Annotated in this window: 42 protein-coding genes and 1 pseudogene; 7 read left to right on the forward strand and 36 right to left on the reverse strand. The window is 54.0% G+C overall.

What is annotated here, in order from left to right; genetic code table 11:
* Positions 1-234: 234 nt before the first annotated feature.
* Complete coding sequence (galE, locus tag ACEQ15_RS06350) at positions 235-1266, reverse strand: UDP-glucose 4-epimerase GalE (RefSeq protein ID WP_370278247.1); 1032 nt, start codon at positions 1264-1266, stop codon at positions 235-237.
* Positions 1267-1645: 379 nt separating this feature from the next.
* Between galE and galU the strand changes: the two genes are divergently transcribed.
* From galU to ACEQ15_RS06365, 3 genes are read left to right on the forward strand one after another with little or no spacing between them, the layout of a single operon-like run.
* The gene (gene galU, locus ACEQ15_RS06355) at positions 1646-2524 is read left to right on the forward strand and encodes a UTP--glucose-1-phosphate uridylyltransferase GalU (RefSeq protein ID WP_370278248.1); all 879 of its coding nucleotides are present in this window, start codon (positions 1646-1648) and stop codon (positions 2522-2524) included.
* A gap of 3 nt (positions 2525-2527) precedes the next feature.
* Positions 2528-4177 (forward strand): glucose-6-phosphate isomerase, encoded by a 1650-nt coding sequence (gene pgi, locus ACEQ15_RS06360; protein ID WP_370278249.1) that lies wholly within the window; start codon positions 2528-2530, stop codon positions 4175-4177.
* Positions 4178-4180: 3 nt separating this feature from the next.
* The gene (locus ACEQ15_RS06365; RefSeq protein ID WP_370278250.1) at positions 4181-5449 is read left to right on the forward strand and encodes a nucleotide sugar dehydrogenase; all 1269 of its coding nucleotides are present in this window, start codon (positions 4181-4183) and stop codon (positions 5447-5449) included.
* 106 nt (positions 5450-5555) lie between these two features.
* Here the strand turns inward: ACEQ15_RS06365 and ACEQ15_RS06370 are convergent.
* Both ACEQ15_RS06370 and tviB read right to left on the reverse strand, forming a co-directional pair.
* A pseudogene (locus tag ACEQ15_RS06370) lies at positions 5556-6772 on the reverse strand (IS3 family transposase).
* Positions 6773-6885: 113 nt separating this feature from the next.
* Positions 6886-8199: a Vi polysaccharide biosynthesis UDP-N-acetylglucosamine C-6 dehydrogenase TviB gene (tviB, locus tag ACEQ15_RS06375; RefSeq protein ID WP_370298145.1), complete on the reverse strand. Its 1314-nt coding sequence runs from the start codon at positions 8197-8199 to the stop codon at positions 6886-6888.
* 49 nt (positions 8200-8248) lie between these two features.
* Between tviB and mnmC the strand changes: the two genes are divergently transcribed.
* On the forward strand, positions 8249-10219 hold the full coding sequence (gene mnmC, locus ACEQ15_RS06380) for a bifunctional tRNA (5-methylaminomethyl-2-thiouridine)(34)-methyltransferase MnmD/FAD-dependent 5-carboxymethylaminomethyl-2-thiouridine(34) oxidoreductase MnmC (RefSeq protein ID WP_370278252.1): 1971 nt from the start codon (positions 8249-8251) through the stop codon (positions 10217-10219).
* A 27-nt stretch (positions 10220-10246) separates the two neighbouring features.
* Complete coding sequence (locus ACEQ15_RS06385; RefSeq protein WP_370278253.1) at positions 10247-10900, forward strand: HPP family protein; 654 nt, start codon at positions 10247-10249, stop codon at positions 10898-10900.
* Here the strand turns inward: ACEQ15_RS06385 and ACEQ15_RS06390 are convergent.
* From ACEQ15_RS06390 to ccmA, 13 genes are read right to left on the reverse strand one after another with little or no spacing between them, the layout of a single operon-like run.
* The gene (locus tag ACEQ15_RS06390; RefSeq protein WP_370278254.1) at positions 10869-11552 is read right to left on the reverse strand and encodes a DUF4126 domain-containing protein; all 684 of its coding nucleotides are present in this window, start codon (positions 11550-11552) and stop codon (positions 10869-10871) included. The two genes, ACEQ15_RS06385 and ACEQ15_RS06390, sit on opposite strands and share 32 nt — an antisense overlap.
* A 43-nt stretch (positions 11553-11595) precedes the next feature.
* Positions 11596-11811, reverse strand: coding sequence for a YheU family protein (locus ACEQ15_RS06395; RefSeq protein ID WP_370278255.1), 216 nt, complete (start codon positions 11809-11811; stop codon positions 11596-11598).
* Positions 11808-14168, reverse strand: coding sequence for an NAD-dependent DNA ligase LigA (ligA, locus tag ACEQ15_RS06400; RefSeq protein WP_370278256.1), 2361 nt, complete (start codon positions 14166-14168; stop codon positions 11808-11810). The genes ACEQ15_RS06395 and ligA overlap by 4 nt, the downstream gene beginning before the upstream one ends.
* A gap of 60 nt (positions 14169-14228) precedes the next feature.
* A complete protein-coding gene (gene zipA / locus ACEQ15_RS06405) occupies positions 14229-15950 on the reverse strand; it encodes a cell division protein ZipA (RefSeq protein WP_370278257.1) in 1722 nt (573 codons plus the stop codon).
* Between the two features lie 53 nt (positions 15951-16003).
* Positions 16004-17260 carry a c-type cytochrome biogenesis protein CcmI gene (gene ccmI, locus ACEQ15_RS06410; RefSeq protein WP_370278258.1) on the reverse strand — a complete coding sequence of 419 codons (1257 nt, stop codon included), beginning with the start codon at positions 17258-17260 and terminating at the stop codon, positions 16004-16006.
* Positions 17257-17727 carry a cytochrome c-type biogenesis protein CcmH gene (locus ACEQ15_RS06415; protein WP_370278259.1) on the reverse strand — a complete coding sequence of 157 codons (471 nt, stop codon included), beginning with the start codon at positions 17725-17727 and terminating at the stop codon, positions 17257-17259. The genes ccmI and ACEQ15_RS06415 overlap by 4 nt, the downstream gene beginning before the upstream one ends.
* Positions 17724-18266 carry a DsbE family thiol:disulfide interchange protein gene (locus ACEQ15_RS06420; protein ID WP_370278260.1) on the reverse strand — a complete coding sequence of 181 codons (543 nt, stop codon included), beginning with the start codon at positions 18264-18266 and terminating at the stop codon, positions 17724-17726. Before ACEQ15_RS06420 ends, ACEQ15_RS06415 begins: the two co-directional genes overlap by 4 nt.
* A 12-nt stretch (positions 18267-18278) precedes the next feature.
* Positions 18279-20258 carry a heme lyase CcmF/NrfE family subunit gene (locus ACEQ15_RS06425; protein WP_370278261.1) on the reverse strand — a complete coding sequence of 660 codons (1980 nt, stop codon included), beginning with the start codon at positions 20256-20258 and terminating at the stop codon, positions 18279-18281.
* Complete coding sequence (gene ccmE, locus ACEQ15_RS06430) at positions 20255-20716, reverse strand: cytochrome c maturation protein CcmE (RefSeq protein ID WP_370278262.1); 462 nt, start codon at positions 20714-20716, stop codon at positions 20255-20257. The genes ACEQ15_RS06425 and ccmE overlap by 4 nt, the downstream gene beginning before the upstream one ends.
* Positions 20713-20859, reverse strand: a complete 147-nt coding sequence (ccmD, locus tag ACEQ15_RS06435; protein ID WP_370278286.1) for a heme exporter protein CcmD — start codon at positions 20857-20859, stop codon at positions 20713-20715. Before ccmD ends, ccmE begins: the two co-directional genes overlap by 4 nt.
* Positions 20860-20899: 40 nt before the next feature.
* Positions 20900-21658, reverse strand: coding sequence for a heme ABC transporter permease (locus ACEQ15_RS06440; RefSeq protein ID WP_370278263.1), 759 nt, complete (start codon positions 21656-21658; stop codon positions 20900-20902).
* 8 nt (positions 21659-21666) lie between these two features.
* Positions 21667-22386, reverse strand: coding sequence for a heme exporter protein CcmB (ccmB, locus tag ACEQ15_RS06445; protein ID WP_370278264.1), 720 nt, complete (start codon positions 22384-22386; stop codon positions 21667-21669).
* The gene (ccmA, locus tag ACEQ15_RS06450; protein WP_370278265.1) at positions 22383-23021 is read right to left on the reverse strand and encodes a cytochrome c biogenesis heme-transporting ATPase CcmA; all 639 of its coding nucleotides are present in this window, start codon (positions 23019-23021) and stop codon (positions 22383-22385) included. The genes ccmB and ccmA overlap by 4 nt, the downstream gene beginning before the upstream one ends.
* A gap of 130 nt (positions 23022-23151) precedes the next feature.
* Here ccmA and ACEQ15_RS06455 point away from each other — a divergent pair, with 130 nt between their 5' ends.
* Together ACEQ15_RS06455 and ACEQ15_RS06460 are read left to right on the forward strand one after the other, a co-directional pair.
* Positions 23152-25230, forward strand: coding sequence for a flagellar hook-length control protein FliK (locus ACEQ15_RS06455; protein ID WP_370278266.1), 2079 nt, complete (start codon positions 23152-23154; stop codon positions 25228-25230).
* Entirely contained in the window at positions 25227-25496 is a 270-nt protein-coding gene (locus ACEQ15_RS06460) for an EscU/YscU/HrcU family type III secretion system export apparatus switch protein (RefSeq protein ID WP_370278267.1), read from the forward strand. Before ACEQ15_RS06455 ends, ACEQ15_RS06460 begins: the two co-directional genes overlap by 4 nt.
* A 24-nt stretch (positions 25497-25520) precedes the next feature.
* On the opposite strand, the gene ACEQ15_RS06465 is transcribed toward ACEQ15_RS06460, so the two are convergent.
* The 20 genes from ACEQ15_RS06465 to fliM form a co-directional block, all read right to left on the reverse strand.
* Positions 25521-25928 (reverse strand): DUF2802 domain-containing protein, encoded by a 408-nt coding sequence (locus tag ACEQ15_RS06465; protein ID WP_370278268.1) that lies wholly within the window; start codon positions 25926-25928, stop codon positions 25521-25523.
* 73 nt (positions 25929-26001) lie between these two features.
* The gene (locus tag ACEQ15_RS06470; protein WP_370278269.1) at positions 26002-27135 is read right to left on the reverse strand and encodes a chemotaxis protein CheW; all 1134 of its coding nucleotides are present in this window, start codon (positions 27133-27135) and stop codon (positions 26002-26004) included.
* Positions 27132-27920: a ParA family protein gene (locus tag ACEQ15_RS06475; protein ID WP_370278270.1), complete on the reverse strand. Its 789-nt coding sequence runs from the start codon at positions 27918-27920 to the stop codon at positions 27132-27134. The genes ACEQ15_RS06470 and ACEQ15_RS06475 overlap by 4 nt, the downstream gene beginning before the upstream one ends.
* Before the next feature lie 6 nt (positions 27921-27926).
* Positions 27927-28868 (reverse strand): flagellar motor protein MotD, encoded by a 942-nt coding sequence (motD, locus tag ACEQ15_RS06480; protein WP_370278271.1) that lies wholly within the window; start codon positions 28866-28868, stop codon positions 27927-27929.
* A 3-nt stretch (positions 28869-28871) separates the two neighbouring features.
* Positions 28872-29612: a flagellar motor protein gene (locus ACEQ15_RS06485; RefSeq protein WP_370278272.1), complete on the reverse strand. Its 741-nt coding sequence runs from the start codon at positions 29610-29612 to the stop codon at positions 28872-28874.
* A complete protein-coding gene (locus tag ACEQ15_RS06490) occupies positions 29612-30784 on the reverse strand; it encodes a chemotaxis response regulator protein-glutamate methylesterase (RefSeq protein ID WP_370278273.1) in 1173 nt (390 codons plus the stop codon). The genes ACEQ15_RS06485 and ACEQ15_RS06490 overlap by 1 nt, the downstream gene beginning before the upstream one ends.
* A gap of 20 nt (positions 30785-30804) precedes the next feature.
* Complete coding sequence (locus ACEQ15_RS06495) at positions 30805-32949, reverse strand: chemotaxis protein CheA (protein WP_370278274.1); 2145 nt, start codon at positions 32947-32949, stop codon at positions 30805-30807.
* A 13-nt stretch (positions 32950-32962) separates the two neighbouring features.
* Entirely contained in the window at positions 32963-33676 is a 714-nt protein-coding gene (locus ACEQ15_RS06500; protein WP_370278275.1) for a protein phosphatase CheZ, read from the reverse strand.
* A 17-nt stretch (positions 33677-33693) separates the two neighbouring features.
* Positions 33694-34068, reverse strand: a complete 375-nt coding sequence (gene cheY / locus ACEQ15_RS06505) for a chemotaxis response regulator CheY (RefSeq protein WP_370278287.1) — start codon at positions 34066-34068, stop codon at positions 33694-33696.
* 112 nt (positions 34069-34180) lie between these two features.
* The gene (locus ACEQ15_RS06510; RefSeq protein WP_370278276.1) at positions 34181-34891 is read right to left on the reverse strand and encodes an RNA polymerase sigma factor FliA; all 711 of its coding nucleotides are present in this window, start codon (positions 34889-34891) and stop codon (positions 34181-34183) included.
* Between the two features lie 25 nt (positions 34892-34916).
* Positions 34917-35729, reverse strand: a complete 813-nt coding sequence (locus ACEQ15_RS06515; RefSeq protein ID WP_370278277.1) for a MinD/ParA family protein — start codon at positions 35727-35729, stop codon at positions 34917-34919.
* 24 nt (positions 35730-35753) lie between these two features.
* Positions 35754-37199, reverse strand: coding sequence for a flagellar biosynthesis protein FlhF (gene flhF / locus ACEQ15_RS06520; protein WP_370278278.1), 1446 nt, complete (start codon positions 37197-37199; stop codon positions 35754-35756).
* Positions 37200-37236: 37 nt separating this feature from the next.
* Positions 37237-39354: a flagellar biosynthesis protein FlhA gene (flhA, locus tag ACEQ15_RS06525; RefSeq protein ID WP_370278279.1), complete on the reverse strand. Its 2118-nt coding sequence runs from the start codon at positions 39352-39354 to the stop codon at positions 37237-37239.
* Between the two features lie 146 nt (positions 39355-39500).
* Positions 39501-40640, reverse strand: coding sequence for a flagellar biosynthesis protein FlhB (gene flhB / locus ACEQ15_RS06530; RefSeq protein ID WP_370278280.1), 1140 nt, complete (start codon positions 40638-40640; stop codon positions 39501-39503).
* A gap of 5 nt (positions 40641-40645) precedes the next feature.
* The gene (gene fliR, locus ACEQ15_RS06535; protein WP_370278281.1) at positions 40646-41422 is read right to left on the reverse strand and encodes a flagellar biosynthetic protein FliR; all 777 of its coding nucleotides are present in this window, start codon (positions 41420-41422) and stop codon (positions 40646-40648) included.
* Positions 41423-41426: 4 nt separating this feature from the next.
* Positions 41427-41696, reverse strand: a complete 270-nt coding sequence (gene fliQ / locus ACEQ15_RS06540) for a flagellar biosynthesis protein FliQ (protein ID WP_370278282.1) — start codon at positions 41694-41696, stop codon at positions 41427-41429.
* 11 nt (positions 41697-41707) lie between these two features.
* Positions 41708-42424: a flagellar type III secretion system pore protein FliP gene (gene fliP, locus ACEQ15_RS06545; RefSeq protein WP_370278288.1), complete on the reverse strand. Its 717-nt coding sequence runs from the start codon at positions 42422-42424 to the stop codon at positions 41708-41710.
* Positions 42425-42444: 20 nt separating this feature from the next.
* Complete coding sequence (fliO, locus tag ACEQ15_RS06550) at positions 42445-42906, reverse strand: flagellar biosynthetic protein FliO (protein ID WP_370278283.1); 462 nt, start codon at positions 42904-42906, stop codon at positions 42445-42447.
* Between the two features lie 7 nt (positions 42907-42913).
* Entirely contained in the window at positions 42914-43330 is a 417-nt protein-coding gene (fliN, locus tag ACEQ15_RS06555; RefSeq protein WP_370278284.1) for a flagellar motor switch protein FliN, read from the reverse strand.
* 27 nt (positions 43331-43357) lie between these two features.
* On the reverse strand, positions 43358-44192 hold an 835-nt coding region (gene fliM, locus ACEQ15_RS06560), incomplete at its 5' end, for a flagellar motor switch protein FliM (protein ID WP_370278285.1).

Raw genomic sequence — 44192 nt, forward strand, 5'->3', positions numbered from 1 at the left:
AGATAGACATGGAGCCAATCACCGTCCTGGTGATGTGAATCCACGGAAAAACCTTTCCATAGGCAGCTGCTGAAGGCAGAATCCTGAAGCATAAACGACGATTTGGTTTTGATGATTGTTTGGCGACTTCACCATAAACCAATTCGTCGTTTTTTTTGTAGACTCCACGCTATCCGACGAAGAACCATAAAAAAGCCCCTGTCATCAGGGGCTTTTTCTTTTGTCTCATCTGGATCAGTTGAGCGAGCAACCTACATCTTTAAAGCCACGCGGATTCTCTTTCTGCCAATTCCAGTGATCACGGATCATCTCTTCCAATCCATTCTGGGCACTCCACCCCAGACGCTTTTCACTGAATGCAGGATCTGCGTAGCAAGTTGCAATATCCCCAGCCCTTCGTGGTGCAATCTCATAAGGAACCGCCTGACCAGAAATACGGCGGAATACTTCCACCACATCCAGTACGGAATAACCACTACCGGTACCCAGGTTATAGGCAACACAGCCATGCTTGTCATCAAGCGCGGACAGCGCCTTCAGATGACCTGCCGCCAGATCCTGCACATGGATGTAATCCCTGACACCCGTGCCATCCGGCGTATCGTAGTCATCACCAAATACTTTCAGCTGACGCAACTGCCCCGCGGCCACCTGAGCGACATACGGCATCAGGTTATTGGGAATCCCCGCTGGATCCTCGCCAATCAACCCACTCGGGTGGGCACCAACCGGATTAAAGTAGCGCAGCAACGCGATCTGCCAATCACTGTCTGATAGCGAGATGTCACGCAGCATCTCTTCGATCATCAGCTTTGAACGCCCGTAAGGGTTTGTCGCTGACAGGGGCATATCCTCAGTAATCGGAACGTGCGCTGGATTACCATATACAGTCGCCGATGAGCTGAACACCAATCGTTTACAATCAGCCTTACGCATCTCATCAAACAGCGTGATCGAACCCTGCACATTGTTCTGGTAGTACTCGATCGGCATCTCCACCGATTCCCCCACCGCCTTCAATCCTGCAAAGTGAACAACCGCCTCAATCGCATTGTCCGTCAGCGCCGATGCCACCAGCGCCGCATCCCGGATATCCCCTTCCACAAAGTTAGGACGACGACCACAGATACGCTCAATGCGATTAAAAACCTCCGGATTGCTGTTACACAAATTGTCCAGCACTGTTACCTGGTGACCTGCTTCCAGCAATTGAACAACGGTGTGACTTCCAATGTATCCGGCACCACCTGTAACCAGAATATTCATGCAACTTAAACCCTTTCTAATCCTGAATGTTCGATAAACTTTTAGTCATTATACCGGCATTGAATGACAGTTAGAAAACCTGATCCGAAAGATGAATCTTGTTCAATATTCTTCACCTAAAATAGCAAGCTTTATTCCTATAATTTTATAGAGAAAAACAACAAAACCTTCTGATAAATCACTCTGTAATATCAGCAAGTTATGCTTTAACTGGCACCGGTTACTGAAATCATGGTAGCTTTATCCCACTTAAACAACCGTTTAGACTGTCGCTTCAGTAACCCAGATCAAGTTTCCTTTTTTTTTGTTTAATCCCACTTTAACGCGGTTGCAACAATGCTTACTATGGCAGCAATTGCTAGTGAATGGAGTATTTTTAATGGTCAGGAAAGCTGTAATTCCCGTTGCCGGACTGGGTACCCGCGTTTTGCCCGCCAGTAAAGCTATCCCCAAAGAGATGTTGCCTGTTGTCGACAAGCCTGCAATTCAGCTGGTTATTGAAGAAGCAGTCCAGGCTGGTATCAAAGAGATCATCCTGGTAACCCGCAGCGGCAAAGAAGCTATCGAAAACCACTTCGACAAGCACTACGAGATCGAAGCAGAACTGGCCCGCAAAGGAAAAACTGCCATTCTCGAATCCGTACAGGATATTCTGCCATCCGACGTAACCCTGATGGCGATCCGTCAGCCAGAAGCCAAAGGACTGGGACACGCAGTACTCTGTGCCGAAGCGGCGGTTGGCAATGAACCATTTGCGGTACTGCTGCCGGATGTACTGGTTGATTGTGATGACGGCGAAACCCACGATCTGAGCCAGATGATCACCAACTTCAATGCCGACAATTCGACCCAGGTAATGGTTGAACGCGTCGCGGATGAAGATATCAGCAAGTATGGCATTGCCGATTGCAGTGACGACCCGGCTGCGGGTAGCAGTGCATCAGTTAAAGGTTTCGTTGAGAAACCAGCTGCGGATGCAGCGCCTTCCAACCTCGCGGTCGTAGGACGTTATGTGTTCCCTGCACGAATTATGGAGTTGCTGAAAGACACACCTCCCGGTGCTGGCGACGAAATCCAGCTTACCGATGCAATGGACACCCTGCTGAAGGAGCAGCAGATGAGTGTTTACCGCATGTCAGGCCAAACCTTCGACTGTGGTAACAAAGCAGGCTATGTAGAAGCTGTGCTGAACTACGCACTGAAACATCCGGAAACCAAAGAGCACACCCGTGCCCTGATGAAGAAGCTAAGCGTTTAACCTATGGATCTAACACAGAGTGCCGAATGGCAGCGCCTGAAGGAACACTCGGCGACAATCGAACAGAGCCACCTGAATGACCTGTTCCGGGATGATCCGGCTCGACAGGAGCGATTTGCCTTTCGTAATCAGGACCTTCACGTCGATTTTTCCAAGCAACGGATTGTACAGGAAACACTGGGGCTACTGACGGACCTTGCACGCGCGAACGACCTGGAAGCGCGGATCAAAGATCTGTTCAACGGAGAAAAGGTAAATACCTTCGAAAACCGCCCTGCTCTGCACTCTGCGTTACGCTTACCCGATTACCGCACACTGGACATTAATGGCAGTGATATTGTCATTGATGTCCACGCTCAATTGAGCAAGATGGAGCGCTTGGTTGAGCGCTTGCACAGCGCTCAGGCACGTGGATATAGCGGACGCCCGATCCGTAACGTTGTCCATATCGGCGTGGGTGGCTCCGACCTGGGCCCACTGATGACCAACCGGGCATTGTGCGACTATCCGTGTCCGGCCAGCCATCCGCTCGAAGTCTTTTTTGTGTCCTCCATGGATGGCAGCCAGCTTTCATTGCTGCTGCGCAAGCTCGAACCTTCGGAAACCCTGTTTGTTATCGCATCCAAGTCCTTTACGACACTGGATACGCTGGCGAATGCAGAAACCGCCAAAGACTGGATCATGGAGCGCAGCAATGTTGATGAGCGTATGATCCTGCAGCACCATTTTGTGGGCATTTCGGCCAATCCAGACAAAATGACCGCTTTTGGCATCAGCGAAGATAACCAACTGCTGTTCTGGGATTGGGTCGGCGGTCGCTATTCCATGTGGTCCTGTATCGGTTTCCCGATCGCCCTGCAGATCGGTATGCATCGTTTCCGCGATCTGCTGGCTGGCGCCCACTGCATGGACGAGCACTTCCGTTCGGCACCGCTGGAATCCAATATACCGGTGCTGATGGCAGTGATCGGCATCTGGAACATCAACTTCCTGGATATCCATGCACATGCGGTCCTGCCTTACGACGGTCGCCTGGCGCGTTTCCCGGCATATCTTGAACAGCTGGAGATGGAAAGTAACGGCAAGAACACCACGCTGGACCTGAAGAGTGTGGATTACGCCACCTGCCCGATTATCTGGGGCGAGATCGGTCCGAACGCCCAGCACGCATTTTACCAGCTGCTGCACCAGGGCACCGAAAAGGTGATGTGTGACTTCATCGCCCCGGCCCGCCGTTACAATGACATTGACGATCAGAAAGGCAGCGAAGTCCTGCGCAAGCAGCACATACTTGCGCTCTCCAACTGCTTTGCCCAGTCCCGCGTACTGGCTTTTGGTGACCATGCTCTCAGCGATACCGGTGAAGTACCATTCTACAAGCGATATCACGGCAACCAGCCAAGCACGACTATTTTGCTGGATGAGCTGACTCCGTTTGCTTTGGGCCAGTTGATCGCTTTGTACGAGCACAAAGTATTTACCCAATCGGTTATCTGGCGTATCAACCCGTTTGACCAATGGGGTGTAGAACTTGGTAAAGTAATGGCGGGAGAAACACTTTCCGTACTGCACGGCGACAACAGTCTTGCCGGACAGATGGACCCGTCCACGCTGGCCCTGATCAATGAAACCCTTAAGCTGCAGGACAAGTAAGCTATGAAGATCATTATTTATGGCAACAACATGTCTGCAATGGGGGCTGCGGGTGTACTGGCCCGTACCGGCAACACCGTATATTTGCCAATCTCCTCGCATGACCTGGACAGCCGTCGTATCTCGGTAACCGAGCCAGGTCTGCGTGGCCTGTTACAGAGCCAGTTCGATTCGGGTCGACTGCGCAGTTATGATCCACAACACCCGCCGACCGAAGCGGATATCCACTGGCTCAATCTGGAATCCAATGCTTACGACAAAGCAGCATCGATCGTAGCGGATGTCGCCTCACGGCATGAAGGCCGCCTGCTGTTTATCAACCAGAGCATCTTTGGCATAGGCTCCACGTCCCGTCTGAATGCTGTTCTGGGCAATGATGAGCAGCGCACCGTGGTCTATATCCCGGACTCTCTGCGCGGCGGGCGTGCTTTGGAATCCTTTATCCACCCGGATCAGTTGGTAATCGGTAGTGATTCCCAATGGGCAATCAGCCGGATCACCGCAATGGCCCGTGTGCTGATGGGAACAAACCAGCGCATCCGCATCATGTCTTCACAGGAAGCCGAGTTTGCCACATTGGCCCTCAACGGCATGCTGGCAATGCGCCTGAGCTACATCAACGAGCTGGCCAACCTGGCTGACAACATGGGCATTGATATCGAGACCGTACGCGATACCATCGCCGGCGATGCCCGTATCGGCAAACACTTCCTGAACCCGGGCTGTGGTTTTGGTGGCGAGAAGTTCTCCGATCACCTGCTGCTGTTCTCCGACTTCCTGAAAGAGAAACGTCGCTCCTCGTTGCTGCGCACCGTCATCGATATCAACGAGCGCCAGAAAGAGACGCTGTTCCGCAAACTGTGGCGTCACTTCCAGGGCAACCTCAAAGGCTGCAAAGTGGCGATCTGGGGCGCGTCTTACAAACCGGGCACAGCAGATATCCACAATGCACCAAGCCTGGCGACTATCGATGCCTGTATGGCACAAGGTGTGGAAGTGCGCGTGCACGACCCTCTGGCACTGCAGAACCTGGCTGAATACTACCGGAATGCAGAGAACCTGGTGTTGTGTAGCACACCGGAGCAAGCAGCCGACGGCGCCGATGCCCTGCTGCTGGTAACCGAATGGCCTGAATACGGTATGCGTGACTTTGACCGTATCGTCAGCAACATGCGCCGCCCACTGCTGCTCGACGGTCGAAACGTATACGATCCTGGCGAGATGCAGGACTACGGCTTCCATTACCACGGTATTGGACGCAAAGCGGTTTAAGCCAAGTAGCCAAGTAGCCAAGTAGCCAAGAATACTTAGCAAGGGTATAACTCGGCTACTTAGTTAGTATCAACCTTGTCTTGTCCTGATATAGGTTGACACTATTTCAGGTTAAAAATGCCCGATGTACCTCATCGGGTGTTTTGTATTTTAAGGCCATATGAGGCCGTCGTGTATTGTAGAGATGCACCGACTCATCAACCATGACGACCGCTTGTGCTAGATCATCGGGTTTTCTTAGCAGATATTCGCCTTTCAGTATCCCATTCACCCGCTCTGCAAGCGCGTTCTGGTAGCAGTCATACCCATCGGTCATCGAACAGCGCACACCATGCTTTCTGTGTACCTCTTGGTACCGCTTCGAACAGTACTGTATGCCTCTATCAGAGTGGTGGATGAGTTCTGTACTCCTCTGGTAACCGCTCAAGGCCTTCTTGTAAGCCGTGACAACAGAATCTGCTTTCAGGTCGCTGTGTACGTTATAACCGACGATTTTGCGTGAATACGCATCTGTCACCTGGCTTAGGTAAGCCTCTCCATGCCTCACAGGCAAGTACGTGATATCGGCTACCCAGATTTGCTCAGGCCGCGTCGCTTGTGCTTGTTCGGCACTTGGCTTAAGCAGGTTTGGATGACACCAGAAGCGGTGACGGCTCTGCGTGGTCTTGTGATACGCCCTGCGCCGCTGAACCAGCAGTCGGCGCTCCTTCAACAGCTCAAAGAGTTTATCCCGGCCGATTTTCAACGCCGTTTCGGTATTCAGCAGGTGCAGAAGTTTACGCGCCCCTAACTGCGGCTGACGCATGCGCTCATGCTGAATATGCCCCAGTATGGCGCGATACCGCTTGGCTTGCTGCTTAGCACGCTGACACTGCTGGTAATAGGCCAGTCGACTGATGCCGAGGATGTGGCAAGCCCGAGTCACCGTCAGCCCTATGACTTGTCGTTTTTCGATGACTTGCCGCGAGGCTTTTTTACTACGCGGATCCCATGATCACGCTTGAGGACATCAACCACCGCTTCAAAGAAATCGGCTTTCTGCTGCACCTCAGCCAGCTTCTGCTCATGCTCTTTGATGCGTTGCTCGGGGGTTGGTTCTGAAGGTTTGTCTGACATAGTGCTGGTACGCCCTATCGGTGTTCCTTTAGACCAATCTAGCCTGCCATGCTTACGAAGCCAAACCAATACTGTTGACCGGCCTTGAATACCGTAACGGTTCTGAGCTTGTGTATACGTTAACTCGCCAGCTTCTACTTGGTCGACAACCGATAATTAAAAAGCGAGGGAATAGTCACGCTGAGTACGCTTAGGGCTTAATTTCATAACACTCTCCGATTTGCTCCTCGAAAAGTGTCAACGTTATTCAGGACGGGACACCTATAATAAAAAAGCCGCTAATACAGCGGCTTTTTTATACTTATCTGAGACTATCTACTTCACAAACGGCCATCCACCTGGTCGCTCGGCAGTACTGACTTCACGTCATAAAGCAGATGCTTCTGCTTGCCTAACAATCGTAAACTTTCTCCTTTTTCTACAAATTCTGTATGAGCTACAGCAAGTACAATCACATCGTATGACCCAGCCTGCGGCTCTTCAATCAGGCTCAAGCCGTATTCGTTTTCCGCTTCAACCGATGATACCCATGGATCATACACATCAACATCCATGTGATAACTCTTGAGTTCTTCAACAATATCCACAGCTCGCGTGTTTCGAATATCAGGGCAGTTTTCTTTAAAGCTAAGCCCAAGTACAAGTGCACGTGCCCCCGAGATAGGCTGAGCATTATCAATCATCTTTTTGACTATTGACGAAACGACATACTCTCCCATCCCATCGTTGATTCGGCGACCGGCCAGAATCACATCTGGAAAATAGCCCAAAGATTGAGCTTTATGGGTTAGATAATATGGATCAACACCAATACAGTGACCACCGACTAACCCTGGTCTGAATGGCAAAAAATTCCATTTTGTTCCAGCTGCTTCAAGCACTTCGACTGTATCGATACCCACCTTACCAAAGATAATTGCCAGCTCATTCACCAGCGCAATATTCAAATCACGCTGCGTGTTTTCAATCACCTTAGACGCTTCTGCAACCTTAATGCTGCTAGCCTTATGCGTCCCGGCGGTAATGATCAATCGATATAAATAATCGACAAAATCACCAACCTCCTCTGTTGAACCAGAGGTGACTTTTACGATATTCGGTAGCCGATGGACCTTATCACCAGGATTGATCCGCTCAGGGCTGTATCCGACGTAAAAGCCATCATTAAAGGTAAGGCCCGACGCCTCTTCAAGTTCAGGAACACAAACTTCCTCCGTTGCGCCGGGATAGACTGTCGACTCATAAATGACAATATCTCCGCGCCTCAAAACACTGCCAATCGCTGCACTGGATTTTTTCAGTGGCGAAAGGTCCGGCTGTTTATGTGCATCGACAGGTGTCGGTACAGTCACTATGTAAACGTTACAATCAGCAACCGCTGAAAGCTGATCGGAGAAAGTCAGGCTGGACGCTTGCTGCAGTTCATCTGGATCGACTTCCAGTGTCGAGTCGTTACCTAGTTTGAGCTCATCAACACGACTGCTATTTATATCGTAGCCAATTGTCTTTATGTGCTTGCCAAATTCCACTGCCAACGGCAAACCCACGTACCCTAAACCTAAGACGCATAGCTTGATATCGCTTTTACTGATCATGCAGCAAAACCCTTTTAGCTCAATACCGATAAGGCTCATATAATAACACGTAGACAGTCTTCTACTCAGCCTTTAGTTTATACAGCCTATGCCCAGACCACCGATCCGTAACGCCACTATCACCTGGAAAGAGGATACTCCGGTATCCACCGAGTTTGACGACCTGTACTTCAACGTTCAGGCCGGACTTGTAGAGTGCGAGCATGTTTTTCTCAACGGAAACAATCTCAAAGAGCGATTCGTTAACCTGAAGGCACCACAGTTTGTGATCGCCGAGACAGGTTTTGGCACCGGACTGAACTTCCTGGCGGCACGCCAGCTTTGGCTGAAACATGCGCCAAAGCACAAATGTCTGCACTTTATCAGCGTAGAGAAGTTTCCCCTCAGCCGGGCAGACCTGGCCCTGGCCCTCAAACACTGGCCGGAACTTAACGACGGTGCGTCACAACTGATCCAGCTTTATCCGGAACCGGTACCCGGCTTTCACCGCCTTTCGCTGGACGGCGGACGGATTCAGCTGACATTAATGCTGATGGATGCGATCGACGCCTACAGCCAGTTGGAAGCACACATTGATGCCTGGTTTCTGGACGGCTTTGCCCCATCCAAGAACCCGGAAATGTGGAACGAACACCTGTTCACCCAGCTTGGACGCCTGAGTCACGAATCCACTACCCTGGCGACCTTTACCGCTGCAGGTTTTGTACGCCGGGGGTTACAAGCGGTTGGCTTTGATATTCAAAAGGTACCAGGCTTTGGTCGCAAGCGAGAGATGGTAAGTGCACGCTTCAACGTCAATCCATCCCAACCCCAAAACCCAGCGCCCTGGTTTGAACATACGAAAACAGCACAGCGCCCCGACGCTGTCGTGATCATTGGAGCCGGCATCGCGGGCTGTGCAACGGCCAACGCCCTGGCACAACGAGGTATCCCGGTCAGGTTACTGGAACGTAATGAAGAGATCGCCCAAGAAGGGTCAGGAAATCGTCAGGGCGCGCTCTACGCAAAACTACCAGTGGATCACAACGCGCAGGGGCAGCTGCATCTGAGCGGTCTGATGCATACTCGACGCCAGCTGCAGCTGCTCGATCCACAGTCCGAGATCTGGGGCGATTGTGGACTGCTGCAGCTCGCAACCAACGAAAAAGAGCATAAACGCCAGCAAAACATGCTCGCGAGAACCCGGTTTGACGACAACATAATCCGTGAGGTCTCTGCCGAAGAAGCATCCAGACTGGCCGGCTCACCTGTTAGTCATTCTGGGGTGTTTATGGAACACGGTGGCTGGGTCAGCCCACAGGCCTTGTGCTCGCGCCTTGTTGATCACCCACTGATCTCAGTACACACCAATACCCAGGTCACCGGGGTCGCTCAAAACCCGGAAACTAAGCGCTGGAGCATCAGCATTGAGGGAAACCCTGAACTCGAAAGCAGTCATCTGGTGATCTGTACGGCTGCGGAAGCCAGGCAACTCACACAGTTTACACACCTTCCGGTCAAACCGATCCGGGGCCAGACCTCAATCGCGTCAGCTGAAGGTGTCCAACCACTACAAACGGTTGTATGCGGAGATGGTTATATCTCCCCTGCCCGCGAAGAAACCTACTGTTTTGGTGCGACTTTCGACCTGCATGACCTGAATCTCGATATACGTAACGAGGACCATCATGCTAACCTAAGCAAGTTGCATGCCGTGTTACCGGAAATCGCCGATAGCCTTGCAACCGAAGAGCTGAAAGGCCGTGCCGCATACCGCTGCAGTACCGCTGACTATCTGCCCATAGCCGGCCCGGCCCCTGACTATGAGGCATTTGTAAGCGACTATGCCAAACTTCGTATAGACCGGAAATGGAAATTCACCGACAGTCCGCCAAAGCATCTGGATGGTCTGTTTATCAACATCGGCCATGGATCAAAAGGACTTATCACCGGTCCAATTTGTGGTGAAATTGTTGCAGCGAGCATGCTCGGCGAGCCGTTCCCAGTAGAAAAATCACTGGTTGATGCCGTAAATCCTGCACGTTTTATTGTTAAGAATTTGATCAGAAAGTCGATATAAAGGCTTAGTAACGGCTGGAGCAGATTTATGGCACTGGTTATATACGACCACGGTTATCGCATACAGACGCCGACTAAATCGGAATTTCCACCGACCGGCGTCGACAAGCTGGAAGAACTGAAGGCATCCCACCGTTCGGCAGATACCGAAGATCGCGTACATGCGGACGGTGAGAAGTTTATCCAGATTCTGCAGCCTGAACGCAAGAAGAAAGGGCTACCGCCCGCCTCTGCGGCCACCCAGGCTTATGTGGACACCGAAGAAAAAGCGATCAGCCTACCGGATCGCCGCACACTTGCGATCTCACATATCATGAGCTCGCCGGTACAGACAATCACGCCTGGCGCGACCATCTTCGCTGCTTCACGCAAAATGGTGGACCTGAATATTCGCCACCTGGTGGTGGTTAACGAATCCCAGCAACTGCTGGGGATGCTGTCAGAACGGGACATTCTGCGGGTGGGCAAGAACTCACCCGAATCCATCGACACCATTTACAGCAAGAAAGTGTTGGCAGCCTCCCCCGATACCCGCGTACGCCAGGCCGCCCAGATTATGGTGGAGTACAACATCAACTCCATCCCGATCGTTGACGCTGGAGGCGGTGCAATTGGTGTCGTAACCCGCACCGACATGCTCCACCTGCTTGTTAGTGGTCCGAATCTCGAGCGCTGGGCCTGACCCTAGCTTTTGAGTCTGTCAGTTGAGGGGCCGAAGGGGTGGCCTCCGAACCGCTAAATAAGCGCCCCAACCAACTGAATACCTTTTTGATTCCCCGCCACAGCTTTGGCAGCAGCCACGCGATCAGCACGATAAACAACGCCAGCGCGATCAGGAAAGAGACCGGGTGATTCAGTGCAGTCCAAAGACCGCCAAGCACCAGAAGGTCTTCTGTGAACGATGCGGTCCAGTTGGTTACGGGCTCGGGAGAGGTGTTGATCAGTACCCGGCTACCTGCCTTGGTAGCATGACTGGCAGCCGCCAGGGTACCTCCGACCAAGGCCGCGGCAACTTCCACGGCGGGGGTAATATCACCTACTGCAGCAGAGGCCAGCGCAGCCCCCGCGGGGATGCGGATAAAGGTGTGCAGGCCATCCCAGCCGGTATCAACGCCCGGGACTTTATCAGCAAAGAACTCAACACAGTACATGAAACCTGCGGCCATCAGCACCAGCGGATCAGCCACCACCATCAACTCTTCGGGCAAGGTGATGTGTCCCATGTTGGAAAGCAAACCCAACATCAGCACGGTGGCATACAGATTGATACCACTGGCCCAGCCCACACCCATTGTGAGCGCGATCAAGCTTACAATCTGGTCTAACTGATCCATAAGCAACTCCACTGATAATTCAGTCTTCAGCTGCTGGCGAAAGCTATTCCAGCAGGCTACTGGATACTATATTGCACTCGCCTTTACCTTCGCTGAACAGGATCACCGCTTCACCGCTAGCCAACAGACGTTTAACCTGTACCACACGCTCCGCAAGCGATATCTCCTGTTCACCGTAGTCGGTTCCGTCACGAGTAACATACTCCTCGATCAGCCCCTCCAGGGCGTCAGAACTGAGCTGGTCGTATGGGATTTTCATAGGCTGTCGGGATCAATCTCGTATTCACGTAACAGTTGGATAAATTGGTCTTCATCCAACACAGGGATACCAAGCTCGTTGGCCTTGGCCAGCTTGGAACCCGCACCTGGACCTGCAACAACGCAGTCGGTTTTCTTGGAAACGCTGCCGCTTACCTTAGCGCCCAACTGCTGCAGCGCAGTTTTGGCTTTGCTACGGGCCATCTGCTCCAGCGTGCCAGTGAGCACATAGGTTTTGCCTTCCAGTGGCGCTACCTGTTGTTCACCTTGTTCAACTTCACAGCTCCAGTGCAAACCAAACGCCAGCATCTGCGCTTCGATCAAACGGATACGCTCAACCCATCGAGCATCATCCAGGCAATCCAGCACGCCGTTAATGGCCTTGGCAGAGAGTTTAGGCACCTGATCCAGCGTCTGCAGATCCGCCGTCAGCAGCGATTCAAGATCACCGAAGTAATCGGCAATCCGTTGGGCGCCCACTTTCGCAACACCGTTGATTCCCATACGGTCGATCAATTCAGCCAATGTGATCGCACCGGCCAGATCAGCCGCCAGGTCGCCTTCATCGGTAAACTCAATGCCCTGCGCCAACAGATCATCCAACACCTTGGCGTTGTGCTCGTCCTCAAAGAAGTGGCTGATCTCACCCGCCACTTCGCGACCAATATCCGGCAGCCAAGTCAGGATTTCGGGTAGCACTACACGGATACGTGCCAGCGTCCCCAGTTTGGAGGCCAGTACACGTGCGGTCTCCTCGCCCACATCCGGGATACCCAAGCCGTAAATGAAGCGAGCCAGCGAGACCTGACGCCGTGCTGCGATCGATTCACACAGTTTATTGGCGGAGATCTCAGCAAAACCTTCCAGCCCGACCAGCTGTTCCGGTTTCAAGCGGTACAGATCGGCCGGTGAGGTGATCAACTTCAACTCCACCAGCTGCTCGACGATCTTCTCGCCCAGGCCGTCGATCTCCAGAGCCTTACGGGAAGCATAGTGGATGATCGCCTGCTGCACCTGGGCCTGACAGGAGAGTCGTCCCACACAACGATAAGCGGCACCTTCACTTGCCTGCTCGCCGGATTTGGTACGCTTGACGATCTGTACCCGTTCCACATCGGAACCACACACCGGGCAGCTGTGCGGAATCTCAACCGGTTCAGCCCCCTCCGGGCGACGCTCGGTCACCACTTTGACCACCTGCGGAATCACATCACCGGCACGGCGAATGACTACGCTGTCTCCAATGCGCAGGTCCAGACGGGCTATCTCATCCATGTTGTGCAGGGTCGCATTGGATACCGTCACGCCGCCAACAAACACCGGCTCCAGACGTGCAACCGGGGTTACCGCACCGGTGCGTCCTACCTGGAACTCAACATCACGTACCACCGTGATCTCTTCCTGCGCCGGAAACTTGTGGGCAATCGCCCAGCGTGGTGCGCGGGAAATAAAACCCAGTTGCTGCTGTTGCTGCAGGTCGTTGACCTTAAACACCACCCCGTCGATTTCATACGGCAGAGAGTCACGTTGCTCGAGAATACGCTGGTAGTAGTTGATACAACCTTCAACGCCCTCTACCACATCCAGCAGCGCATTCAGCTTAAAACCCCACGCTTTTAACTGACGCAGCACATCGGCGTGTTTTGCCGGCATTGCACCGCCTTCAACAATTCCAACGCTATAGCTGCACAGCTCCAGAGGACGCTGGGCAGTCAAGCGGGGATCAAGCTGGCGCAAACTGCCTGCAGCCGCGTTACGCGGGTTCACAAACGGTTTGCCGCCCTCTGCACGCATACGGGCATTCAATGCATCAAAACCCTGCTTAGGCATAAAGATCTCACCACGCACCTCCAGGCGCGCAGGATACCCCTCGCCACTGAGTTTCAGCGGGATGGTAGGTATTGTTCGTACGTTAAGCGTGATATCTTCGCCGCTAACGCCGTCACCGCGAGTGGCACCGCGCACCAGTACACCCTCTTCGTAAAGCAGGCTGATGGCGATGCCATCCAATTTCGGCTCGCAGGCATACTCGATGATCTCACCAGCAGGCGCATCCAGACGCTCGACCACACGACGGTTGAATGCCTGCATGTCCTCTTCATTAAAGGCGTTATCCAAAGACAACATCGGCATCTCATGCTGCACTTGGTTAAACGCGTCAAGCGGTGCACCACCCACACGCTGGGTTGGTGAGTCAGCGGTTACCAACTCAGGATGTTCTTTCTCCAGTGCCTTGAGCTGCAGATACAGGCGATCATATTCGGCATCCGGAACTTCCGGATTATCCAGCACGTAATAACAATAGTTATGGTGATTCAGCTGCTCACGCAGCGCCAGAACTTCCTGCTCAACAGACACAGTAGAACCCTATTAGATTATCGAGAGAGATTAGATTTTAGGCGAAGGGAAGACGTGCGCTTAATGCGCACGTCGGGCCAGATTACGCATTCCGAAGTCACGGATACGCTGGCGATAATGTTCTTTGGTTTGTGGTCTTAGCACAGAGCGATTTTCATCCAACAGCTCTGCTCCCATATGTTTAGCCACGGTTTCGGCCGTTGCCAGCATACATTCGAAGGCATTCATTACATCCCGTGGTTCTTCCATCGACATGAAGAAGGTGAGTCCACGGGTTTCCACCGCGTCCATATTATCGATGTCGAAAGTCCCCGGTTTGATCGCATTGGCCATGCTGAACTGCACGGCGCCTTCTTCTAGGCCATCTTCGAAACGGTGGAAAATCTCCATATCACCAAATCGCATGCCACAGGCACTCACCAGTGGCAGCAGCTTAGCCCCCGGGATCGGCAAGTCTTCGGCGGCCAACACAGTGATCGCCAATACACTTTCCGGCGCCGGTGTTTTTTCCAGTGAAGGACGCTCGGCAAACAGGTCCTTGGTTTCCGGGACTGGCTCGGCGGTTTCTTCGGCAGCCAATGCTTTCTTGCGTGGAGCAGGCTTCGCGGCAGGTTTCGGTTTCGCTGCAGCAACAATTGGAGGTTCTTCCACCTCGGGCACTATCGGATCATCGGCGAACAGGGAGGGGGCTTCCGCGGGCTCAGTCTCCCGTTCGTTATCATCCAAAAACAGCGTAATTGGCTTATCCAGATCCAACTCTGGCTCGGATTCACTGTTCACAGCAGCCACCTGAGGCTTCACCGGTTCAGCAGGCGTTTCGCTTGCACTCATTGGCTCTGGGGTGAACTCGGGCTCCTGAATATTATCCGCAGGACGGTTAAACAGCGGTTCTGGTTTGCGAGCTGGCTCTTCGGGCTCTACCAAGGATTCGGGTTCCGGCTGAACATAAGCCACTGGTTCTGGCTCTTCAGCTGGTTCAGGGCGAATCTCAACAATACGCGGTTTGGAGATGATCCCTTCATCCAGCGACAGATCTGGCATATCCGATCCAGCAGCCGCCACGTCTGTTTCCGGCTCGTGCTCTATCTCAGACTCATCGTAACCGTCCAGTGTAGGAAACAGCGGTTCCGGATCCTGTTCAGCCAGGCTGTCCACCTCGAAGCGCATCGGCTCAATATCAGATTCCAGATCAGCTGGCGCACCGTCCGTATAAGCGGACACCGCTTCCAGAGATTCTGGCACAGGGGTTTCAACAGGCTCTGCTTCGAAACGCTCTGCAGAAGGCTGCGGTTCAGGTTCAACTGAAACTACACGCGCAGGTCCCAGCAGTTCATCGTATTCAGCGTTATCAGCAGCTTGCGGCTCTGTTGCGAGCGCTTCCGGCTCTTCGTTTACCTGGTAAGAGCGGTGAAGCTCTTCTTCAGTGCGGTCGCTAACATCATTACCAAAAGCGGGTTCGATACGACCATCGGGCTCAATGTCCGGGCTGTCAAAGAGCGGATCCGATTCGGCATGATCCTGGCTATTATGGCTATTATGGCTATCGCGCTCCTGCTCAAGTTCAGCAAACAGAGGATCTTCACCTACCAGACGGGCGCCACCGTTTGGCAGTTCGGGATTGTGAGTACGAACAGGCTCATCCGGCAGATCCGCAACATTGGGGTCAATATCCATGCGCAGACGGTTGCGGTTTCCATTCATCCGACGCCAGCCATCAAGGATGATTAGGCCGATCAGGATAACGCCCCCGATCACTAGCCATTCACGCAAACCGATATCCATAAATAAATCGCGCCCTCGTATTCTTTAGTACTGTAATTTTTCAGACTATAAAATTAGTCGACAACTCGATCAATAACCAACGTAAGTTCATTGTTGTCAGCACCAACCTGAACAGGACTCACTGTGCCATACAAATCACCCGCGGAGGCCTGTGGCTGGCCGCTCAGTGATACACGTGCTGTTACTTCGACCTCTGTCTGCTGAGACAGTTTCGCCTGAGGTGACATTGCGGAGGAATCGTCCAGCACCACTTCAAGTGGCAGCTGAGACACTTGCAAACGTACAGCGGCTAACGGCATGCGACCACCCACCGGGCGGGCAAAAACAAATACAATCTGCTCTGGGTTCACCTGCGCTTTCAGGGACTCGTCAATGCTCAACTGAACACGTATCTGGGCAGTCGCAGTATCGGTTGTAGCTTCAGGCTCCACTGCCGCTGCACCTTGCGCTTCAAGGCGGTCTCGAGCGGTCTGAATTCCGGACTTGAGTGAATTTGCCGCCTCACCATCCGCATTGACCAGCGCCTTGCTCCAGTAATCGATAGCGCCCTGGTAGTTCTGCTGTTCGAATGCGTCAATCCCCAGCAAACCCAGTGTTGTGATCTCAAACGGCTCAAGCGCCAAGGTACGGTCGATCTGGTCCCGTACGTCCTGAGTAATCTTATTCCCGCTGGCGAAGTACAGCGCCTGCGCGTACTGCCCCATCACCCCGGCATATTGCGGCGCTTCTTCCGGCAGCAACTCAATCGACTTGCGCAACGCCGCCAAACCTTCATCGTAACGCTTCATGCCGATGTAGGTGGTGCCCAGCATGTACCAGCCTTCGGCGTTATCCGGGCGTTGTTTCAGCTCAGCTTCCAGCATCGCCAACGCGTCCTCGATGGACGGTTGCTGATTCTGCTGCAAGCCCTCTTCTGCGTTCAGGGCCAGCTCAAGATCCACAGAGCGCCCCAATTTGCCATACAGACCAAAGGCAGCGGTGGTCATCACCATCGCCAGCAGAGTAACCGTCACTGCGGTGCCGCTGGTGAGCTTCAGTGGCGCCACCTGCTCCTCTTCCACCGCCGCATCGTTCAGCAGGTTTTTTTCCAGCTCGAGCTTGAGTTCGTCATACTCGGCCTGTTCCAGACTGCCGCTTCTCAGCTCCGCATCAAGCTCTTCAACGCGTTCACGGAAGATATCGATATTCTGGTGTTTACGATCCTCAGCCTGCTCAACCTGTTGTAGTTTTCTAGCACGGAACAGCGGCCAGAACACAAAACCGATAGCCAGCAGTGTCAGTACTGCAATACCACCCCATAAACCCGTCATTTGTCGGTATCCTGATCAAGAAGAGAGTTAAGCTGCTGACGTTGGGATTCATCAAGCGCTGGTTTATCATCCGTCTTTGCGCCTGAAGACTTGCGTCGTGTCATCACAAACACCACCACAACACCAACCAGAAGCAGCGCAAACGGGCCGTACCACAACAGGTAGGTGGAAAGATCCTTGCGCGGTTTATACAGCACAAACTCGCCGTAACGGGCAACCATGAAATCTGCAATCTGCGCATCGGTTTCCCCTTCACCCAACATGCGATAAACCTCGTGACGCAAGTCTTTTGCGATCGGGGAGTTGGAGTCGGCCAGGTTCTGGTTCTGACACTTCGGACAACGAAGCTCTTCCGTCAGCTGCTGGAAACGCTGACGGGTCTCTTCATCTTGGAATTCGTAGGTATCGATCGCTGCCGTAGCATGCACCGATACCAGCAACAACAGTGCGGTGAACCAGCGGATCATTGACCTACCACCTCCCCGGACGCCAGCTTATCCATCAGAGGACGCAACTGGTCCCACACGCGCTGGTCAACCACACCTACATGTTTGTAGCGGATCACACCGTTGGCATCAATCACATAGGTCTCGGGTGCACCATATACCCCCAGATCCAGACCCAGGGCACCTTTGTCGTCAAAGATATTTTCCGCATACGGATCAAGGTAACGTCGCAGCCACTCTTTGGCTTTGCCGCGATCGTCTTTGTAGTTCACACCGTAGATGGTGTAACCCTCTTCTTTGATCTTGTTGAGCTGGGCGTGTTCCTCTTTACAGGACGGGCACCAGGTCGCCCAGACGTTCAGCAACGCAGGCTTGCCTTTCAGGTCTGCCGGGGTGATCTGACGCTGCTCGTCGTACAGCGAACTCATGCTGAACTCAGGCAACGGTTTATCGATCAGCGCAGACGGTAGCTCGGTTGGATCAAGCTGCAGGCCACGGTAGAGAAAGATACCCATTACAAAGAAAACAACTAACGGTACAAACAGGAAAAAACGGCGCATCTTAACTCTTCCTCACGCAAACTCAGGTTCAGTCGCTACAGGCTTGGCCTCGCGGCGCTTCGCCTGTTTACGGTAGCGCTTATCTGCCGCAGCCAGCATGCCACCAAAGGTCATCATCAGACCGCCCAGCCAGATCCAGCGCACAAACGGTTTGTACTGCATACGCACCGCCCAAGCACCACCTTCCAGCGGCTCACCCAACGCAACATACAGATCCCGGAACAAGCCCGGATCGATCGCGGCTTCGGTCATCACATTGCCACGCGCGTTGTAGAGACGTTTTTCCGGATTCATTACGGAGTACGGCTCGCCATCTTTCAGCACCACGATACGGCCCATATCTGAGCGGTAGTTAGGTCCGGTCACACGCTGTGATCCTTCAAACACAAACTCGTAGTGCTTAAACGCCAGACGATCGCCCGGTGCCATGCGCATATCACGCTCTTCGCTGTAAAGCTCTACCATCGCGATACCTACGATGCAAACAGCCACACCCACGTGCGCCAACACCATGCCATAGTAACTCAAGGAGAAGTTAGCCAGCGCTTTGATCGGTAATTTCTTGTTGGCTACACGGTTGTACATATCCCGCATACCGGAAAATACAATCCAGAAACACAGGATCAGGCTGCCCATTGCACGCCAGTCGTAGTCGATGCCGCCAAACAGGGAGACCAGCACACCCACAACTACCGCCAGGACACCCGGTAGCCAAAGCTGCTTGATCAGGAATTCACCCTTGGTGGCTTTCCAGCGGGCAATCGCACCGATACCCATCAGCACCACCAGCACCGACATCAGCGGAATAAACATGGCGTTAAAGTACGGCGCACCGACGGAGATCTTACCCATCTGCAGTGCATCCAGCAGCAGTGGATACAATGTGCCCAGCAGGACCATAAACGCCACGACAACCAGCACAATGTTATTCAGCAGCAGGAAGGATTCGCGTGAAACCAGTTCAAATGAGGATTCGGCCTTCACGTGCGCAGCCTTGATGGCATAGAGCAACAACGAGCCACCGATGGTGATCGCCAGCAACGCCAGAATAAAGTAACCACGCTCAGGGTCAGACGCGAATGCGTGTACCGAGGTCAGCACACCAGAACGCACCAGGAAGGTACCCAGCAGGCTTAGGGAGAAGGTAAAAATCGCCAGCAACACGGTCCAGCTCTTGAATACTCCACGCTTTTCGGTCACAGCCAAACTGTGGATCAGCGCAGTGCCCACCAGCCACGGCATAAAGGATGCGTTCTCGACCGGATCCCAGAACCACCAGCCACCCCAGCCCAGCTCGTAGTATGCCCACCAGCTACCCAGCGCAATACCCAGCGTCAGAAAGGCCCAGGCAACGTTTGTCCAGGGACGGGACCAACGCGCCCATGCAGCATCCAACTGACCACTCAGCAGCGCAGCAATGGCAAACGCGAAGGCAACGGCGAAACCCACATACCCCATGTACAGCATCGGCGGGTGGATAATCAGACCGATATCCTGCAGCAGCGGGTTCAGGTCACCACCTTCCTGAGGATACATCGGCAGGTGACGTTCGAACGGACTGGAAGTCAGCAGGGTAAATAGGATAAAACCTACAGCGACAATCCCCATCACCGACAGCACGCGGGCAACAATGTCCTGCGGTAGGTTGTGGCTTTTAACCGCAACGGCATAGATCCAGCCACCGAGAATCACCACCCACAGCAGCAGGGAACCCTCGTGACCGCCCCAGATCGCGCTGATCTTGTAGTAAACCGGTAGCGCGGTATTGGAGTTGGAAGCGACGTAAACAACTGAGAAGTCATCAACGACAAACGCATACCCCAAACAGAAGATGCTGATCACCAGGAACAGAAACATGCCCTTGGACAGTGGACGGGCATAACCCATCCACAACTGGTTGCCGGTGGTAGCACCTACCAGCGGAACAACCGATAGCAACGCCGCAAGACACAGCGCAAGAATTAGCGCATATTGGCCAAGTTCAGGGATCATTTATTAAACTCCTCGGCCTCTGGCTTAGGCATCTTGCCCGCTTTTTCCAGAGCATCCGCCACTTCTGGCGGCATATAGTTCTCATCGTGTTTTGCCAGTACTTCACTGGCCTGGAAAATACCTGCTTCGTCCATTACACCCTGCGCCACTATACCCTGCCCCTCGCGGAACAGGTCGGGCAGGATGCCAGTGTATTCAACGGTGACGCTTTCCGCGTAATCGGTCATGCCAAAGCTCACTTTCAGGCTGTTCGGATCACGCTTAACGCTGCCCTCAACCACCATACCGCCGGCACGGATTCGGGTATTTTCCGGTGCCTCACCTTTCACGATCTGTGTTGGCGAGTAGAACAGATTGATGTTCTGACTCAGCGCAAACATAGTCAGCCCCACCGCAATCCCTACGCCGAAGACGATGAACAATACAATGATCAATCGTTGTTTACGTTTTGGATTCATGAGGTACTTTTCTCCCTGCGAAGACGACGTTTAAGCTCGGATATCAGCTGTTTTTTACGTAGCAGCGGACTCGCCAGATTGATAACAAACAGAACCAACGCGATGGCATAACTGAGCCACACGTATATGCCATGTCCACCCATGGCCAAAAACTCGGAAAAACTGTCGAAACTCACACTCACCTCACTGCTTTTCGATCAGTTCGCGTACCCAGCTGGCACGGCGTTCACGATGAATAATCTCGTTACGGGTGCGCATCATCAGGGAGACGGCAAAGAAACAGTAGAACCCTATGACCATAATAAGCAGGGGCACCCACATCTCTGCGGGCATGGCCGGACGTTCGGTTAACGTAAAGGTTGCTGGCTGGTGCAGCGTGTTCCACCACTCGACGGAGTATTTAATAATCGGAATGTTGACCAGACCAACCAGTGCCAGAACAGCGGTTGCCTGGGCGGCGGTGGCTTCACTTTCAAAGGCAGAGTTGAGGGCGATTACCCCCAGATACAGGAACAACAGAATCAGCATGGAGGTCAGGCGCGCATCCCACACCCACCAGGAACCCCAGGTCGGTTTGCCCCAGATCGCACCGGTTGCCAGCGCCAGAATCGCCATGGTCGCACCGATCGGCGCACAGGATTTGGCCACCATATCGGCCACTTTCATTTTCCAGATCAGACCGATTGCACCGGCCACCGCCATCAACATGTAGCAGGACTGGGCAAGAATCGCGGAAGGTACATGGATATAGATGATGCGGAAACTGTTACCCTGTTGGTAGTCCTGCGGCGCAAATGCCAGCGCCCAGGCAATACCCAACACTAACAATACCGCTGCTGGGATCGCGAACCAGGGCATCAACTTGCCCATGATCTCGTAACTCCAGCGGGGTGATGCCATCTGATAGAACCAGCGTGGCATCCATTTTTTCTTCTCAGCCATTTTTACCCTTATCCGCTCACGGAAATTCTTAAAGCTGCACCCACAGCCAACGGCGCCAATCCGATACCCAGTGCCAGCATTGCGCCTAACAGTGCAATATACCCATCCAGCGGCAAGCCGGTCACGGCAGCCTGCACCGCGCTGGTACCAAATATCAGCACCGGAATATACAACGGTAATACCAGCAGGGAGATCAATACTCCCCCCTTACGCAGTCCCACCGTCAGTGCTGCACCAATGGCACCCACCAAGCTCAGCGTCGGAGTACCCAGCAGCAAACTGAGCATCAGCCCGCCCATACCGCCTTCCGGCAGGAAGAGCATCACGCCCAGCAAAGGAGCCAACAACGCCAGAGGTAAGCCGGTTAGCATCCAATGCGCCGTAATCTTACCCAGCACCACCACAAACAAGGGCTGTGGGCTCAATAATGTTTGTTCAAGTGTGCCGTCTTCGTAGTCAGACCGGAAAACACTGTCCATCGACAGCAGGGTTGCCAGTAAAGCCGCCACCCACACCACACCCGGCGCCACCTGCGCCAAAAAATCCGGCTCGGGGCTAACCCCCAGCGGAAATAGTGTGGCTACCATCAGGAAAAAGATCAGAGGGTTGACCAGGTCACTGCGGCAACGATAGGACAACAGCAGATCTCGTTTCAAAACAGCCAGGAATAACCCGCCTATAGACTGCTCCCCGGTTCGCACCGGCTCTTTAGTCAGCATTTCGCTCATGAAGTTCCGGCCAGTTTATCGAGATTAATTCGACGGACCCGATCGCCCATATTCAGTTCGTGGTGGGTCGTCAGAATCACGCTACCGCCCTGTTCAGCATGGCGTGCGATCAGCGCTTCCTTTTCTGCCACACCGCGCTTATCGATCGCGGTGAATGGTTCATCCAGAATCCACAATCGCGCATTACTCAAGTACAGGCGCGCCAGACTGACACGGCGGTTCTGGCCCGCAGACAACATGTGACAAGGTACATCCTCATAGCCTTTCAGGCCCACCTGTTCCAGCGCGTCAAAGATACGTTGCTGGTCGATGGAGGGGTGCATCGCCGCATACCAATTAAGGTTTTCTTCAGGGGTAAGAATCGCTTTGACACCCGGCTGGTGCCCGAAGTACAGCAACGAGAGTCGAAAATCTTCCGCGACATCGGAGATGTGATCGCCTTTCCAGTAGATATCGCCCTCAAAGTTGCGGGACAATCCACTCAAAATGCGCAGCAACGTGGTTTTACCACTTCCGTTCTGACCTTCGATCTGAACAACTTCACCTTGTTTCACATCGAAAGACAGGTTATCAAAGAGAATACGGTCGTCCCGTTCACAGAAAAGCCGTTCTACCGTTAACAGCGGCTCGGACAAAACACCCACCCCAAGCCGAAACCCCGGCTTATTTCTATACTTTAATGCGGCATTGCCGACACAATAATTTAGCGGCTCATTATATACGAATTCACAACCAGTGCAGCAGCCGTCACTATGGAGAAAAGTATTGTTTCCGCAAATTTCCACCCTGTCTTTAGCCCTACGTGAGAGTCCGCCGGAAACCCAGCGTACGCTCAATCAGGTGTTAAGCCAGGATAAACCCCAGGATGCCAGAGTACTCAGGTCCACTGCCGAACCCGGTGGCAGTGGCAGCGCACGCATCACCCTGGAGGTAAACGGAAAGACGGTACAATTGATCACACAGCAGCCACTGCAAAGCGGTAATTTGCTGAAAATCAGTCTCACCAGTGACGGCAAGATCCTGCTGCAACAACCGCCAGCAGCCTCCGCACCGGTACCAACACCTGCCAACGCTTTGTTACATGCGGCATCACAACAAGCTTCGATCCTGCCCCAGACATCGGCACAAACACAGGCCCAGACAGTGGTACCGACGCAGGCTAAGGTCGTGGCGCAGGTTATCAGCCTCAAAGCCAGCTCGGAACTGATCCCGATCAACAAAGGCACAACCACAGAAGGTACGGTGATCAAAAGCACGCCGTTGGCACCAACACCAACGAGCAGCGGCAGCGCTAATCCAAACGCCACGGGCGGTGCAACGTATTCCCGACCGATCCCTGGCAATGCCCCCCAACAAGCGGGCAATCCGACGACACCGAGTCCGGCACCACAATCGGCACCGGCAGTTTCTCAATCACAGCTGTCTGCAACCGTTACTGCGGCGACCACGCAGCTGCCAGCACAACCTGCGCCTCCAGTACCTCCAGCCCCCCAGACAGGCGCAAACATCGTAGGCAACACAGCCGGACAAAGCAGCACCTCGGTCCAAATAACAGCGCCACCGGTCAGCACCGTATCAAGTCAACCATCCGTCACTACGACTCAGGCCGGAACAGCGCCAGCAGCTCCTGCGCCAGCGAGCCCCACACATACAGCCACAACATCGGCACCTAATCAGACAGCCTCACCACCGCCTCAGGGGCCATCATCACCATCTGCCCCGATGACGCAACCAGCTGCCTCAACATCCGCTGCCACCGCTCCTACCGCGACTGCGGCTACGCCCGGCAATCAACCTGCAAGCAATACAGCGGCAAACATACCTACGCCCGCAGCTCAGACAGCAACCCCGGCGGCGCAACAAGCGACATCCAATGTAAGCTTCAACATCGATATCCGGCTGACAAACGGGCAATCCACGACGCTGCAAGCCAGCACAGCGCTGCAACCCAATACACCGTTGCTGATCAGTCGGGATATGGAAGGGCAGATCTCGGCGCGCGTTCAGCCACAACCAGGCAACATCGACAGTGTGCAGCGGGAGCAAAGTGCGATTCAGGATGCCCTGCGTAATGCCCTGCCTAACCAACAACCGGTGGGCGATGTGCTGGCGCAGTTACAAAGCTCAGCAGCACAAACACAAACGGCCAAACCCGAGGTGTCCGGTCTGGTACGCTCTATGCTGCAGCTGTTTGGCGTTCGCCCGGGCACGCCCGAAGCACCACAGACGCTGCAACGCAATGTTCAATCCGGCGGTATGCAGACCGAATTCAATCTGGCTTCCGGCAAGGTCCCGGAGAAAAACGACCTCAAAGGCCTGTTACGACAATTACAGCAAGCCAGTGCCGACCTGCCTGTTGAACAACGGCAGCGGATGGAACAGCTGATCCAGAATATGCAGTCGCGAATTACCCATAATCAGGTCTCTTCACTGCAGCAATGGAAGGAAGCCCCCGACGGCAGTTTTGAACGTGTCATTCAGCTCGACATCCCGATCATTGGTAACAACCGTACCGATAATCTGGAGCTACGCATCAGCCAGGAACGCAGCGGACAAGGGGATCACGAATTCGCCACACTGTGGCGGGCGCGCCTTCACTTTGACCTGGAGGAATTTGGCGCGGTGGATGCCGAGATAAAACTCACCGGGGATGAACAGATACAGGTGCAGTTCTGGTGTGACGAAAAGGCGACACAACGTCATATCCAGAAGCAACTGCAGGATTTCGGGCAACTCTTGCAGGACAAGGGCTTTGCCGAACCCGAGCTCAACTGTTACCACGGTCATTCACCAAACCGAGAAGGTGAACTGATCCAGAAACACCTGGTGGATATCCACACATGACCGATACCGAAAAACGCCAACAAGCCGTTGCGCTGAAGTACAAGCTGGGCGAACAGACGGCCCCGACCGTGGCTGCCAAAGGCCAGGGCCTGATTGCGGAGCAGATCATTGCGCTAGCTGAGGAGAGTGGCGTTCACATCCACGAAAGCCCTGAGCTTGTGGAAGTACTGGTTCGCCTGCACGTGGGGGACGAGATTCCGGAAACCCTCTACCGGGCAATAGCGGAAGTGATTGCGTTTGCGTACAGCCTTAAGAGTGAGAACTGACCGGCGTACCAAGGACGCCTGAGATTACTTCTGGTGGTTCAGTGCTTCAGTGGCTTTAAGCTCCTGGTGCAGCAAGGCCATCAGCTCTGCTTCAGGACGACCGATACCACAGCTTTCCACCAGATCATCCACGTTAGCCCCCATCTCCATCAGTCTTGCCGCCTGATTGAAGGCCATGGCACCCGGATCACGATTTTCCAGTTCCAGCTGTTTTTCCGCAGTTGTATTGAGCTTTTGCTCGATCTCAACTACACGGCGCCCCATGCCAATCGATGAGTTGGTTATGGCCTGGATCTCGTTGCGCAGTAGCCCAATCAGCACCTGTTGGCGGCGCTCATGCTCACGCACCCGTCTAAACAGCACAACACAGCTTACCAATGCCAGCAAACTGAGAAGTGCAAAGATGGGTGTCCAGATGGAAAAATCCGCCACGGCGAGCTCCGATACTGTGGGATACAGACCTAAGGATACTAAAGCATTCCCGCTTTATACAGTCCGCAAAACATTACGCTTGCTGGTTCAGTAGTATCTGCAGTTTGTCCACATCCAGAATCGCGCAGCGCTCTGCCATGTTAGTGCCCAGCAACCAGGGACGTGATTTGTTCTCACCCGCCCATACAATATCGCTGTGCTGCATACGCATCGACTTCACCAAGGTATCACACGCCAACGCCCAACGACGCCCCTTGAGGATCAGCACCTCTTCGTAGTTGGCCTGGGATGCGTCAAATCGCCCTGGCAACAGCCAGTTACCGGTATCAACAACACTGGTCTCTTTCCCCATTGCATTAAAGAAACCCAATACCCAATCGTGATCCATATCGAAGTGTAAGGTCAGACGCTCCATGGAAACCGCCCCCTCCACATCGTCTACAGGGATGGCTAGCGTCAGCCCCTGCAGCTGAAACAGGATACAGTTCAGCACGTCTTCAGCCACATGCAGGGCCGGTTTCGGCGTGTTATCAACGGCTGGCACTGCCACAGGTGCGGCTTCCTGAACCGGCTCCGGTGTTATGTCTGGAGCAGGGACGGTCGGATCGGCGACGGCAGATACATTCTCTAGTACCGGTTGTGGAACATCCGGCTCTGAGAAGACCTCTGGCTCGTCCAATACCACTTCTTCCAATGCCGGCTCTTCCTGACACTCTGGCTGCAATTCGGTTTCTGGTTCGAAATCGATCAGCTGAGTATCAGCAGTGACATCGGTCTCTTCGCCCATCAAGTCGGCGGGTGTAACGACCAGTTCAAGCTCCTCAAAGGAGAGTTCTGGTTCAGAAAACGCTTCAGGCTCAAGCAGTTCTTCTTCCAACAGCTGCTCTGGCTCCGGGTCTACAGCAGCATCTTCGATCTCAGGGACAACGGCCTGAGACAACTCGTCCTCTGCAGCAACAGACTCTTCAAATACCGGAGCTTCTGAAAAAGCTTCGTCAGATTCTGTTTCCTCAGGTGGAATGTCTTCAACAACAGGCTTTGCCTGAGGCTCTGCGCGCTCCAGCGCACCTATCGCTTTCAGCTCTTCCATGGTGTCATGCGCCAGGGTATCCGGGTCTTCTAACAGGGACTCGAGGTAATCAAACACAACCTGCTGATTGCCGGTCTTTGGCGCGTAGAATTCGTTATCCTGCTCCGACTTGCTCATACGGTCGCCTCCTGTTTCTGAGACTCTACCAAGGTGCGCAAAATACGGGCATAGGCATGCACACCACGACTGCTGGAATCTACGGATGAAGGAACAAGCCCTTTGATACTGGCGTTACGCAACTCAGGATCAACCGGCACAATCGCACTGGAGATGCGGTCCGGATAACGATTGTGCAATTCGCGCAAACTGGTCACAGACGCGTGTGCCCGCCGGTCGTAAAACGTAGGGATGATGGTGTAGTTCAGCTTATTCTTGCGGGCCTGGTTGATCATGCCGATGGTACGTACCATCCGTTCCAGACCTTTCAGCGCCAGGAATTCAGTCTGTACCGGTACCAGCAGGTACTGACAGGCCGCCAGTGCATTCACCATCAGCACACCTAGAATCGGCGGCGTATCGATGATGACGTAGTCGTATTCTTCACGCACGGTCAGCAGCGCGCGGGCGATCTGAAGCCCCATGCCTTCCTGGCCTACCGCACGGCGTTCCAATGTTGCCAAAGCAGTAGATGCCGGCATCAACTCAAGACGCTCGTGGGAGGTTTCCAGCAACATCCGATGCACGGACCCATTGCTGATCGGATTACTGCCCTCAAACAGGTCAAATACGCTGAATTCCAGCTCGTCGGGATCGTAGCCGAAATAGCTTGTCAGGGAACCGTGTGGGTCAAGATCGACCAACAGCACCCGATAGCCAACTTCCGCCAGAAGTCCGGCCAGACTGACAACAGTGGTGGTTTTACCTACGCCACCCTTTTGGTTTGCGACGGTCCATACCTGCATACGTACTCACTCATCTTCCTGAGGTTCAGATTCCAACTCAGGTATCACCTGACGGAACAGTTTGCCGCCAGAGGCGGTCTGAACCTGCTCAATCACCGGTGAATCCTCTGACTCACTCGGGTCTGTAGCAATCACCGTAGACACGGCATCTTTACTCACCTGCTGACTACCAAACGCAGACAGGGTGCGCCTGACTTTTTCATCACGCGAAACCACAATCACCACACGCCGGTTGAGCTGACGCCCCTCCTCCGTGCGGTTGCTGTAAGCCGGTTGATGCTCTCCATACCCGACAGCAGCCATGCGGGCCGGATCAACACCGTAATAGGTCAGAACGCGGACAACCGCAGCCGCACGGGCCGCCGAAAGCTCCCAGTTGGATGGGAACTGCGCGGTCTTTATCAACCGGTCATCGGTAAATCCTTCAACATGGATCGGGTTGTCGTAGGGCCGTAACAGCACCGCCAACCGTTGCAACAACTCGTCCGCTTCCGGTGTCGGTTTAGCCTGACCGGAACGGAACAACATCCCGGAACGCAACTCAATCGACAACCACAGCTCGTTGCTGACAAGCTTCAGGTCCTGGTCGGACACATTCGGCTTGATACGCTGTTCGAGTCGCTCGCGAATGGTGTTGAGCTGATCGGTTTCCGCTGCGTCCGGTGCTTCCAGGTCGGGCGCCGGTTCTTTTGGCATATCGGGCATCGCCGGTTCTTCCCCGATACCGATAATTGCGCCCTGGCCCGATCCGATGATCGCCGCATCAAGCCCGGCCCCTTCAAAGGCACCGGTCAGCGCTTTGGACAGCTCTTTGTACTTCTCTTCATTCACGCTGGAGAGGGAGTACATCACCACGAAGAATGCAAACAACAGGGTGATAAAGTCGGCGTAGGAGATCACCCACCGATCGTTGTGCACATAATCTTCAGGTGGATTGCGTCTTGGCATAACTTATCTCAGGTAACCCTGCAGACGCTGGCGAACCACGTGGGGGTTTTGTCCCTGCGCAATTGACGCCATACCTTCCAGCATCATTTCCTGGTAGTTGTAACGGGTCAGAATTAGGCCCTTGATCTTGTTGGCGATCGGAATCAGCAGAAGGTTGGCAACGCCCACACCATAGACGGTTGCCACAAACGCCAGAGCGATACCGGAACCCAACTCATCCGGGCTCTTCAGGTTGCCCATCACATGAATCAAACCCAGCACGGCACCGATAATACCCAGGGTTGGCGCATAACCGCCCATGCTTTCAATCACCTTGGCACCGCGCAGGTCGTTCTGCTCCAGGGTCACCAACTCGGTACCCAAGCTATTACGGATCGCTTCGGAGCTTTTGCCATCCACCAGCATCTGAAGACCGTTCATCACCAGTGGGTCACGGGCACGCTCAAGCTCTTTCTCCAGGGTCAGGATGCCGTCGCGACGGACCATGCCACACCAGGTCACAAGCTCGTCGATACCTTCCCGGAAGTCATAACGCTGACCACCAAAGGCCCAGCCCAACAAACGAATCGCACGCCCAAACTCCTCTTTTGGCGCCTGCACTGCAGCTGCCGCAAACGTTCCTCCAAACACGATAATTGCCGCGGGCAAGTTCACCAACTGGTGTACCATGCCGCCATCCAGGTAATGACCACCTACTACTACCCCGAGTGCAGCCAGCACCCCCAGTATCGTCATTGGATCCATTAACGCTCCCCGCGCCTACACAGCAGCGTACCGATCTCGTCGAGATCCAGTACCGAGTCTGCCAAATTGGCTTCAATCACCGATTTCGGCATTCCATAAATGGTTGAACTGTTCTCATCCTGCGCCCACACGGTGGCACCACTGCGCTTGAGCAAACGGGCACCGTCGGTACCGTCACTGCCCATGCCGGTCAGGATCACCGCCAACACTTTATCACCGAAACTTTTTGCCGCCGAGGCATAAGAGACATCAACGCTGGGTTTGTAGGTCAGACGTTCATCGCCCGGCATTACTTTCAGGCGATCGCTCTGCTTGGGGTCGATAATCAACTGCTTGCCGCCCGGCGCCAAATAGGCCGTACCTGCAACCATACGATCACCGTCTGCCGCCTCTTTCACATTGATATTGCACTGCTGATTCAGACGCTCTGCGAAAACTGGTGTGAACGTCGATGGCATATGCTGGACCAGCATAATCGGATAGGGAAATGTTGCAGGCAAACGTGTCAGGATCTTCTGCAGTGCCGCCGGGCCGCCGGTTGAAGAACCGATCACCACAACCTTACAGTCGGGAATCTTCGCACCTGAGCTCACACGATGTGAGGACTCCGGGCGTCGGGTCGCTGTATTCGCCGCCTCAGCACGCTGACGCAGTGCTGCCAACGCGGCACCGGGGTCACTCACAGAAGGCGTTTCCTTGCGCTCGGTACGACGCAGGGGGGCTCGATTGCGCTCCAGAGACGGGGTGCCATTCAAGGCACGGGGGCGCTGACTTTTGCCCAGCGCAACCACTTGTTCACGGAGCTGACTTTGAATATCAGACGAGCTGCCCATCCACTGGCGCAGATCCTTCGGGATACAATCGGCAGCACCCGCTTCCAGCGCCTGCATCGAAATACGGGCCCCTTCATGGGTGAGGGATGAGAGCATAATGACATGGACTGGTGACTGCTGCATGATCGTACGCAGCGCATCGATGCCGTTCATTTCCGGCATCTCAACGTCCATGGTAACAACGTCGGGACGCTGTAGTTTGACCTGCTCAATAGCCTCACGACCATTGGCGGCGGTACCCACCACTTTTATGCGGGCATCACCGTCCAACAGGTCTGCGATTCGGTTTCGAAAGAAGCTGGAATCGTCAACTATCAGCACCCTAACCGGCATAGACATTCACTTCAGTCCACCAATGATCAGCGCGCGTAGCGCTTCAGCAGATTCGGAATATCAATGATCAGGGCAATGCGGCCATCACCGGTGATGGTTGCACCGGACAGACCCGGCGTACCATGCAGAATGGTACCCAGCGGCTTGATTACCACCTCTTCCTGACCCACCAGCTGGTCAACAACAAAACCTACACGCTGTGTACCCACCGTTACGATAACCACGTGACCCTGCTCCGGCAGGCTCTCGTCGTGCTTACCACCAATCAGCCAACGCTTCAGGTGGAACAGCGGCAACGCCTGGTCGCGCACAATAATCACCTGCTGACCATCAACGATGTTGGTCTTGGTCAGATCCAGGTTAAAGATCTCATTTACGTTTACCAATGGCAGTGCAAAGGCCTGGCCTTCCAGGATAACCATCAGGGTTGGCATGATCGCCAGTGTCAGCGGTACCTGAATTGCGATACGGCTGCCCTGCCCGATCACAGAGTCGATGCTCAGTGTACCGTTCAGCTGGGTGATCTTGGTTTTCACCACATCCATGCCCACACCACGGCCGGACACATCGGAAATCTCGGTTTTGGTGGAGAAGCCGGCCTGGAAGATCAGGTTGTAACATTCCTGCTCGGTCAGGCGGCTTGCCGCTTCGTGGTCAAGCATCCCGCGCTCAACCGCAAGGTTACGCAGCTTATCAGCATCCATACCGGCACCGTCGTCCTGAATGATCAGCAGGATGTGGTCACCCTCCTGTTCCGCCGACAGCAATACGTTACCTTCGCGTGGTTTACCCAAGCGTTCACGCTCTTCCGGTGACTCAATACCGTGATCAACCGCGTTGCGGACCAAGTGGATCAACGGGTCAGCCAGTGCCTCAACCAGGTTTTTATCCAGATCGGTCTCTTCACCGCGCAGCTCCAGATTCACCTCTTTTTTCAGGCTTCGGGAGAGGTCACGAATCAGACGAGGGAAACGGCCAAAAACTTTCTTCACCGGCTGCATGCGGGTTTTCATCACCGACATCTGCAAGTCTGCAGTGACCATATCCAGCGTAGCCAGTGCCTTGCCCATCTCTTCGTCTTCCTGGGATACCCCCAGACGCACAAGACGGTTACGTACCAGAACCAGCTCACCCACCATGTTCATGATCTTGTCGAGCAGGCGGGTATCAACGCGAACGTTGCTCTCAGCCGCAGGCTTATGCTGGGCAGCAGGTGCTGGCTTGTTGTCGGCAGCTTTCGGCGCTGCAGGTGCAGGCGTAGGCGCAGGAACTGGTTTTGGAGCCGCGATAGGCTGCGGTGCAGCAACCGGTGCCACAGGTGGTGCGACAGCTGCAGCAGGTTTTGGTGCTTCCGCCGCAGGGTTGGTGGAGAATGCGCCTTCACCTTTAGCCTGCAAGTCATCCAACAGGGCTTCAAATTCGTCGTCGGAAATCAGACCATCGTCCGCTTTCGCAGCAGGTGCGGCCGGCGTGGCAGGTGCTGCAGGGGCTTCAGCGCTACCCGGCGAGAAGGCACCTTCGCCTTTCGATTGCAGCTCGTCCAGCAGAGCTTCAAATTCGTCGTCGGTGATCAGCTCATCACCACCTGCAGCGGGAGCGGCAGCAGGGGCGGCTGGTTTACTGGCTGCATTCGATTCATCCAATGCATTCAGCAACAGATCAAATTCAGCATCCGAAGCATCCTGTGTAGCTGGCGCTGGCGCAACTGGGGCCGGGGCAGCTTCAACAGGTTCCGGGGCAGGGGTTGGTGCTGCCGGTGCTTGCGCAGCAGGCGCGGGAGCAGAGCCATTGGTGAATGCGATCAACTGGTTAATCAACCCAGGATCAGCAGGTTCAGGGGTCAAGCCATCCCGTACAGCCTCGAACATGACGTTAACTGCATCAAGCGCCTGAAGAACCACATCCATGAGTTCAGGGGAGATAGCAAGTTCGCCGTTGCGCAGCTGGTCGAACAGGTTTTCCGCCTTGTGACAACACTCGACCATTGCCTCAAGCTGCAGGAAGCCTGCGCCACCTTTAACCGTGTGAAAACCACGGAAAATCGCGTTAAGAAGATCGCGATCATCCGGACGCTGCTCTAGATCCACTAACTGTTCAGATAGCAGCTCAAGAATCTCTCCGGCTTCTACAAGAAAGTCTTCCAGAATTTCCTGATCAACATCTAAACTCATGAAGCGCTCCTAATTAAAACCCGAGACTGGACAGTAGTTCGTCGACGTCATCCTGTTCAGTCACAACATCGGGGGAATCTTTAGCTCTGATCTGAGGTCCTTCGGCGGCGATTGCTTTTTCTTTAGCCTCTTCGTCAGACAACGTTGTCTGCGCCACCTTTGATGCACCACCCAGCCGCTCTACCGTTGCCGCCATGTCCATCAGCTGCACCAAGTGCATCTCGACATTACTGAGTAACATCATCACCTTACGGATCAGCTGACCGGCGACATCCTGATACTCCTGGGACACCATTATCTCGGTCAACTCGAAGCGCAGGTTCACGACATTTTTCAGCGCACTATCGCTCAGCCCTTCCTCTTCCATTTCAACAAGAATAGAGAGAGCACGATCAACCCGATCAAGGGTCTGATGAGCATTCTTTTCTGTCAGTCCGACAACGTGATCAAGGCTTGCGGATGCGTCAGTGAGATCCAGACGCTCGCCTTCGGGATGAATGGAATGCTGAACGTCTTTACCAAATGCTTTCAGGGCCTCGTGTAGGCCGCGGGTTAAGGTACCCACTTCCTGATAGAACATCTGATGGCGGAACTCATAGAGCTCCTGGATCTGGTCCAGTGCGGCGGGAATATCTCCCTGCTGCAACACATCGACCAATTTGTCCGCCTTCTGTTTCAGCAGGCTTTCGAAATGTTCAATTCCGTGGAGAGTTTCTGCACCGGCCATAACCAACCTTTGTGAAATCAGCCTTCGAGACGTTCGAAAATCTTATCGATTTTCTCTTTCAGCGTTACGGCCGTGAATGGTTTAACAACGTACCCGTTAACGCCGGCCTGTGCCGCCGCGATAATCTGCTCTCGCTTCGCTTCGGCAGTTACCATCAAAACAGGGATGCTGCTTAGGTTAGGGTCAGAGCGGACATGCTTGAGCAGGTCGATGCCGGTCATATTCGGCATGTTCCAGTCAGTGATGAGGAACTCGATTCCACCCTGCTTCAGTATCGGAAGCGCGGTGGCACCGTCGTCGGCCTCAACAACATTTGTTAAACCCAGCTCTTTCAACAGGTTTTTAATAATGCGCCTCATTGTAGAGAAATCGTCTACAACGAGTATTTTGATGTCTTTTTTCAACACCATTCTCCCATGACATACTTGCATCGCATTCGAGCCGAATGCCAATTACTGCAAATTTAGACGTGCTTGGTCAACAAGAAATTGTAGCCCCGGCTTTTTATCGCCACTCACCCAAACGAGACCGCAAACGCAGCGCCGCCTGGCTGTGAATCTGACTTACGCGAGATTCACTAACACCCAGTACTTGTCCTATCTCCTTGAGATTCAGCTCTTCATCATAGTAGAGCGCGAGCACAAGTTTCTCCCTTTCGGGCAAATTATCGATCTCTTTTACCAGAGCAGAGACAAATGCCTGCTCTTCAACCCGGGTATTCGGTCCCTCTCCGGCGGCTGCAACCTGCTCGCCCGGATAGTCATCGTCCGGATTCAGCAGCTCATCCAGGCTGAACAGACGACTATCAACCGAATCTTTTAACAAACTATGATATTCATCGATCGATACGCCCATTTCTTTAGCAACTTCTGCATCGGACGCATCACGACCGGTTCGGGCTTCAACCTGCTGAATGGCTTCAGACACCCGCCTACCGTTGCGGTGAACGGATCTTGGGGTCCAATCGCCACGGCGCACTTCATCAATAATTGACCCACGGATTCGGATACCCGCGTACGTCTCGAAGCTTGCACCTTTGGAGGGATCGTATTTGGCGGCTGCTTCCAGCAAGCCGATCATGCCGGACTGGACCAGATCATCCAGTACGACGGTAGAGGGAAGTCGAGCCATGAGGTGATGCGCGATGCGTTTAACCAGCGGTGCATACTGCTTTATCAACTCTTCACTTGACGTGAATTGAAGCTGGTTATACATGCCACCCCTTTCATTAACTCAATGGCTAATTTCCGCGCACCAGACGCTCAACAAAAAATTCAAGATGGCCACGTGGCGTATTCAACACCGGCCAGGCATCCACTTTTGCGGCCAACTGACGATACGCAAGAGCTGCCTTACTCTTCGGAAATGCTTCTAAAACAGCAGCTTGCCGCTGAACTGCTTTCCGCACCGATTCATCATAAGGTATTGCCCCCACATATTGAAGCGTTACCTCGAGAAACCTGTCGGTGACGGTTTGCAGCTTGGAAAACATATTCCGTCCTTCCTGTTCCGACCTTACCATATTTGCCAGCACACGGAAGCGCGTGGTGTGGTAATCGCGGTTCAAAAGTTTGATCAGCGCATACGCGTCCGTGATGGAGGTTGGCTCATCACACACCACCACCAACACTTCCTGAGCGGCACGCACAAAGCTCACCACCGACTCAGAGATACCCGCCGCCGTATCAATCACCAGAACATCGATATCGTCTGCAAACTCACTGAAGGCATGTATCAGCTCGGCATGCTCATGCACACTCAGCGTGGTCATTTCCTGGGTGCCGGATGATGCCGGTACTATGCCAAAATAATCGTTGACCGGAATCAACACATCGCGCAATCCGCAGTGACCGGCCAGCACATCGGCGATATTCATCTTGGGACTGAGCCCCATCATGACATCCACATTGGCCAGACCGAGGTCCGCATCCATCAGCACAACGCGGCGCTCCATCTTGCTGAGTGCCAATGCGAGGTTCACAGAGACATTGGTTTTACCAACGCCACCTTTCCCCCCTGTTACAGCGATAACTTTTACAGGCCTAGCACTCATATTCACTCATCCTAACTTCAACTCTCAGCCTGCATTAAACAGAGGGGTAACATTATCGTTTCGTCCACCCAGGGTTGATTCAGACTGTGACTCCTGGGCAGTCAGCACCGCCCGACTCACGAGGTCACGCTTATTCCCCACACCAATATCGTCCGGTATGCGCTGTCCATCAGCGGCGTAGGCAACCGACAGGTTCTTCTCAACCACAAAAGAGAGGGCTTCCCCCAGACTGCCGGATTCATCCATCTTACTCAGCACACAGCCATTGAGCCCAAGCCCCTTATAGGCTTCATACCCTTTTTCGATCACCTGGCGCTGACTGGAACAGGAGACAACCAGCAGCTTTTTCATGCGCACGGTGACACTTTCCAGCATCTCCAGCTGTTGCCGGCTGTGGGGGTCCTTATCACTCAGACCGGCGGTATCGATCAGCACCAGACGTTTATTGCGCAGCGACTGCAACACCTGTTCCAGACTGTTACTGTCATCCACGACCCGAACCGGCACATCCAGAATTCGGCCAAAGGTTTTAAGCTGCTCATGAGCGGCAATACGGTAGGTATCGGTGGTCACCAGTGCGACACTGGAGCTGCCGTATTTCAATACGTAACGGGCCGCCAGCTTACCGATGGTGGTGGTTTTCCCGACACCGGTTGGGCCTACAAACGCAATCATCCCCCCCCGATCGGTAAACTCTTCCCCCATCACCGGCACCGACTCGGCAAGGCGGGACAATACGTTCTGCCAGGCTTTATCCGGCGCGGTACCCAGCTCAACCCCCGCCATCAGGTGCTTCTGCAAACGTGGACTTAAACCCAACGCATTCAGCTTACGCTCCAGCGGTGATGCGGGTTGCTCCACCTGCGCAGACAGCTGTGACTGTTGCTGCAGCATCGCTTTCAGCTGATGAATCTCCTGCTGCATCTCCTGCAACGCACCACGCTGCGGAGCCGGACTCGGCGCAACAGCCGACTCACGACGGGGAGCATACTCAGGCTCATATCCGGCAAACGAAGACTCAGGTTCAGCTTGTGGCGGTGTTTGTTGCGGTGGCACCTGGGCCCGAGCTCGCTGACGCTGTTTCAGCGACGCCAGAATGGACTCCAGATCGTCATCGGCTTCGATCTGCTGGTTACGATTTCCGGTAATCGCGGGCGGCACCTCATCGTCCCGCTGTGCTTCAGCGATTCGTGCGCGCGCCCTCTCTTTCTCTTCAGCCAGATGGCTGGGGGCTGGCGCTCCGCCTTTACCGGTCAACAGGCGGATCTGCTCGTCACGTCGCTTCTTGCGCGCTCGCTCGCGCTTAAATTCAACCTGCGCGGCTTCATATTCGTGTTCGTGGGCGGCAACGACCTCCACACCACCGGCGACGCGACGGTTAGACACGATCACCGCATCCGGACCTATCTCCTCACGTACCCGCGCCATCGCCTGACGCATATCGGGTGCAAAAAATCGTTTAACCTTCATAACCCACCTATCGTACAGCTGCACTTAGATATTTAGCCTAAGCTTGCTGCCCTCCTACCGTCGCCACAATGGTCACCCGTTTACTTTCCGGGACCTCCTGATACGACAGTACATGAATATGGTGATCTCCATAGCGAACAAACTTCGCCATCAGCGGCCGGACTGGCGCCGCAACCAACAGGATCGACGGACGACCGCTCATCTCTTGCTGCGCCGCCGTGGCAGCCAGCGAGGCCTGCAGGCGCTCGGCCATACCTGGTTCAAGCACCAGACCACCCTCTTCGCCCTGCTGCTGCACCGATGACAACAGCAACTGCTCAAGCTGGGAATCCAGCGTAATCACCGGCAACTCCGGCTCTGCGCCGTTGATCGTTTGCACAATCAGCTTCGCCAGGGACACGCGTACTGCCGCTGTCAGTGCCACCGGGTCCTGCGTTCTGCCAGTCGCATCTGCTAATGTTTCGGCGATTGTGCGGAAATCTTTCAGCGGAACCTGCTCCATCAGCAGATTCTGCAGTACTTTCAGCAATACGCTTACCGACAATTTAGCCGGAATCAGCTCCTCAACCAACTTAGGCGATCCCTTGGACAACATATCCAACAGCTGCTGCACCTCTTCATGCCCCAGCAGTTCATGAGCATTGTTCTGCAACAGCTGGTTCAGATGCGTTGCCACCACGGTGGATGCATCCACCACGGTATAACCCAGCGATTGGGCATGTTCTTTCTGGGTCTGTTCAATCCAGACCGCATCCAGGCCAAAGGCCGGATCCTTAACCTCGATCCCCTGCAGCGGACCAAATACCTGCCCCGGGTCAATTGCCAGCTCGCGGTCCGGGTAGATCTCAGCCTCACCGACCACCACTCCCATCAGCGTGATCCGGTAAGCGCCAGGCAACAGGTCCAGGTTATCCCGGATATGTACCGAAGGCACCAGGAAGCCCAAGTCCTGCGAGAGCTTTTTACGCACCCCCTTGATACGGCTCAACAGCTGACCACCCTGCATCTTATCCACCATCGGAATCAGGCGGTAACCTACTTCCAGGCCAACCATATCCACAGGCATCACGTCATCCCAGTCGAGCTCTTTCTGCTCTTCCTCGGCATCCACAGCGTCCATGTCAGTTTTCTGACTCTCTTCGGCGCGCTGCATCTCTTCCTGCACCAATTTCTGCTGATGCTTGTGGATATACCACGCACCGACACCGGCAGCGATCGCCAGCGACAGGAATGCAAAATGCGGCATGCCCGGCACGATACCCATAATCCCCAGAATGGTTGCCGTTACTGCCAGGGATTTCGGCGATGCAAACAGCTGCCCAACAACCTGGCGTCCCATATCGTGGGAGGCATTCTGACGGGTTACCATGATCGCTGCCGCGGTTGACAGCAGCAACGATGGAATCTGTGCCACCAAACCATCACCTATGGTCAGCAACGTATAAAACTCAACCGCAACAGACGCTTCCAGGTCGTGTTGCAGGATACCGATCGACAACCCACCCAGGATATTGATCACCAGGATCAGAATGCCCGCAACCGCATCCCCACGCACAAACTTCGAGGCACCGTCCATCGAACCATAGAAGTCCGCCTCCTGAGTCACTTCCTCTCGACGGGAGCGCGCCGTATCCTGATCGATTAAACCGGCATTCAGGTCCGCATCGATCGCCATCTGCTTACCTGGCATAGCATCCAGGGTAAAGCGAGCACTTACTTCAGATATACGGCCGGCACCTTTGGTCACCACCACGAAGTTGATGATAACCAGGATCAGGAACACCACCAGACCGACAACATAGTTACCGCCGATCACCACGGCACCAAAGGCTTCGATCACTTTACCCGCAGCATCACCACCTTCGTGACCGTACAGCAAAACCACACGGGTGGATGCCACGTTCAGCGCCAGTCGCATCAGCGTCGCCACCAGCAGAATACTCGGGAACACCGCAAACTCGAGCGGTCGCATCGCATACACGCTGACCAGCAGCACCACGATCGACAGCGCGATATTAAATGTAAAGAGCACGTCCAGCAGGAACGGCGGCATCGGCAATGTAACCATTGCCAGGATGACCAGCAGCAGGAAAGGAACCCCCAGATTCCCCTGACCGAGACTGCGAAGATTTGTCAGGATTTCCGTTCTATCCACTCAACCTACCAACGTCAATTTTATGACACCCAAAAACAACACATGCCCCTGCACTTTAACACAAAGCAATACTTACAATCCGATAAAGACAAAATTTTGACTATCTGCACAGGCACTGTGAATAACTTTGCAAAAAATACGCCAGATTATTCGTCGCGCCGGAACTCCTCTGGAATTTCCAGATCTTTTTCTGACGGTGGATAAGGCTTCTGAGCCTGATAGATTTTGTAATTGCGCAGCTGGTAGACGTAGGCCAAAACCTGAGCCACGGCGGTATACAGGCCTGCGGGGATCTCCTCATTGATCTCCGAGGAGTAGAAGAGCGCTCGCGCAAGCGGTGGCGCCTCAACGATCGGGATATCGTACTCGTTTGCCACTTCCCGAATTTTGAGGGCCACAAAGTCGGCGCCAAGCGCCACCACGTACGGCGCCCCACCCCGCTCGGCATCGTATTTCAGGGCAACCGAATAGTGGGTCGGGTTGGTGATCACCACGTCCGCAGCAGGTACTTCTTTCATCATTTGACGTTGGGCGATTTCACGCTGCAATTGGCGGATACGCCCTTTTACCTCAGGCTTACCCTCAGTGTTCTTCATCTCATCCTTGATCTCCTGCATCGTCATCTTCAGCTTCTTGGTGTAGGAGTACATCTGAAAGGGCACATCGATTGCAGCGATGATGATCAGGCTGGCACTGAGCATCAGGAAAACCCAGATCACTATCTCAACCGCATCAGACGCAGCCGCTTGAGGGGTGCCATGCCCCAACGCCAGCAGGTCGGACTTAATACTCCAGAGCACCCCGATAGCCACCGCAGCCACAACCGAGAACTTGCCCAGGGCTTTCAACAGCTCCACCAGTGCGTTCATGGAAAACATACGCTTGATACCCGACAGCGGGTTCAGGCGACTCCCCTTAGGCGCAAATGCCTGGGCACTGAAATTCCAGCCTCCCAGAGCGATCGGCCCCACCAGCGCAGCAAGCATCACCAACGCAAAAAAACCAAGCAAGCCGTTAAATGAATCAAACAGCGCCGCTCCCAGAAAGATGGCCATCTGATTCACATCGAAGATCGCTTCCCGCTCCAATTCGTAGCTGAACTTGATGACATTCATCATGTGCTCGGCAAGCACACCACCAAACATCAAAGCCGCCGCAGACGAGGCCAGCAACACCGCCATGGTGACCAATTCCCGCGATCGGGGAACGTCGCCCTTTTCACGGGCGTCACTTAATCGTTTCGCCGTGGGTTCTTCGGATTTTTCCTGACCGGATTCTTCTGCCATCGCAGTTACTCCGTCACCATCAAGCCACGCAGGTACTCCAGCGCGAACTCGGTCATATTGTAGTAGTGGCCTAACAAGTCACTCATCGAAACCCAGACGATCAGCAATCCCATCAGCATGGTAAATGGAAAGCCGATCGCAAAGATATTCAGCTGCGGGGCAGCACGGGTCATCACACCAAAAGCAAAGTTGACGACCAGCAGCGCCGTTATGGCAGGCAATGCAATCATCATCGCCCCCGAGAACATCCAGCTACCCGTGAGCGCCATCTTCCAAAAGGAATCCATCGCGATTGGGGTACCCACCGGTATCAACGTAAAACTCTCAGCCATCACTTCGATCATAATCAGATGCGCATTGGATGCCAGGAACAGCATCATAACGATCATCAGGTAGTACTGCCCCAGTATTACCACTGACACACCGTTGGCCGGATCGGAGGTTGACGCAAAACCCAGACCCATCTGCATCGCGGTAATCTGCGCCCCCAGGGCGAACACCTGAAACAGCACGTGAACAACAAAGCCCATCACGGCGCCTATCAGGATCTGCTGCCCGATAACCTTCACATTGGCAAAAGACAAACCGTCGTAGAGCGGCATTTCCGGTACCACCGGCACCAGTAATACGCTCACCGCCAGCGCCAATCCCAGGCGGATTCGGATCGGTACCATCTGCGAACCGATCATCGGAATTGCCATAAAAAACGACGCGATACGAAAGAACGGCCAAAGGAAGGAGGAGACCATCCGTTCCAACTGCGCAGGATCCAGCTCCAGCACCAGATTACCCTATGAGGTACGGTATGTTGTGGAACAGAAAGGAGAAAAGGTCTTTGATCTTGCCGACAATCCAGGGCCCCATCGCCATAATCACCAGCAACGTGATAATCAGACGCGGTAGAAAGGAGAGCGTCTGTTCGTTGATCTGGGTGGCCGCCTGGAACATGGAGATAATCAGACCCACAATCAGGCCGGGCGTAATGATGACACCTACCAGAATCACGATGAGCATAAACGCTTCACCGTAAACATCGAGCACCACGTCGGTCGACATAACGAAGCCCTCTATATACCGAAGCTGGCTGCGAGCGTACCCACCACCATGGCCCAGCCATCGGCCAGCACAAACAGCATGATTTTAAACGGCAGCGAGATAATCACTGGCGACAACATCATCATACCCATCGCCATCAGGACACTGGCTACCACCATATCAATAACCAGAAACGGGATAAACAGCATAAATCCGATCTGGAATGCCGTTTTCAGCTCACTGGTCACAAATGCCGGCACCAATACCGTAAACGGAATCTCCTCTGCACCATTCACCTTGGGCGTTTTGGAGATCTTCATAAACATTTCCAGATCGGTTTCACGGGTTTGCTTCAGCATAAACTCGCGAAACGGACCACTAGCCGCTTCCAGCGCCTGTACTACACCAATCTGTTCATCGAGATAGGGCTGAACCGCCTGCTGATTCACCTTCTCCAACACCGGCATCATAATGAACAGGCTAAGAAACATCGCCAGCCCTACCATCACCTGGTTGGATGGCGTCTGCTGTAAGCCCAGCGCCTGACGCAAAATCGCAAACACCACGATAATGCGGGTAAAGGAAGTCATCATCATGACCATCGCTGGCAGGAATGTCAGCATGGTCATCAGGATTAGGATCTGCAGCGTTACACTGTAGTTTTCAGCCCCATCCTCACCGGTGGTCACACTGACCGCCGGGATTCCCACGTCGGCAGCAAAAGCCGGCACAGTCCAGCCCAGCAACATCAGAAGTGTGAGCAGAATTCTCACTTATCTGCTCCTCTTTGCAGGACTTCCGCCAGACGCTGCCCAAACACGTTATTGGGTTGCTGACTGCTGTCCACCACCGGCTCATCAAAACGGGTTATCAGGTTTACGCGCCCCGGCGCGACACCCAGCAACATCTGCTCTTTACCCACTTCGACCAGCACTACCTTCTCCCGCGCCCCCAATGGCAGTCCGGTAATCACCCGCATGTGTTGCCCACCCTGGGCAGCCCCCATGGTCCGACGTGCAAACCACGCCAATGCAAGAATCAGCGCAATGATAAAAAACAGAACCAGGACGAGCTGAAGCACCGCTTCAGTTGAGAAAGGATCAGAGATAGGGTCAGCAGCGGTGGACACCGCTGCGACAGGTACAGTAACCACCACATCTGCGGCCGCCGCTGCATTCAGAGACATAAAACCGGCGAATAGGGCAACCCAAAGCGTGATACGGCTGGTCATAACCACCTTATTTCAGGCGCTTGATGCGCTCCTGCGGGCTGATGACATCCGTCAGACGGATTCCGTATCGATCGTTCACAACAACCACCTCACCGTGTGCGATCAGGGTACCGTTGACTTTTACATCCAGCGGCTCACCCGCCACACGGTTAAGCTCGATAACCGAGCCCTGATTGAGCTGCAGCAGGTTGCGGATAGCGATATCGGTTTCACCCACTTCCATGGACAGGGTCACCGGAATATCCAGGATCACATCCAGCTTGGGATCATCGACCGGAACCGCTTCATCTCGCAACTCATCCAACTCTACCGACTCGCCAGCCGCAGGAGCACCGTCATCCGCTTCAGAGGCCAACTGCTCCCCCATCGCGGCCGCCCACTCATCAGCCATCGCTTGTTGGTCTACCTGGTTCTCATCGCTCATTTAATCACGCTCTCCAACCACTATCCGTTACTTATCCAGACGCAGTTCTTCTTTAACTTGTCCAGCAAGCTTAATCGCTAAGTTACCCCGCGATACCCCCAGCTTACCTTCGAACACGGGTACTTTATTCACTTTCAGGCGCAGATTTTCCGGAATCTCCACCGGAATCACGTCACCAGCCTCAAGCTCCAGTACATCACGCAGCGTCATTTTCTTTTCTGCCAGAGTAATCTGCAGGTTCAGTCGCGCCATCATGATGTCTCGCTGCATAGCGATCTGCCAGCGCTCATCGGAGTGATCCTCGGCGTTTTGAACGCCTGCTACCAGTTTATCGCGGATCGGCTCCAACATGGAGTAAGGCATTGCGACGTGAAATTCCCCGCTGCCGTTATCCATATCCACCTGGAAGCTGCTGATCACAATCACATCGCCGGGATTGATCACGTTTGCCATCGCCGGGTTTACTTCATGACCAACATACTCAAAGTCGATATCCATCACTGGAGACCAGGCATCACGCAGGTCATGAAAAAACTGAGCGATAACTTTATGCACCAGACGGGTTTCAGTCGGAGTAAACTCTCGTCCCTCAATTTTGGCGTGACGGCCATCACCCCCAAAGAAGTTATCCACCAGTTTGAACACCAGCTTGGCATCCATGATAAACAGAGCGGTACCGCGCAGAGGCTTGATACGTACGAGGTTTATACTGGTTGGAACATAGAGGGTATGGACGTAGTCGCTGTACTTCATCACCTGGATGCCACCGACCGCAACATCAGCGGTACGGCGCAACAGGTTAAACAGGCTCAAACGGGTATGACGGGCAAAACGCTCGTTGATCATCTCGAGCGTAGGCATG

It is taken from the genome of Pontibacterium sp. (assembly GCF_964228735.1).
Lineage (GTDB): Bacteria > Pseudomonadota > Gammaproteobacteria > Pseudomonadales > Balneatricaceae > Pontibacterium.

What these genes read in the sequence shown, in the direction of transcription:
- ACEQ15_RS06395 (WP_370278255.1), bottom strand. Translation starts at nt 11,811, where the DNA reads ATGAAAATCCCATACGACCAGCTCAGTTCTGACGCCCTGGAGGGGCTG.
- galE (WP_370278247.1), bottom strand. Translation starts at nt 1,266, where the DNA reads ATGAATATTCTGGTTACAGGTGGTGCCGGATACATTGGAAGTCACACC.
- ACEQ15_RS06390 (WP_370278254.1), bottom strand. Translation starts at nt 11,552, where the DNA reads ATGGATCAGTTAGACCAGATTGTAAGCTTGATCGCGCTCACAATGGGT.
- ACEQ15_RS06440 (WP_370278263.1), bottom strand. Translation starts at nt 21,658, where the DNA reads ATGGCTGAGAAGAAAAAATGGATGCCACGCTGGTTCTATCAGATGGCA.
- ACEQ15_RS06515 (WP_370278277.1), bottom strand. Translation starts at nt 35,729, where the DNA reads ATGAGTGCTAGGCCTGTAAAAGTTATCGCTGTAACAGGGGGGAAAGGT.
- ACEQ15_RS06460 (WP_370278267.1), top strand. Translation starts at nt 25,227, where the DNA reads ATGACCGATACCGAAAAACGCCAACAAGCCGTTGCGCTGAAGTACAAG.
- ACEQ15_RS06500 (WP_370278275.1), bottom strand. Translation starts at nt 33,676, where the DNA reads ATGGCCGGTGCAGAAACTCTCCACGGAATTGAACATTTCGAAAGCCTG.
- fliO (WP_370278283.1), bottom strand. Translation starts at nt 42,906, where the DNA reads ATGACCAGCCGTATCACGCTTTGGGTTGCCCTATTCGCCGGTTTTATG.
- pgi (WP_370278249.1), top strand. Translation starts at nt 2,528, where the DNA reads ATGGATCTAACACAGAGTGCCGAATGGCAGCGCCTGAAGGAACACTCG.
- motD (WP_370278271.1), bottom strand. Translation starts at nt 28,868, where the DNA reads ATGCCAAGACGCAATCCACCTGAAGATTATGTGCACAACGATCGGTGG.
- ACEQ15_RS06495 (WP_370278274.1), bottom strand. Translation starts at nt 32,949, where the DNA reads ATGAGTTTAGATGTTGATCAGGAAATTCTGGAAGACTTTCTTGTAGAA.
- ACEQ15_RS06470 (WP_370278269.1), bottom strand. Translation starts at nt 27,135, where the DNA reads ATGAGCAAGTCGGAGCAGGATAACGAATTCTACGCGCCAAAGACCGGC.
- ACEQ15_RS06365 (WP_370278250.1), top strand. Translation starts at nt 4,181, where the DNA reads ATGAAGATCATTATTTATGGCAACAACATGTCTGCAATGGGGGCTGCG.
- ACEQ15_RS06485 (WP_370278272.1), bottom strand. Translation starts at nt 29,612, where the DNA reads ATGGATCCAATGACGATACTGGGGGTGCTGGCTGCACTCGGGGTAGTA.
- ACEQ15_RS06510 (WP_370278276.1), bottom strand. Translation starts at nt 34,891, where the DNA reads ATGTATAACCAGCTTCAATTCACGTCAAGTGAAGAGTTGATAAAGCAG.
- flhB (WP_370278280.1), bottom strand. Translation starts at nt 40,640, where the DNA reads ATGGCAGAAGAATCCGGTCAGGAAAAATCCGAAGAACCCACGGCGAAA.
- ccmI (WP_370278258.1), bottom strand. Translation starts at nt 17,260, where the DNA reads ATGACGGGTTTATGGGGTGGTATTGCAGTACTGACACTGCTGGCTATC.
- ccmD (WP_370278286.1), bottom strand. Translation starts at nt 20,859, where the DNA reads ATGGGTGGACATGGCATATACGTGTGGCTCAGTTATGCCATCGCGTTG.
- fliN (WP_370278284.1), bottom strand. Translation starts at nt 43,330, where the DNA reads ATGAGCGATGAGAACCAGGTAGACCAACAAGCGATGGCTGATGAGTGG.
- ACEQ15_RS06490 (WP_370278273.1), bottom strand. Translation starts at nt 30,784, where the DNA reads ATGTCTATGCCGGTTAGGGTGCTGATAGTTGACGATTCCAGCTTCTTT.
- ACEQ15_RS06475 (WP_370278270.1), bottom strand. Translation starts at nt 27,920, where the DNA reads ATGCAGGTATGGACCGTCGCAAACCAAAAGGGTGGCGTAGGTAAAACC.
- zipA (WP_370278257.1), bottom strand. Translation starts at nt 15,950, where the DNA reads ATGGATATCGGTTTGCGTGAATGGCTAGTGATCGGGGGCGTTATCCTG.
- ACEQ15_RS06415 (WP_370278259.1), bottom strand. Translation starts at nt 17,727, where the DNA reads ATGATCCGCTGGTTCACCGCACTGTTGTTGCTGGTATCGGTGCATGCT.
- ACEQ15_RS06385 (WP_370278253.1), top strand. Translation starts at nt 10,247, where the DNA reads ATGGCACTGGTTATATACGACCACGGTTATCGCATACAGACGCCGACT.
- ACEQ15_RS06420 (WP_370278260.1), bottom strand. Translation starts at nt 18,266, where the DNA reads ATGCGCCGTTTTTTCCTGTTTGTACCGTTAGTTGTTTTCTTTGTAATG.
- tviB (WP_370298145.1), bottom strand. Translation starts at nt 8,199, where the DNA reads ATGAGCCTTATCGGTATTGAGCTAAAAGGGTTTTGCTGCATGATCAGT.
- ccmB (WP_370278264.1), bottom strand. Translation starts at nt 22,386, where the DNA reads ATGAGCGAAATGCTGACTAAAGAGCCGGTGCGAACCGGGGAGCAGTCT.
- ccmE (WP_370278262.1), bottom strand. Translation starts at nt 20,716, where the DNA reads ATGAATCCAAAACGTAAACAACGATTGATCATTGTATTGTTCATCGTC.
- fliP (WP_370278288.1), bottom strand. Translation starts at nt 42,424, where the DNA reads ATGTTGCTGGGCTGGACTGTGCCGGCTTTTGCTGCCGACGTGGGAATC.
- flhF (WP_370278278.1), bottom strand. Translation starts at nt 37,199, where the DNA reads ATGAAGGTTAAACGATTTTTTGCACCCGATATGCGTCAGGCGATGGCG.
- mnmC (WP_370278252.1), top strand. Translation starts at nt 8,249, where the DNA reads ATGCCCAGACCACCGATCCGTAACGCCACTATCACCTGGAAAGAGGAT.
- fliQ (WP_370278282.1), bottom strand. Translation starts at nt 41,696, where the DNA reads ATGTCGACCGACGTGGTGCTCGATGTTTACGGTGAAGCGTTTATGCTC.
- ACEQ15_RS06425 (WP_370278261.1), bottom strand. Translation starts at nt 20,258, where the DNA reads ATGATCCCTGAACTTGGCCAATATGCGCTAATTCTTGCGCTGTGTCTT.
- galU (WP_370278248.1), top strand. Translation starts at nt 1,646, where the DNA reads ATGGTCAGGAAAGCTGTAATTCCCGTTGCCGGACTGGGTACCCGCGTT.